Consider the following 55,702-nt stretch of genomic DNA (forward strand, 5'->3'; position numbering starts at 1 on the left):
CGAACAGCCGCAGCTCGTCCGACTCCGGCGGCGCGTTGAAATCCCCCGTGACCACCGGCGGAAAGCCACCCGGGCCGCTCGGCGGCGGGTCCCGGCGCCCGGCCACGAACTCGGCCAGCGCGGTCACCTGCGCCACGCGCACCGCCGACTCGCACGCCGCGGCGTTGAGATGCGCGGTGAAGAACGGCACCCGCGCGCCCGGCGCGTCGATCAGCGCGTACAGCGCCAGCCGGCCGTCGTCCCGTCCACCGGCCGGGACCGGCAGCCGCAGCGCCTCGTGATCGAGGATCGGCCACCGGCTGAGCACCGCGTTGCCGACATCGAGCCCGGCGGCGGTGTCCGGGCCGCCGGGCCCGGCGGAGTCCTCCAGCTGCTCGCGCCAGCGGTCCGGCAGCTCGGACGCGGCCCAGGCCCAGTGCCACCGCCCGCCGGACGCCCGGCTGAGCCGCTCGGTGAGCCAGGCCGCCAGATTCCCCTCCCCGGCACCCCAGACCTCCTGAAGCCCGATCACGTCCGGCCGGACCTCCCGCAGCACCGTCGCGATCGCCTCCCGCCGGGCCGCCCAGTCGCCGAACCGCCACCACACGTTCCAGGTCAGCACCCGCAGCACCGCCGGCCCGCCCGGTGCCCCGAGCACATCGGGGCCGTTCAGGGAGGAGGCGGGGGGTGCGGGAGTCATCTGCCCAGCGCCCGCAACTGCGCCAGGAACCACTCCTGTGGCGGCAGCGCGGTGGCCGCCGCGGCCAGCCGCGCCGAGCGCTCGGAACGCTCGGCGGCCGGCATCAGCAGCGCCTCGTGCAGTGCCTCGGCGGTGGCCTCCACGTCGTACGGATTCACCACCAGCGCGTCCTCGCCCAGCTCCGCGAAGGCACCCGCCTCCCGGGAGAGCACCAGCGCACAGCCCTCCTCCGAGACCACCGGGACCTCCTTGGCGACCAGGTTCATCCCGTCCCGGATCGGGTTGACCAGGGCCACGTCCGCCAGCCGGTAGGCGGCCAGCGAGCGCGCGAAGTCGTCCTTCACATGGAGCGCCACCGGCTGCCAGTCCGCCGTGCCGAACGCCGCGTTGATCTCCTCGGCGACCCGCGCCACCTGGGCGGTGTACTCCCGGTAGACCGCCAGGTCCTGCCGCGAGGGATAGGCGAACGCCAGGTGCACGACCCGGCCCCGCCACTCCGGCTGCCGCTCCAGCAGCCGGCGGAAGGCCAGCAGCCCGCGCACGATGTTCTTGGACAGCTCGGTACGGTCCACCCTCACGATCGTCCGCCGCCCGGCGCCGATCTGCTCGCGGAGGGCCACCAGCCGCTCCTCCACGTCCGGCTGCCGCGACCGCCGGCGGAGGAATTCCGCGTCGGCGCCCAGCCCGTGTACACCCAGCCGGGTGGTGCGCCCCTCGGCGCGCACCTCCACCTCCGTCCCGTCGCGCACCACCTCCGCGCCGAGCACCGCCGTGCAGCAGTCGGCGAACGCGCCGGCCCAGCGCTCGGTGAGGAAGGCCGCGCGGTCGCCGCCCAGCATGCCGCGCAGCAGCTGCGCCGCGATGTCGTCGGGCAGCAGCCGGAAGTAGTCCGGCGGCGCCCACGGGGTGTGCGAGAAGTGGCCGATGCGCAGGTCGGGGCGGAGGGTGCGCAGCAGCCCGGGGACGAGTGCGAGGTGGTAGTCCTGCACCAGCACGGTGGCGCCGGGCGCCGCCTCGCCGGCGAGCGCGTCCGCGAAGGCCGCGTTGTACCCCTCGTACGCCGCCCAGCGGGTGCGGAAGCGGTCGTCGAAGACCGGGTCGAGCGGGGTCTGGTAGAGCAGGTGGTGGACGAACCACAGCACCGAGTTGGCGATGTCGTTGTACGCGGCGGCGAAGACCTCCGGGGCGATGTCGAGCATCCGCACCCGCTGGCCGCCGGTGTCGGCCGGGTCGAGATGGCCACCCCCGGCCCGCCGCGCCGCCTCCCGGTCCCCCTCGCCCAGCGCCGCGCACACCCACACCGAGTCGACGGCGTGCGCGGCTGCCGGTTGCGCGCCTGTTGGTTGTGCGCCCGATGGTCGTGCGTCCGATGGCTGCGCCTCGGACGCTTTCGGGCCGATCGCGCTGAGTCCGGAGACCAGGCCGCCGCCACCGCGCCGGGCGATGAGCGTGCCGTCGTCGCCCGGGGTGTAGGAGACCGGGCCGCGGTTGGAAGCCACCAGGACCTGGGCGCCCTGGGCGCCTGAGCGGTCGAACGCCATGCCGCGAGCCTAGCCGCGCGCCGCGGCGCGCAAACGTGAGCTGCGCCGCTCGCACTACCCGGGGCGTGCGGGACGGGTCAGGCGGCGTGGTGGGTCAGGCCGCGCGGCGCGTGGCGTACTCCGGGATCTCGATCATCGGTGGCCGCTCCTCGGTGTCCACGGCCGTGGTGCGCGGCACGAAGCCCCGCTCCGCCCGCTCGAACTGGGTCAGGCGGGGCCGGATGAGATGGCCGCGGGCCAGCCGGAGCTGGGCGGTGCGGTAGATCGCCGCGGCCATCCGGCCCAGCGCCTGGCTGTCCTGGTGCCGGTGGATGCGGACGCCCACGTCCACCTGGGCCAGGGCGTCCAGGCCGACGGTGTGCAGGGAGTCGACGAGCAGGCCCAGCTCGACGCCGTATCCGACCGGGAAGGGGAGCCGCTCCAGAAGGCTGCGGCGGGCCGCGTACTCCCCGCCGAGCGGCTGTACGAAGCCGGCCAGCTGCGGCCAGTGCAGATTCAGCAGCGGCCGGGCGACCAGCTCGGTCACCCTGCCGCCCTGGCCCTGGCCCTGGCTCTGGCCCTGGCCCGTCGCCGCGCCGGCGGCTGACCGATCGGGCCCGGGCCCGGCGCCCGGGCCCGGCGCCTCCGGCCCGGCCACCAGCGGCCGGTCGTACATCGCCTTGACGAACTGCACCTCGGGATCGGTCAGCAGCGGGCCGACGATCCCGGAGACGAACTCGGCGGAGAAGTCCCGCAGATCGGCGTCGATGAAGCAGACGATGTCGCCGCTGGTGGCCAGCAGCGAACGCCACAGCACCTCGCCCTTTCCGGGCAGGGCGGGGAGCCGGGGGAGCAGGGAGTCCCGGTGGACCACCGTGGCGCCGGCCGCGGCGGCGACGTCGGCGGTGCGGTCCGTCGAGCCGGAGTCCACCACGATCAGCTCGTCGACGAGTGGCGCGGTGGGGGACATCAGCTCGCGCCGGATGGTGGCGGCGATCGCGCCGACCGTGGCCTCCTCGTTGAGCGCGGGCAGCACCACGCTCACCGTGGTCCCGGTGGCGCCCTTCGCGGCGAGCAGCTGGTCGAGCGGACGGTCGGCAGCGGACCAGGACCGCTGGGCCAGCCAGCGCTCCACCTCTTCCAGCACGATGTACGACTCCCCTGTGTGAGCGGTGATCAGCGGCACGGGTGGGTACGCGCTGGTGGTCGCGCGTACGCGCCGGGTGACGCATCTCGCGGTTCGGAACGGCCCTTCCCGTCTCCGAGGCTTCGGATACAGTCTTGAACAACGCGGAGGACCGTCGCATGCCGGGGTCCCTTCCGCCGACAAACGCCTGGGCATCGCCCAGCGCCATACCGCTCATCCAGAGGGGCAGAGGGACACGGCCCGTTGAAGCCCCGGCAACCCTCCAGCCGGTTCTTAACTCATCTCACGTGAGGCTCCCGGCTAGGGAAGGTGCCAATTCCGTCTCACGGCGAGGTGCGTCGTGAGGAAGATGAGGAGAAAGGGCCTCGCCTCCATGGCTGTGCAAGCTGTCGAATCCGGAACCACCTCTACCCCCGTCGGCGGAGCCGACTCGAAGACCGTGGCCCTCGGCCCCGCCACCGCGCTCTCCTGTCGCGAGTGTGGTGAGCGCTTCGCCCTCGGCCCGATCTTCGCCTGCGCGGAGTGTTTCGGTCCGCTGGAGGTCGCCTACGCGCTGCCGACCGGCGATCCGGAGGGGCTGCGGAAGCGGATCGAGGCCGGACCGAACTCCATCTGGCGCTACGCCCCGCTGCTCCCCGTCCCCGGCGACGTCGCGGAGAAGCCCAACCTGAACCCGGGCTTCACCAAGCTGGTCAAGGCCGACAACCTCGCGCGCGAGCTGGGCATCACCGGCGCGCTGCACATCAAGGACGACTCGGGGAACCCGACCCACTCCTTCAAGGACCGGGTGGTCGCCATCGCCGTCGAGGCGGCCCGCGCCTTCGGCTTCACCACCCTCTCCTGCTCCTCCACCGGCAACCTCGCCGGCGCGGTGGGCGCCGCCGCGGCCCGCGCCGGGTTCCGCTCCTGCGTCTTCATCCCGCACGACCTGGAGGCCGGCAAGGTCGTCATGGCCGCCGTCTACGGCGGTGACCTGGTCGGCATCGAGGGGACCTACGACGACGTCAACCGCTTCTGCTCGGAGCTGATCGGCGACCCGCTCGGCGAGGGCTGGGGCTTCGTCAACGTCAACCTCCGCCCGTACTACGGCGAGGGATCCAAGACGCTGGCCTACGAGATCTGCGAGCAGCTGGGCTGGGAGCTGCCGGACCAGATCGTCATCCCGATCGCCTCCGGCTCCCAGCTCACCAAGATCGACAAGGGGCTGAAGGAGCTGATCCAGCTCGGGCTGGTGGCCGACAAGCCCTACAAGATCTTCGGCGCTCAGGCGGAGGGCTGCTCCCCGGTCTCCCGCGCCTTCAAGGACGGGCACGACGTGGTGCGGCCGGTGAAGCCCGCCACCATCGCCAAGTCCCTCGCCATCGGCAACCCGGCGGACGGCCCGTACGTCCTGGACATCGCGCGCCGCACCGGCGGAGCGGTGGAGGACGTGACCGACGAGCAGATCGTGGACGCGATCAAGCTGCTGGCCCGCACCGAGGGGATCTTCGCGGAGACCGCGGGCGGGGTGACGGTCGGGGTGACGAAGAAGCTCATCGACAACGGCCTGCTCGACCCGGCCCTGACGACCGTCGTCCTCAACACCGGTGACGGCCTCAAGACGCTGGACGCGGTCGCGCCCACGACGGGGCCGTCCGCAACCATCCGCCCCACGCTGGAATCGTTCCGAGAGGCTGGCCTCGCATGAGCGTCAACGTCCGAATCCCGACCATTCTCCGTACCTACACCGGCGGGCAGGCCGAGGTGAGCGCCGAGGGCGCGACCCTCGCCGAGGTCATCGAGTCCCTGGAGAAGAACCACCCGGGCATCGCCGCGCGCGTCCTGGACGACCAGGGCAAGCTGCGCCGCTTCGTCAACGTCTACGTGAACGACGACGACGTGCGCTTCGAGGGCGGCCTGCAGGCGGCCACTCCGGACGGCGCAGGCGTCTCGATCATTCCGGCCGTCGCGGGCGGCTGACCCACGCCCGAACCCCCCGTAATACCGGAATCGCCTCGTCCTGATAGAAACGGACGGGGCGATTCCGTGTTTCGAAGCGCGATACAGTTGAACTCGAATCCCCCGCAGGCGCATCGCCATCACATATGAGAACCCGTCAAGTTGTGAGCAAATTGTGTGCACCAATTGCCGGGTTGATCCGCTATGCCCGGCCCGACTTGCCCTGAATCCCCGTAATTCTCCGCTTAGTGCCACTCGGCCGCCTCCGGATTTCTCGTCCGATTGACCTGTTGCGCTGGGCAGTTGGGCAGATACATTCAGCGGCGGTCGACGCGTTCCGGCGCACGCCTCCCACTGACCGGGAGGTGAGGTCTGACCCGGGTCCGCGGAGTGCGGTCCTGTGCAAGGGCCAGTAATAGGGGAGTTAGGAATGGCTCAGGGCACCGTCAAGTGGTTCAACGCGGAGAAGGGGTACGGCTTCATCGCGGTCGACGGTGGTGCGGACGTGTTCGTCCACTACAGCGCGATCCAGATGGACGGCTACCGCACCCTTGAGGAGGGCCAGCGAGTCGAGTTCGAGATCTCGCAGGGTCAGAAGGGGCCGCAGGCGGACATGGTCCGTGTGTCGGCCTGAGCGCCGAGGCAGCAGACCGCTGACGTCAGCGAACGGAAGGGCCCGCACCCCGCTGGGGTGCGGGCCCTTCCGTCTGTCCGCGGGTGGAGCCGGGAGGCGGTCCGGGGACGCCCCTCCGGCGTCGCCTCACCCTTTCGAGTGCCGCCCCAACAGCTTGCACTCTCGGGTGCCGAGTGCTAATCATTGCTTAGCACTCTCCGAGTGAGAGTGACAAAGAAGGACCGGGTCGGTGAGGCCCGCAGGCCCGCGGGGCAAGGAACCGCAAGGGCAGGCAGGCCGTCCGTCGCGGGCGCCAGGCGCGGTCCGGAGCAATCCACCCCGTCTTGGGAGGACCACTTCACATGGCCAAGATCATCGCGTTCGACGAGGAGGCGCGGCGCGGCCTCGAGCGCGGGATGAACCAGCTCGCCGACGCCGTCAAGGTCACCCTCGGCCCCAAGGGCCGCAACGTCGTCCTCGAGAAGAAGTGGGGCGCCCCCACGATCACCAACGATGGTGTGTCCATCGCCAAGGAGATCGAGCTCGAGGACCCGTACGAGAAGATCGGCGCCGAGCTGGTCAAGGAGGTCGCGAAGAAGACGGACGACGTCGCCGGTGACGGCACGACGACCGCGACCGTCCTCGCCCAGGCGCTGGTCAAGGAAGGCCTGCGCAACGTCGCCGCCGGCGCCAACCCGATGGCCCTCAAGCGTGGCATCGAGAAGGCCGTCGAGGCCGTCTCCGCCGCCCTGCTCGAGCAGGCCAAGGACGTGGAGACCAAGGAGCAGATCGCCTCCACCGCCTCCATCTCCGCCGCCGACACCCAGATCGGCGAGCTCATCGCCGAGGCGATGGACAAGGTCGGCAAGGAAGGCGTCATCACCGTCGAGGAGTCGCAGACCTTCGGGCTGGAGCTTGAGCTCACCGAGGGCATGCGCTTCGACAAGGGCTACATCTCCCCGTACTTCGCGACGGACATGGAGCGTATGGAGGCGTCCCTGGACGACCCGTACATCCTGATCGTCAACTCCAAGATCTCCAACGTGAAGGACCTCCTTCCGCTGCTGGAGAAGGTCATGCAGTCGGGCAAGCCGCTGCTGATCATCGCCGAGGACATCGAGGGCGAGGCCCTGGCGACCCTGGTCGTCAACAAGATCCGCGGCACCTTCAAGTCCGTCGCCGTCAAGGCCCCGGGCTTCGGTGACCGTCGCAAGGCCATGCTCGGCGACATCGCCATCCTCACCGGCGGCACCGTGATCTCCGAGGAGGTCGGTCTCAAGCTGGAGAGCGCCGGCGTCGACCTGCTCGGCCGCGCCCGCAAGGTCACCGTCACCAAGGACGAGACCACCATCGTGGACGGCGCCGGTGACGCCGACCAGGTGCAGGGCCGCGTGAACCAGATCCGCGCCGAGATCGAGAACTCCGACTCGGACTACGACCGCGAGAAGCTCCAGGAGCGCCTCGCGAAGCTGGCCGGCGGCGTGGCCGTCATCAAGGCCGGCGCCGCCACCGAGGTGGAGCTCAAGGAGCGCAAGCACCGCATCGAGGACGCGGTGCGCAACGCCAAGGCCGCCGTCGAGGAGGGCATCGTCGCCGGTGGTGGCGTGGCCCTGCTCCAGGCGTCCCAGGTGTTCGAGAAGCTCGAGCTCGAGGGTGACGAGGCCACCGGTGCCCAGGCTGTGAAGCTGGCCCTGGAGGCCCCGCTCAAGCAGATCGCGGTCAACGCCGGCCTCGAGGGCGGCGTCGTGGTGGAGAAGGTGCGCAACCTGACCCCGGGCCACGGCCTGAACGCCGCGACCGGCGAGTACGTCGACCTGGTCGCCGAGGGCATCATCGACCCGGCGAAGGTCACCCGCTCCGCGCTGCAGAACGCCGCGTCGATCGCCGCGCTGTTCCTCACCACCGAGGCCGTCATCGCCGACAAGCCGGAGAAGGCCGCCGCGGCCGCTCCGGGCGGCATGCCGGGCGGTGACATGGACTTCTGATCAACTCTGGTTGATCAACCGTCCTCAAGCCCTGGGGCGGCATCCTCTGCGGAGGGTGCCGCCCCAGCGGCGTATCCGGAGTGCCCGGCTTATCCTGATGGCGCGGGGGCTGTGGTGCCGTGTGCGCGTCGTGGGCGCTGATGGCCGTGGCCGGCCGTCAGGGCCGTATCCGACCGTCGGGGCCGTCCACATGCCGCGGCGCCGTGGTGCCCCGCGGGATGTCGCACGGCGGAGGCGGGTCGAGTGCCGGGACAGGGCGGCGGAACGCGCGGTGCGGAGCCCGGCCCAGGCCCGGCCCCGGACCCGCCCCCGGGCGCCGACCCCGGCCGGACGACCGGCCCTTCGCAGGCGGATCCCGGCCCCGGCCCGCAGGCGCCCCCCGACACTGGCTCGCAGGCGGCGCATCCCGGCCTCGGCTCGCAGGCGGATCCCGGCGCCGCCGCGCGGGCGGCGGCGGTGCGGCTGCTGGCCTGCGCCGACACCTCCGAGCTGCTGACCCTGACCCTGGACGCCTGCCTGACCCGGGTGGGCGGCGGCAGCGGCGCGGTCTACCTCCTCCAGGACGACGGCCGGCTGCGGCTGGCGACCTGCCGCGGCTACTCCGAGGAGGCGCGGCAGCGGTTCGAGACGATCTCCCCGCACGCCGATCTGCCCTCCCCGCGCTCGATCCGGGAGCGCCGGCCGATCTTCGCGCCGGCCGAGTACTTCCGCACCAACTACCCCGACGTGTACGCCTTCTGGGAGCCCACCGGCTTCGCCGCCTTCCCGCTGCTGGCCGACGACCGGTGCCTGGGGACCGTACTCCTGCGGGTCCTGCCGGAGGCGCCCGGCGACGCCGAGCAGCTCGACCTGAACCTGATCACCGCGGTCTGCGCGCACCGGCTGGAGCACCTGCTGGCCCTGGGTGATGCGGCCGCCGGGGCCGGCAACCCACGGCTGGGCCAGGCGATCCGGCAGATCGACAGCCGCTCCCGCGGGGCCCGCCTGGAGCTGGCCATGTCCAGCGCGGACATCGGCTTCTACGACTGGGACTTCGACTCCGGGCGGGTGATCTGGGACGAGCGGCTGTGCCGGATCTTCGGGGTGCCGCCGCAGGAGTTCGACGAGCGGATCGAGACCTTCTACGAGGTGCTGCACCCGGAGGACCGGCAGGCTGTCGAGGCCGAGCTGGCCACGGCGGTGGAGACCGGGAAGTTCACGGCCTCCTACCGCGTGGTGCACCCGGGCGGGGCGGTGCGCTGGGTGAAGGCCGAGGGACGCGTCTTCCACGACGCCGAGGGCCGGCCGCAGGGCATGCTCGGCATCGCCCAGGACCGCACCGACGAGCACCGGCGGTATGCGCGCGACATGGCCCGGCGGGAGTTCCTGCTCAGCGTCACCCGCGCGATCACCGGGGCGCTGTCCACCCAGGAGGTCATCGACACCGCGGCCGCCATGGTGCTGCCGGTGCTCGGCGCCACCCACATCACCGTCTACGTCAGCGACGGCGGCAGGCTGGCGGTGGCCGCGACCCACGGCTTCCGCGAGGCGGAACTGGAGGCCCTGCAAGCCGGCGCCCAGGAGGTGCGGGACGGCCCGGAGCTGCTGGCCGGCCTGGAGCAGCGGCCGTTGTTCTTCGCCTCGCGCGCCGACTGCCAGGGCGGCCGGGCGGCCCTCGCCGCCGAGCTGCCCCGGCTGCCCGGCCAGGAGGCGTGGGCGATCCTGCCACTGGTCACCGCCGTCGGCCCGGTCGGCACCTGTGTGATCAGTTTCGACCGGGCCCATGTGTTCACAGGAGACGACGAGGCGCTGTGCATCGCGGCGGCCGGTGTGCTCGCCCAGGCCGTCGGCCGGACCCGGCTGTCGGACGAGCGGCGCCGCCAGATGACCGAGCTCCAGCATCTGATGCTGCCCAGCAGCATTCCCGACCTGCCCGGACTGGAGGTCGCGGTGCGCTATCTGCCCGGCTCCGACGGGCTGGACGTCGGCGGCGACTGGTACGACGTGATCCCGGCGCCCGACGGCCAGGTGATGTTCGTGGTGGGCGATGTGCAGGGCCACAGCGCGCGGGCGGCGGCGGTGATGGGCCACGTCCGGGTGGCCATGCGCGCGCACGCCGGCGGCGGCACGGGACCGGCCGAGCTGCTGGTCAGGGGCAACGACATCATGTGCGAGGTGGACACCGACCGCTTCGCCACCGCCGTCGCGGTGCAGGTCTCCACCGCCCGCGACCGGATCCGGGTGGCCCGCGCCGGGCACGCCTGCCCACTGCTGATCGGGCCGGACGGCCGGGTCGCCGAGATCGAGACCCCGGGCGGGGTGCCGATGGGCTGCTTCGAGCACCAGGACTACCCCGTCCACGTATGCGACCTGCCGCCCGGCGCGACACTGCTGCTCTACACCGACGGCCTGGTCGAGAAACGCGGCGAGGACATCGGCGAGTCACTGGCCCGGCTGGCGGACGGCCTCGCCCGCTGGGCCTTCGAGCCCCGAACCGGCGCGGCCGACCCCCGAACCGGCGCGGCCGAACCTGGCACCGGCGCGGCCGAACCCCGCACCGGCGCGGCGCCGGGAACACCCCCCGTCGCTCCGCCGGGGGCGCCGCCGCCCAGGCCGCCGGGCACAGCGGGAGTGCCCCCGTACGACCTGTCCGCGCTGGCCGACCGGGTGGTCGCCTCGGCGGGTGACGGCCCCGCCCAGGACGACATCGCCCTCCTCCTGCTGCGCCGCACCTGCCGGCCACCGGAGTCGGGCTGACCGCTGATCAGCGGGTCGGTGCGTGGCCGGTCGCCTCCAGGGCGGTGCGCAGGTGTCCGTGGGAGGCGGAGAGCAGACGGGTGGCGGTGGGCGCGTCGACCTCGCCGAGGATGGTGAGGATGGCGGGCTTCACCTCTCCCTCGGTGGCGGTCAGGGCGTCCTCGATGACCTTGTCGTCCGCGCCCGTGGCCAGCCAGACGATCCGGCGGGAGCGGGCACGCAGCTTGTCGTTGGAGGCGCGCACGTCGACCATCAGGTTCCCGTAGGTCTTGCCCAGCCGGATCATGGTGATGGTCGAGAACATGTTGAGGACGAGCTTCTGGGCGGTGCCCGCCTTGAGCCGGGTGGAGCCGGTGACCAGCTCCGGCCCTACGACGATCTCGATGCCGTGATCGGCGGCGGCGGCGAGCGTCGATCCGGCGTTGCAGGAGAGCCCGATGGTGAGCGCGCCCAGCGCGCGGGCGTGTTCGACGGCGCCGATGGCGTACGGGGTGCGGCCGGAGGCGGAGATGCCGACGACGATGTCGTCCCCGGTGATGCTCAGCCGGTCCAGGTCGGCGGCGGCCAGCTGCTCGCTGTCCTCGGCGCCTTCGACGGAGCTGACCATGGCCGCCGGCCCGCCCGCGATCACCCCCATGACCTGGCCGGGGGCGGTGTTGAAGGTGGGCGGGCACTCGCTGGCGTCGAGGACGCCGAGGCGTCCGGCGGTGCCCGCGCCCGCGTAGACCAGCCGGCCGCCGCGCGCCATCCGCTCGGCGATGCCGTCGATGGCGGCGGCGATCCGGGGCAGCTGGGCGGCGACGGCGGCGGGCACCCCGGCGTCCTCGGTGTTCATCAGGCGGGCGATCTCCGCGGTGGTGAGCTGGTCGATCTCGGCCAGTTCCGGACGGAACGCCTCGGTGGTCAGGGTGTCGAGCTGGGAGCGCAGATCTGCGGGGTCGGGGGTGGCAGGCATGGAACGGCGGCTCTCCGTTTGCTGGTCGGGGGTCAGCGGGCGGTCGAGTGCGTGTCGACGTGTCGAGTACGTGTCGGTGCGAGCCGGGCCGGTCGGGTTTGGGGGTCTCCGCCGGGTCTCCGCGGCGTCGCGGCGACTCATCGGACACCCCCTGGGGTCAGCGGCCGGTCCGGGGATCGTGCCGGTGGGCGAGGGCCTCGTAGGAGGCGGACAGGGCCGGGGCCGCCGACTCGTAGGTGCGCTGGGCGACCCCGATGAACAGACAGTCCACCACGAGCAGCTGGCTGGTCCGGCTCGACATCGCCGCGGGGCGCAGCTCGCTCTCACGTGCGGTGGAGGTGGCGAGGAGGAGGTCCGCGTACTGCGCGATGCCGCCGTCCGGCCGGCCGGTGATCGCCACGGTCGTCGCCCCGCGCTCGAAGGCGACCCGCAGTGGCTCGATGACGTCGGTGGTGCGGCCGGAGTGGCTGATCGCGATGGCCACGTCGCCCGCCCTCAGCTGCACGGCGTTGGTGACGGCGAGGTGCGGGTCGGCGGGGGCGTGCGCGATCAGGCCGATGCGCAGCAGCTTCTGTACCAGGTCCTGGCCGACGAGGTTGGAGGCGCCGATGCCGTACACGTCGATCCGGCGGGCGGCGGCGAGTGCGGTGACCGCCGCCTCCAACTGGCCGGTGTCCAGCCCCGCCGCGGTGTCGGCGAGGCACTGCTGCTCCTCCTGGGCGAGCTTGGTGACCACGTCGGCGATCGGGTCGTCGACCGCGATGTCGGCGGTGACGGCGGGCGCCCGCCCGGCGGCCTGCTGGGCGGCGAGGGCGGCGAGCGCCAGCCGCAGGTCCCGGTAGCCGGGGTAGCCGAGCAGCCGCGAGGTGCGCACCACGGTGGCCTCGCTGGTCCCGGTGCGCGCGGCGAGCCCGGTGACGGTGAGCGCGGCGCACCCGGCCGGATCACCGGCGACCGCTTCGGCGACGCGCTGCATGGAGCGGGTCATGGACGGCGCCAGGGTGCGCACCTTCGCGGCGAGCGCGGCCGGTGCGGGCGGCGCGGGGGGCGCCGGCGGCGCCGGGGACACGGCGGGGAGGGAGGGAGTCGCGGGTGCCGGCGGGGCCGGGGGGACGGCCGCCGCGTCGAGCTGATGGAAAGTTTCCTTCAGTGGACTGCTCACGTACGAAAAGTATTTTCGGACTTCGGCGGGCGTCAAGGCCCGGTACGGCGAGAGAATGAGCCATATGGAGCTTGAACGGGCGCTGCACGCGGCGCGGGCACTGGTCCTCGCGGACCTCGCGGCGGGCCAGGTCACCCAGGCGGACATCGTTTCCCTGGTGGAGGACGCCATCGCGCACCGCCGGTGGTGGGTGGAGCAATGGCCGGAAGGCATAGCGTTCCTGGCGGGGCTGGTGGCCCAGGACGTCCAGGACGCCCTGCTGGACCGGTACGGCCGCTGGCCGCTGTGCCCGGTGTGCACCGAAGGCGGCGACCCGCACGCGCTGGACGTGGAGCCGGAACTCGGCCCCGACCCGCACTGGGTGTGCGGCAAGACGGCGGTCGCGGTGGCCCGGGTCGGCTCCCTGGGCACCGCGGGAGAGGTGGACCACTGATGACGCTCTACATCGACCCACCGGTCTGGCCGGGGCACGGCCGCCGATGGTCGCATCTGGTCAGCGACGAGTCCTACGAAGAACTCCACGCCTTCGCCGACCGCATCGGCGCTCCCCGCCGGGGGTTCGAGCGGGACCACTACGACGTACCCAGTGAGCTGTACGCCGAGGCGGTCCGCGCCGGGGCGGTGGAGGTCCCCAGCAAGGAGCTGGTGCACCGGCTGGTGGGGGCGGGGCTGCGGCGCCGGAGGTAAGGCGCGGAGCCTTGTGAGGCCATGGTCGTCCTCGTCGGAACGTCGGGCTGGCAGTACCGCGACTGGCGCGGCGTCCTCTACCCGCCCGACTGCCCCCAGCGGCTGTGGCTGGAGGAGTACGCCCGCTCCTTCGCGACCGTGGAGAACAACAACGCCTTCTACCGGCTCCCGGCGGCCGAACAGTTCGCGGCCTGGCGGCACCGCACCCCCGAGGGGTTCGTGATGGCGGTCAAGGCCAGCCGCTACCTGACCCACATCAAGCGGCTGCGCGACCCCGAGGAGCCGGTGCGACGGCTGATGTCCCACACCTTGGGGCTGGGCGACCGGCTGGGGCCCGTCCTGCTCCAACTGCCGCCCACCCTGCGCGCGGACACCGCCCTCCTCGATGCCTGCCTCGCCTGCTTCCCGCCCACCACCCGGGTGGCCGTCGAACCCCGCCACGCATCCTGGTGGACGGCGGAGGTCCGGGCTCTGCTGGAGCGGCACGGCGCCGCCCTGTGCTGGGCGGACCGGGGGTCCCGCCCCATCACCCCGCTGTGGCGGACCGCCCCCTGGGGCTATCTGCGCTTCCACGCCGGCCTGGCCGCCCCCTGGCCCCGCTACGGCCGCCAGGCCCTGGCGCACTGGGCCCGTCGGCTGACCGACACCTGGCCCGGCGACGCCGACGTCTACGCGTACTTCAACAACGACCCGGGCGGCGCCGCCGTCCTCGACGCGACCGCCTTCGCCAGGGAGGTCGCGTCGCTGGGCCGCGCCGTCACCCGCACACCGGAGCCGCGCCTGCCGTGAGGTCAGACCTCCAGCAACTCCAGCTCCGCGCCGAGGTTGTGGCGCGCCGTGCGCTCCCAGTGCTCCTGGCCGTACGGGGTGCGGAACAGCCGGGGCAGCCCGAGCAGATGGCGCAGCACCGCCGCCCGTCCCTCCCGGAAGGCGGCGTCCGGCACGAAGCCGTACTCCTGCCGCACGCCCGCCGCGTACGTCGCGTAACTCTGCGGGGACCCGGCCAGCACCGCCAGGTCCGCGTCGCACAGCACCTCGCCGTTGCGGTCCCCGGGGGCCGGGTCGTGGTCGGTGGTCAGCCGGACCAGCCGTGCCACCTCGGCGGTGCGGTCCGCCGGTACCCCCGCCTCCGGTAGCGCCCGCTCGGCGAGCCGGGCGCTGCGCTCCTCGTTGGTCGACCGGTCCGGGAGGTAGACCGCGTCATGGAACCAGGCGGCGAGCGCCACCGCGTCCGGATCGGCCGCGTGCCCGGCCAGCGTGTCGACGTGGTCGAGGACCGCGATGAGGTGGTTGGTGGTGTGGTAGTGGCGCTGCGGCTCGGCCCAGCGGTCGAGCAGGTCCTTCCCGTACGGATGGGGGTCGGGGTGGCAGGCACCCTCCCGGGCGCTGTTGAGCAGCGCCACCCAGCGCGTGAGCAGCGCGTCGTGGGCCGGGTGATCCGACCGGTCCGTTCGGTGGGGACGGGGCGTGGCCATGGGCCAATTGTGGGGCATGGGGACAGCTGCGGTGAGGCCGTGTTCCCTCGGCGGGGCGCGTGTGGCAGGCTGTGCTACATGTCTAGACCAATTCTTGAGGTGATCGCTCTCGACGCGACGGACGCGGTCGCTGCCCAGGCCGGAGGCGCCGACCGCCTCGAACTGGTCACCGACATGGCGGCCGACGGCCTCACCCCCGCCCGCGAGACCTTCGCGGCGGTCCGCGCCGCCGTCCACCTCCCGCTGCGGGTGATGCTCCGGGCCACCGACGGCTTCGCGGCCGGCGGCGCGGCGGCACTCGACGCGCTGTGCCGGACGGCCCAGGCGCTGCGCGCGGAAGGCGCCGAGGAGTTCGTCCTCGGCTTCCTGACCGCCGACGGCCGGCCCGACCTGGCGGCGATCGACGCCCTGACCGAGGCCCTCGGCGCGGTCCGGTGGACGTTCCACCGGGCCATCGACCACGCCGCGGACCGCGAGGCCCTGCGCAAGCAGCTCGCCTACGCGCCCGGCCTGGACACCTACCTCACGGCGGGCTCGGCGCGCGGTGTGGACGACGGCCTGCCGACCCTGCTGGCCGAGGCGGCCCGCGGTGGCGGTCACCGGAGCGGCGCCGCGGAGCCTGCGACCGGCGACCCCGATCCCGGTTACGCCCCTCGCCTCATGGTGGGCGGCGGTCTGCGCCTCGACCACCTGCCCGCCCTGCGCGCGGCCGGAATCGACGCCTTCCACATCGGCGGGGCGAGCCGGCCGGCCGGCTGGTCGGGCCCGGTCGACGAGGCGGCGGTCCGCACCTGGCGCGAGGCGCTGGACGCGGTGGTTCCGGTCTGATGTGCGGAGGCGGTCAGCACCTCGCGTAGTGCGGTGCCGGCCGCCTCGGCGACGGGCGGGACGGCCCGCGGCTGTCAGCCCAACTGCTCCGGCAGCGGCGCCGCGTGCACCACGGCCAGCCCTGACACCGCTCGGGTCAGCGCCACATACAGCCGCCGCAGGCCGGTGCGTTCGTCCGGTTCGCCGTCGACCACGGCGGCCGGCTCGTCCAGCACCACATGGTCGTACTCCAGACCCTTGGCCAGCGTCGCCGGCACCAGGGTCAGCCGGGACTCGGCCGTGGTCTCCTCGCCGGGCGCGAGATACGCCAGCCCGGCGTCCGTCAGCGCCTCGGCGAGCACCGGAATACGGGCGTCCGCCGCGATCAGGCCGATGGAACCCTCGTGCTCCAGGGCCCTCCGGCAGGCCGCCACCACCTCCGCGTCCAGCGCGTCCGCCGCCACGGCCCGCACCGAGAAGTCTCCCGCCGCCTCCCGGATCGAGGTCGCCTCCGTCAGGCCCGGCGCGATGGCCGGCAGCAGCCGCGAGGCGTACGCGATGACCTGGCGGGGTACCCGGAACCCCTGCGTCAGCTCCTCGATCAGCCCCTCCGGCTTGCCGAGGTGGGCCAGCGCCTCCTGCCAACTGCCCGTAGCCCAGGGTGTGGTGCCCTGCGCCAGGTCGCCGAGGATGGTCGCCGAGCCGGTCGTGCAGCGGCGGCCCACCGCCCGGTACTGCATCGGGGAGAGGTCCTGCGCCTCGTCCAGCACGACATGCCCCAGCGAGGGCGTGCGCTGGATCAGATCGGCCGCCTCGTCGATCAGCACCGCGTCCGCCGGTGACCACTTCGCCGACTTCACGCTGCGGGCCGGCTTCGCCCACAGCACCGCCTGCTGCTCCTCGGCCGAGAGCAGCCCGGCCGCGTGCTCGGCCAGGAAGTCGGCATCGGTGAGCAGTCGCAGCACCAGCTTGGCCGGGTCGACCGGCGGCCAGAGAGCCTTGACCGTCGCCTTCACCGCCGCGTTGCGCGCGACCGCGTCCTGCACCCGGTCGTCCGGCGCCTCGCCCGCCTGCTCCATCCGCACCAGCACCGCGTGCGCGATCCGCTGCGGCAGCGCCTCGCGGGCCGCCCCGTACCGGATGTCCCGGTCGAGCAGCTCGCGCACGATCTCCTCGATCTCGTGGGCCGGTACCCGCCAGCGGCGCGAGCCGCGCACCACGACGCACGGCTCGGTGGGCAGGGTGACGTGCGAGCGCAGGCCGCGCCGCAGCACCTCGGCCAGCCGCGCGTCCCCCTTGATACGGGCCGCCTCGGCGTCGTCCGCGCCCCGCACCTGCACGCCCTCGCGGGCCACCAGGTCGTCCACGGTGGCCTGCTTGACCTGCAACTCACCGAGCGCCGGCAGCACCTGCTCGATGTACTGCAGGAAGGAGCGGTTCGGCCCGATGACCAGGGTGCCGGTGCGTGCCAGCCGCTCGCGGTGCGCGTAGAGCAGATACGCGATCCGGTGCAGGCCGACCGCGGTCTTCCCGGTGCCGGGTGCCCCCTGGACGCAGACCGTGCCGCCGATCCCGGCCCGGACGATCTCGTCCTGCTCGGGCTGGATGGTCGCCACGATGTCGCGCATCGGGCCGACGCGCGGCCGCTCGATCTCGGACTGGAGCAGCTTGCCGGCGGTCCCGCTCTCGGCCGGGTCGGTGAGGTCCTCGTCCTCGTACGCCGTCAACTCGCCGCCGGTGTAGCCGAACCGGCGGCGCAGCCGCACGTCCATCGGCTCTTTCTTGGACGCCTGGTAGAAGGGCTGGGAGACCGGCGCCCGCCAGTCGATCACCATCGGGTCGCCGTCGGCGTCGTGCACATGCCGCCGCCCGATGTAGAAGTCCTCCCCTTCCGCCCCCTCGGCCTTGTCCGCTCCCGGGGCGTACAGATAGTGCAGCCGTCCGAAGAAGAGGGGGGTGTGGGCGAGGTCGGCCAGCGCCTTGATCCGCTCGTCGATCTGGTGCTGGAGGACGACGGCGTTCACCCAGTTCGCGGTGACGTCGGTGATGTCGAGCGCCTCGACATCGGCCCGCATGGCGCGCAGCGCGGCCCGGGAGGCGGTGAGATGCGCGCGCTCCCGCTCCAGCGGGTCGCGTGCGTCGCGTGCGTCACAGGTGTCATGGGCGTGCTGATCATGTTGATCGTGCAGGTCAGGGGCGTGCGAGGGCACGGTGGGGCCTCCGGCTGGGTACGGCTGTCCGGTGATGCGGGAAGTGGTGCGCGCGCGTCGTCACGCGCGCGTGCCGCCCGGTTTCCGTCCGGACGGCGGCTCCGCGAGCAGGCCCGGGCGGGGCCGTGCGGGAGGCGGCGGGATGTCCCCGGATCGAGCCCGGGAAGGGGCGAGTGTAACCATCGGGCACGGCGCGCGCGAACGATTTTCCGCGCCCGCGGGGCCCTCGGCCCTCAGCTCTTCTCAGGGATGCCGTCGTCCTCCCGTAGGGGACGGCTGCCCCTGTGGTCGTACGCACACGGCCTGCTGATTACCCCGGCAGACCGATGTGCTCCAAACGCGTGAATCGCATCCTGGAGACATGAGCGCAGCAGCCATCAACCCATCCATCGGCCCCGCCCACGACCCCTCCGCGCACGGCGCCACCGCCCTGCGCGAGGAGTCCGAGGGGCACCCCCGGCACCTCCTCGGAAACGCTTTGCGCGCGATCAAGGTCTTCGCGACCACGGCCTTCGGCGTCGTCGTGCTCGGCGAGTACAGCGACGAGATACGCACCGCCCACTGAGCGCCCGGCTGAGTACGGACTGAGTACCCGACTGAGTACGCGGCCCGATCCGGCCTGTCCGTGGCCCGGCGTTGACTGCCGTCATGAGCGTTCCGCCGCCGCAGACCCGTCCCCCTCGTCGCACACCCTGTCGAACGGCCCGTCCTTCCAGCCCCTGCGGCACCCGGCCCACCCGGCCACGCCCCGGCACGGCTGCGCGCCCCCGCCGGCGTTCCCGGCGCCCCCCGTCCTCCCGGGGTACGAGCTGGACCGCAGGGCATGGATCGCCCCGCTGATCGCGACGATCCTCGCGGTGCCGCTGGTCCTGATCGACGTGTTCTTGGTCGGCCTCTCGCCCATGGCGGCCGACGCCTGCGGACCGGACGACTGCCCAGCCGAGCTGGACAGCGCCCTGGCACGCCTCCCGATGATGCTGGGCATCTCGGCGCTGGCCACCCTGGCGCTGCTCGTCCCCGCCTGGGCCCTGCCCACGCAGGTGCGCCATCGCGGGCGACGCGCGCTCCTCAGCCTGCTGGCCCCGCTGCCGCTGCTGGTGACGCTGCACGCTCTGATGACGCTGCCCGTCCCCTGAGCGGCTGGGTTGGCGCGGCTCAGACGTCCTCGTCGGCGAGGAGCGCGCTCGCGTCCACGATCCGGTAGGCGTACCCCTGCTCGGCGAGGAAGCGCTGGCGGTGGGCGGCGAAGTCCTGGTCGATGGTGTCGCGGGCGACGACCGAGTAGAAGACCGCCGGGTGGCCGTCCGCCTTCGGCCGCAGCACCCGGCCCAGCCGCTGGGCCTCCTCCTGACGGGAGCCGAACGTGCCCGAGACCTGGATGGCGACCGTCGCCTCCGGCAGATCGATGGAGAAGTTGGCGACCTTGGACACCACCAGAACCGAGATCTCACCCCGCCGGAACGCGTCGAACAGCTTCTCGCGCTGCGCGTTCGACGTCTCACCCTTGATGACCGGCGCGTCCAGGTGCTCGCCCAGCTCGTCCAGCTGGTCGATGTACTGCCCGATGACCAGCGTCTGCTGGCCCCGGTGCTTGGCCACCAGCGCCTCGGTGATGTGCCGCTTGGAGTCCGTGGTGGCGCAGAAGCGGTACTTCTCCTCCGTCTCCGCCGTCGCGTACGCCAGCCGCTCGGAGCCGGTCAGATTGACCCGGACCTCCACACAGTCCGCGGGCGCGATGTACCCCTGCGCCTCGATCTCCTTCCACGGAGCGTCGAACCGCTTCGGGCCGATCAGCGAGAAGACATCCGACTCACGCCCGTCCTCCCGGACCAGGGTGGCGGTCAGCCCCAGCCGGCGCCGCGCCTGGAGGTCCGCGGTGAACTTGAAGACGGGGGCGGGCAGCAGATGCACCTCGTCGTAGACGATCAGCCCCCAGTCGCGGGAGTCGAACAGCTCCAGATGCGGGTAGACGCCCTTCCGCTTGGTCGTCAGCACCTGGTAGGTCGCGATGGTGACCGGCCGGATCTCCTTCCTCGTACCGCTGTACTCGCCGATCTCGTCCTCCGTCAGCGAGGTCCGCTTCACCAGCTCGTGCTTCCACTGCCGGGCCGAGACGGTGTTGGTCACCAGGATCAGCGTGGTCGACTTGGCGGTCGCCATCGCACCCGCTCCGACCAGCGTCTTCCCCGCGCCACAGGGCAGCACGACGACACCCGATCCGCCGTGCCAGAAGCCCTCCACCGCCTGCCGCTGATACGGCCGCAGCGCCCAGCCGTCCTCGCGCAGCTCGATCGGGTGCGCCTCGCCGTCCACGTAACCGGCCAGGTCCTCCGCCGGCCACCCCAGCTTCAGCAGCACCTGCTTGATCTGCCCCCGCTCGGAGGGGTGCACGACCACCGTGTCCGGGTCGAGCCGGGCGCCGACCAGCGGCTGGATCTTCCTCGACCGCAGCACCTCCTCCAGGACCGGACGGTCGCTGCTCTCCAGCACCAGCCCGTGGGTGGGGTGCTTGAGCAGCCGCAGCCGCCCGTAGCGGGCCATGGTCTCGGCGATGTCGACCAGCAGGGCGTGCGGCACGGGGTAGCGGGAGTGCGAGACCAGGGCGTCGACCACCTGCTCGGCGTCATGCCCGGCGGCGCGCGCGTTCCACAGGCCCAGCGGCGTCACCCGGTAGGTGTGGATGTGCTCGGGGGCGCGTTCCAGCTCCGCGAAGGGCGCGATGGCGCGACGGCAGGCGTCCGCCTGCTCGTGGTCGACTTCCAGGAGCAGGGTCTTGTCGCTTTGCACGATCAGAGGTCCGGTCACGCGCGTGAGCCCTTTCCGTCCGCTTGCCTTCCGCTGCGCGGCCCGCCGAGGACGCCGGGGCGCCGGAGCGGCCAAACATCCAGTGTCCACCATCGGCGGACGTACCGGGGCGGGCCGCGGAAGAAGCCGGCGGGAGCCGTACTCGCGAGCCGGCCTCGAGGAGACGCCGGACCAGGTCAGATCGCGTCGTCGGCGAGTTCGGCGGCTCCGGTGACGCGGTGCAGGGGGTAGGTGCGGACCTCGTCGGCGGTGTGGTCGTAGGCCGTGACGAAGCCGCCCTCCACCCGGATCGGGGCGATCACCCGCTGGCTGGCGGCGCCGTCGGCACTGACGTAGCCGATCCAGACCGCCGAGCCGGTGAGGACGGCGGCCTGCATGGTGGCCAGGGTGTCGGCGACGGTGCTGCGCGGCAGACCGCCGGCGGTGGTGGCGGCGGGCTCGGTGCGGCCGGCGGGCGCGGGTACCGGCTTGTGCGGGGTGGTCGCGGCCCGGTCCCCGGCCCGGATGGCCCGCACCGCCGCGCCGAGCAGCGTCGCATCGGGGATCGGCGGCCCCTCCGGCACCGGCACCGGGGCGGCGCGCGGCGGGGTGCGGTGGGCGTCGGCCCGGGTGACCAGCACATCGCCCTCGGCGGACTCGGCGGCGGGCGCGTAGCCCATCGCCCGCAGGCCGTCGAGCAGCGCGTCCGGGGCGGTCTGGGCGGCCAGCACGGTGGGCGCCAGCCGGCGCAGACGCAGGTTCGCGGAGCGCCGGTCGGCGAGGATCTCGGCCAGCAGCGCGTCGTCGTCGCAGCGGACGTACGCCGAGGCGGCGCCGATCCGCAGCCGGCCGTGCCGCCTGGCCACATCGTCGATGAGGTAGGCGAGCGGCTGCGGGACCGGGGTGCGGGAGTGCCGCTCGAGGAAGGCGTGCAGATCGGTCGCCGAGCGGCCGGCGTCCAGGGCGCGGCGCACCGAGGCGGGGGTGAAGCGGTAGACGGTCGCGCCACCTTTGGACTCGACCTCGGCCAGCACGCCGAGCGCGTCCGCGAGCGGCCGCTCCAGCGGGCCGGGGGCGACGGCGGTGAGGTCGGCCTGGAGCAGGACGTGGTCCAGCGGTTCGGGCAGCAGCGGCGCCAGCAGCCGGGCCGCCTGCGCCGCGGCGGCGGCGACCTCGGCGGGGGAGGGCGCGGCGGCGCTCGCGTGCTCGGGGGCCGGGATGGCGGTGGCCCCCGCCTCGGCTTCGGCCCCGGTTTCGCTGGTGCTGGGGCCGGCGGGCGGGTGGGTCGGGCCGAGGAGGGCTCGGCCGTGGGCGGAGAGGGCGCCGCGGCCGGTGACGCCGAGCAACTCCGCCTCGGCGCGGGCCCAACGGGCCAGCCGGGAGCGGAGGTCCTCCGCGGGTGCGGCCGAGGCGGAGTGACCGGGTTGCGCGCCGGGCTGACCGGGTTGCCCGGCGGTTTCGGACGTGCCGGGGGCGTACGGGCCACGCGCCTCCGGACGCGCCGCGCTCGCGCCGGCGCCTGTCACCAGGCCGGCGCCGGGGCCCGTGACCTGGCCGGCGCCCGCGCCCGTGGCGTCCGCGGTGCCGGTGGGGCGGGCCGGGGCCGTGGCCGCGCGGGAGGGGCCGGCGCCGCGCAGCGGGCGCTCCCAGCGGAGCCGGGCCAGCAGCGCCTCCTCGTCCGCCGAGACGCCGGGCGGCAGGGCGGCGAGGAGTTCCAGCACCCGGCGGCGTACCTCCGGGGCGGGGGATCGGTCCAGCTCAGGGCCGAGGGCGGAGAGCGTACGGCCCTTGGGGTCGCGGCTGCCGACCAGCCCGGCGGTCCGGGTGGCGGCCAGCCACGCGGTGGCGAGCGCGGCCCAGCGTTCCTCGGCGGGGAGACGGAGCCAGTCGTCGTACTCGGGGGTGGGCGCGTAGCGCTCGTCCGCGTCCCCGTCCGAGGCCAGCAGCCCGGCGGCGTAGGCGAGTTCGAGCCAGAAGGCGGCCACCGGCTCGGTCGCGTCGAGAGCGGCGGCGGTCCGCTTGAGATCCCGGACGCTCACCCCGCCCGCGCGCAGCACCAGGGGCCCGCCGGTGTCCCAGAGCTTGAGCAGCTCCTCGATGGTCGTCAGCGCGGTGTACGCCTGGCCCGCGGCCGCGGCGTCCACAGCCTGTGGACGGTGTTCGGCCGCCGACCGGAGGGCGGGCGGCAGTGGCTCGGGGGCGCGGTGTGCCCGCCCGCCGCGCAGATGCAGGGCCGCCTCCCGGGGCAGCACCACATGGCGGGGGCCGGAGGGCAGCAGCAGACCGCGGGCCATCAGCCACCGCACCGGGGGAGAGGGGGAGCTGACCGACACCTCGCCGTACGGCGGACCCCAGGTCAGCCGGGCGAGGATCGCGGTGGCGTCCGAAGGCGCCTCGGCGAGCAGCTCGGCCATCCGCGTACGGTCCGTGAAGAGCGAGGTCAGCGCGGCGACCGCGGTCACCGGGTCATGGGTGGCGGGCAGCCCGGCGGCGGCGATGATCTCCTGGAGGCGGCCGGGTGACATGCCGGCCGTCGCCTCCGCCACCGTCGGCCCCAGGCCGGTCGGTGAGGGGGCGTTGCTGGCGGGGGCAAGCAGTTCGCGGGCGGTGCGGACCAGTCGCAGCCGGTCGTCGCCGCCCCAGAGCAGGGCCTGCGCCCGGAGCGTGGCCACGGCCCTGGGCAGCTGTGCGGCGATGGCGCCCCGCGACTGAGCGTCGGCGGCGGGCGGCGGGGGTTCATCCGCGGCCGGGGGGCCGGGCGTGTCGCCGGTCATCAGGGCGAGCAGCGTCTCGTACCCGCAGGGGTCGGGAGCGACCGCCAGGGCCTCCGCGGTCTGCAGCGTGAAGCGGTTCAGGCGCTCGATGGCCCGTACGACCGAGGCGCGGGTACCGGCCCGGGTGGCCAGCTGCGTCAGATCGTTGGGGACGGGCGAGAGCAGGTCGGGGCGGGCGCGCAGCAGCACGGCCAGGGCCTCGTCGGGGCGGGTGCGCAGCTCCTCGGCGAGAGTGCGCGGGGCCGCGTCACCGGTCCGCGCGGCCGTCCGCTCGCCGTCCCGGTCGCTTCCATTTCCCGCCGTCGGTGACGTCCGCGGGGGCCGCGAGTTGGTCATTCGACCCACAGTAGCGGGTGGACATGACGTGGACCCGGGGCGCGGACACCTCGATCGCCGGGGCCGGCGCGGTACCGTCGGAACGTTCCGGAATGGCGGGACACCAACGGTGCGCGACCGCAGGGGTTTTGGTGGGGATCGAAAGCGATCGGCTCGTGTACGACTATCTGAGCCAGGTCGGCGACCTGGCTCAGCAGTGCGGGCTGCCGTCCCGCGACCGGATGCGCTTGGTCGCCACACTGCGCTCGGAGATCGACCAGCGGCGCGCGGGGGCCGGGTCGGGCGGGCAGAGCGAGGCCGGGGTGAAGCGGATCCTGGGCAAACTCGGCACGCCCGCCGAGGTCGTCGCCAAGGCGGGCGGCGACGGCAACGGACACGGCAACGGATACGGCGGCGGCCTGGGCGGCGATATGTCCGGTAGCGGCACGTCTGGCGGTGGCACGTCCCGTGGCGGCACGCGCGGCGGCGACTTCGCCCCGGCGCCCCCCGCTCCCGCCCGCCCCGGCGACGGACACGAAGGCTCCGGTGCGACGGCTCGGGAGGCCGGTGCGGCTTCCCGGGCGGCCGGGGCCGCGGACCGGGAAGAGTCCGCAGGCCCGGGTGGCGCCGAACCGGTGAGCCAGGTCGCCGAGCCGCCCGGCGGGGCCGCCCCCGGTGGCCCGGTGCCCCAGGAGGCCCCCGTCCGCAAGCTCTCCCGCACCACCCGGGAGCGGCTGGCCGGATTCGCCGAGCGGAGCGGGCTGGGCGGGCTGACCACCAAGGGTGGCCTGACGTCGAAGGGCGGGCTGACCGGAAAGGGCGTGCCCGGGCCGCGCACCGGAGCCGAGCCGGACCCCGACCGGCCGCGGACCGCCTCGCCGCCGCACCTGGCGGGCGAGGACGAGCTCAGTTCCCGCGAGTCCGACCCCGACTGGTGGCGGACGGACCCCGGTCCCTTCACAGAGCAGCGCGAGGCGCCGTTCGGTGCCGTCGACGGATTCACCGGCGGTATCGAGATCCCCGAACTCCTCAGGCCGCCGACCGCCGGGGGTGCCGGCCCGCAGCGGGGACGGGACGCGGACGGCGTCGAGGGGGACACGCGCGAGGCGACCGGCGGCCACGGCGGCACCGGGGCCGGAGCCGACGGCGGCGCCGTGGGTGAGGGCGCGGGCGCTGGGGGGTCGGCCGGCCTGCTGCGCCGTGCGCTGCGCCGCCGCGGCAAGGCCGCGGAGTCGGCGGGAGCCGGCCGCGGCAGCATCGGGCCGGTGCTGCTGCTGTCGATCCTGCTGCTGGTCGCGGGCGCCGTCCTGGGCAACGTGATCGTGCTGGCGATCGGCTGGGTGATCGCCTACTACCTGGGGCGGCTCAGCCCCCAGGAGGCCAAGCTGGCCGTGCTGGGCGTCCCCGGGCTGGTCGCGGGCGGAGCGATGGTCTGGCTGTGGGGGCGGCTGGACGGCCGGTGGGGGGAGCCGATCCCGGAGGGCGGGATGGCGGACGTGCTCAAGGAGACCTGGCCGGTGGTGGTCCGCACCGCGGCCGTCCTCTCGGCGCTCTTCCTGCTGTGGCGGGGCCGGCGCCGCCAGCGCGGCTGAGGGACGAATCGGGCCGGCCGGAACGGCCGAGGCGCCGCACGGCAGAATGTTCGCCATGGCTGACAAGGCGGCGTACTCCGACACGGCCGGATTCACGGTCGGGTTCGACCTCGATATGACCCTGATCGACTCACGGCCCGGCATCAAGGCGGCGTTCGTGGAGCTGTCCGCGCGGACCGGCACCTTCGTCGACGCCGACCTGGCCATCACCCGGCTGGGTCCGCCGCTGGAGCAGGAGCTGGCGCACTGGTTCCCCGCGGCGCGGATCGAGGAGATCGCCGACCTGTACCGGGAGCTCTACCCGCACTACGCCATAGCCCCCACGACGGCGATGCCGGGAGCCCGCGAGGCGATCGAGGCCGTGCGGCGGCTGGGCGGGCGGGCCATCGTCGTCACCGCCAAGCACGAGCCGAACGCCAAGCTGCACCTGAGCCACCTGGGCATGGAACCGGACGCCGTCATCGGCTGGCTGTGGGCCGAGGCCAAGGCGGAGGCGCTGCGCGAGCACGAGGCGGCGGTCTACGTCGGCGATCACCTCGGAGACGTGCGCGGGGCACGCACCGCGGGCGCGTTGTCCGTCGCGGTCCCCACCGGCCCGTGCGGGGCTGAGGAGTTGCGCGCCGCCGGAGCCGACGTGGTGCTGCCCGACCTGACGGCCTTCCCGGCCTGGCTGGAGAGCCATCTCACCGCCGGCGCCGCCCGCGGCTGACCCCCGTTGGCCCCGTCCGGCGCCGCCCGGGCCTGAGCGCCGTCGCCCTCACCCTCGCCGACGCCGGCCCGGGCCTGGACATCCGTTGGCCGGGCCGCCTGGGTGACTGAACGTCCGTTGGCCGGGCCGCCAGGGTGTTCGGAACATCCGCCGGCCCGGGCCGCCCGAGCTCAACTCCGTTGGTCCGGGCCGTCGCTCAGCCCGGGTTCGCGGCCGAGCCGGCGCCCTCCGGTGTCCGGGCCTGCCGACGCTGGGCCGCGATCGACCGCAGCAGTCCGGCGGCGGCGAGCGCGAAGCCCACGCCCATCAGCATGCTGACCAGATACGCGACGGTCGGCAGCGGGTCGGCGCCGAGCAGCAGCGGGGCGATGGTGGCCAGCGTGGCCACCGCCCCGACCGCGAAGACGATGGCACCGGCTCGTACCAGGCCGTCGCCCGGCACGCTGTCGTTCGATCCAGGTGTGTCACTCACCGCACCAGGGTAGGTCGAAAGCGGGCAGGAACCACCCGGGTACGTCTTGTCACCAGGCTCCGGACCATTAGCCTTGGTGGTGGCGGGTCCTACGACCCGCTCTAGTGCTATCCAGAGCTGTTTTTCCGTGATTTCCGACGAGTGACGAGGACGAGGACAGACGTGCCTACCGGCAAGGTCAAGTGGTTCAACAGCGAGAAGGGCTTCGGCTTTCTCTCCCGTGATGACGGCGGCGACGTCTTCGTGCATTCGTCGGTGCTTCCGGACGGCGTGGACTCGCTGAAGCCGGGGCAGCGCGTCGAGTTCGGTGTGGTGGCCGGCAACCGCGGTGACCAGGCGCTTTCCGTGAACGTCCTCGACCCTGCGCCCTCGGTTGCGGCCGCGCAGCGCCGTAAGCCCGATGAGCTGGCCTCGATCGTCCAGGACCTCACCACGCTGCTGGAGAACGTGACGCAGCAGCTGGAGCGCGGTCGTTATCCGGACAAGTCCCAGGGGAGCAAGATCGCGGGGATGCTGCGCGCGGTCGCCGACCAGCTCGACGTCTGACCGCCTGACCGCCTGACCGCCTCACCGTCTGCCTGACTGTCTGACCGCCCGACCGGCGTGGCCGGGCGGTCCGGGAATCCCGGGCCTGCCGGCTAGACGAAGGCGAGCGCATCCCGGCCGAGGGGCGGCACCAGCCCCTCGGCCGCGGCGCGGGTCAGCAGCCCGCGCACCGCGGCGTAGCCGTTCTCCCCCAGGTCGGCGGTGAACTCGTTCACGTACAGCCCGATGTGCTGATCGGCGACGCCCGGGTCCATCTCCTGGGCGTGCGCCAGGACGTAGGGGCGGGACGCCTGCGGATCGTCCCAGGCCATCCGCACCGAGGCGCGCGCCGCCTCCGCCAGCGCCCGCAGCCGCTCGGCGCCCAGCGCCCGCTTGGCGATGATCGCCCCGAGCGGGATCGGCAGGCCGGTGGTGAGCTCCCAGTGCTCGCCCATGTCGGCGAGGCAGTGCAGCCCGTACTGCTGGTAGGTGAAGCGGGCCTCGTGGATGACGAGTCCGGCGTCCACCTTCCCGTCCCGGACCGCGGGCATGATCTCGTGGAACGGCATCACCACGACCTCACCGACCCCGTCCGGCACCGCGTCCGCGGCCCAGAGCCGGAACAGCAGGTACGCGGTCGAGCGCTCGCTCGGCACGGCGACGGTCTTCCCCGCCAACGTCTCGGCGCGGACGGGCTCCCGGGTCAGCACCAGCGGCCCGCAGCCGCGCCCGAGCGCCCCGCCGCACGGCAGCAGCGCGTACTCCTCCAGCACCCAGGGCAGCACGGCGTACGAGACCTTCAGCACGTCGAACTCGCCGCGCTCCGCCATGCCGTTGGTGATGTCGATGTCCGCGAAGGTGACATCGAGCCGGGGCGCACCGGGTACTTGGCCGTGCGCCCAGGCGTGGAAGACGAAGGTGTCGTTCGGGCACGGTGAATACGCGATCTTGAGCGGCTGCTCATCCATCGGTTTCGGCCTCCTCCTTCAGCGTCGTCCCGGCCGGGACACTCGCCGCCCGGTCGGCGTGTTCGTCGCACCGCGCGGCCGCGGCGAGCACTGGCACCAGCTGCCGGAAGGCGCCGCGCAGGGCCTCCATCGCCTCGCCGATCCGCCATGCCGCGCGGTCACGCGGGCCCACCGCGTTGGAGACGGTGCGCACTTCCAGTACCGGCAAGCCGTGGGCGGCCGCCGCTTCGGCCACCCCGAAGCCCTCCATCGCCTCGGCGACGGCCGTCGGGTGGGCGGCGCGCAGCGCGGCGGCGCGTGCGGCGCTGCCGGTCACGGTGGAGACGGTGAGAACCGCGCCGCGGACGGCGCCGGTGGCCTCGGCGGCGGCCCGCGCCAAGGCGGCGGGCGGGCGGTGTTCGACCGTGCCGAAGCCCAGGTCGGTGACGGGGAGGAAGCCCTCGGGGGTCTCGGCTCCCAGGTCGGCGGCGACGATCGCCTCGGCGACGACGACCGAGCCGGGCGGGCAGGCCGGGAACCCGCCACCGATCCCGGCGGAGACCACCAGGTCGTACGGGGCCTGCCGGATCGCGGCGGCGGTCAGCGCGGTGGCCGTGGCGGCAGCGGCGGCGGCCGGGCCGACCCCGGTATCCAGCACATCCACGACGACGCGGGCCGCGCGGCCATCGGCTGCGCCGGCCCTGACCACGCCTGCGTCGCCTGCGTCGACCGTGCGGCCATCGGCCGGCTTGGCGGCGGCGCCGTCCGTCGCGGGCGCCTCCCGCCCGCCCGGGACCGGGCACAGCGTCCGGACCAGCCGGTCCGGACCGTAGCCGGGCAGCGGGGGATCGGCCGGCCGGACCTGCCCCGAAGCGTCGGCCGGGGCCGGGGCCGAGACCGGCGCATCGGCCGGGACCGAGGCCGAAGCGTCGGCCGGGGCCGAGACCGGAAGGCGGGCCGGGGCCGAGGCCGGCGCGTGAGCCGGTGCTTGCGCGGCGGCCGGCCCTTGCGCAGCGGTCACGCCGCGGACGACCGCGTCGCGCTCGGCCGCCACCGCGGTGATCACCAGCACCCGCGCCGCCACGGCGGGCTTCGCGGCGCCTGTCACGGTGTCCGTGTCCGTCAGGGCTTCAGCTTCAGCTTGAAGTGCCACATGCCCTTCGGGCCCTTGCCCTCGTCGCCGATCTGCACGATCGCGATGGTGGTCTCCTGGCTCAGCGTGGTCCGGCCCACCTGGTCGCGCTGCTCGAAGAAGGCCGAGCCGTCGAAGGTGCGGTACGTGTCGTGGCTGGCGCCCTTCATGACCTCGTTGGTCGAGGCGACGATCCAGCCGGAGTCGGCGATCTCCGGGTCCACACCGAAGCGGATCCGCTCGCCGGGGTGGAGCGTGATGGTCTTGCCCGTCTCCTTGTTGAGGCAGGGCTCGAACGCCTTCTTGGACAGGCCCTCGCTCTCGTTGTAGCAGCCCTTGGTGGCCTCGGAGGACTCCGAGGTGGAGCCGACCGTGACCGTCGCCCGGGGGGTCGGCTCGTCGCAGGCGGTGAGGGCGATCAGCCCGAGGGACACGGCACCAGCGGCGGCAGCGGCACGACGGGCCCGGGCCGGGGAACGGCGGGCCTTGCCCAGGGAAAACAGCGCAACGGTCATGGGCACAAACTACCGGGCCGACCGGTTCACGCCACGCGGGGGTGCGGCGAGCCGCGTCGACCCGCGCTCAGCAGCCCCCGTACGGATGTGAGCACGCCCAGAGCGATCAGGCCGGCGGCGACCGACATGCCCAGCGCCCCGTTCAGCGGCAGGGAGATGCCGATGGCGCCGCCGACCACCCAGGACATCTGCAAGGTGGTCTCGGAGCGGGAGAACGCCGAGGTGCGGACCTCCTCCGGCACGTCCCGCTGGATCAGCGCGTCCAGCGACAGCTTGCCGAGTGCCTGGGCCAGTCCGCCGGTCGCCGCGACGGCCGCCACCAGCACGGCGCCGTAGAGCGCGGCGGCCGCGATGAGCACCGCGAGCGCGCCGGAGAGCACCACGGCGATGATCCGCTCCGGACCGCGCGATTTCAGCCATGCTCCGATGGCCGTGCCCAGCGCGTTGCCCAGGCCCGCGGAGACCACCACCAGCCCCAGCGACATCTCGGGGCTGAGCCCGCCCAGCGGGTGCTCGCGGAGCAGGAAGGCGAGGAAGAGGGTGAGGAATCCGGAGAGTGCCTTCAGCGAGGCGCAGGCCTGGAGCCCGTGCAGTACGGACGGTCCGACGGTGCGCAGCCCGGGGCGCTTGGCCGGTGCCGCGCTGCTGGTGGCCTTCCCCGTCCCGCACTCGAGCCCGGCGCCGGCGGCCGCGCGGTCCTGGGTCTCGTGCCGGTGGCCCGGGTGCGGCAGGTGGAGATGGTGTTCGCCGGAGGTGAGCTGGGCCCGCGCCTCGCCCTTCGCGGAGTCCACCTTGTGCGGCAGCCGGAAGGACAGGACAGCGCCCGAGGCGAAGACCACGCACGCCCCGTACAGCGGCCATTCGGGCCCGATCTGGTGCAGTCCGGCGCCGATCGGCGCCGCCAGTCCGGTGGCCAGCAGCCCGGCCAGGGTGACCCGGGAATTCGCCTTCACCAGGGAGAACCGGTGCGGCAGCAGCCGAGGTACGACGGCGGACCGCACGACGCCGTACGCCTTGGAGGCGACCAGCACGCCCAGCGCGGCCGGATACAGCTCCAGCCCGCCGCCCGCGACGGCGGTCGACATGGTGAGCGCCAGCACCGCCCGGCTCAGCATCGCGGTCGCCATCGCGGCGCGCCGGCCGTGCGGGATGCGGTCCAGCAGCGGGCCGATGACGGGGGCGAGCACCGCGAACGGGGCCAGGGTGATGGCGAGATAGAGCGCCACCCGGCCGCGCGCCTCGTCGGTCGGCACGGAGAAGAACACCGTCGAGGCCAGCGCGATCGTGACCATCATGTCGCCGGCGGAGTTCACCGCGTGCAACTCGATGAGCTTTCCCAGACCGGACTCGCCGGCGCCGTGCGCGTGGGTGGCCCGGCGGATGCCGCGTCCGGTGGCGGCGAACGGGTGCCGCAGCGCGCGGCCGACCTTCCGGCCCCGCCCCGGGGCCCGGCCATCCTCGCTGGAGCTGATGGTTCTCACCCGTTCCTTCACCCGACCATGGTCGCGCCAACCGGACAAGGGCGTGAGTCTTTCCGGCCGTTTCCGGAATGATGCCCTCCCCTCGGCCGGATGCCGATGGGTGAGGTGACATCTCCATGATGAGCCGGGGGTAGCGGGGTAGGGGGTGTGGCGCGGGACAAGGTAGCGTGCGTTACGCGCCACCGGCGGTCGTTCTTGGCCACGCGCCGAGTCAGCATCCCGCAGAATGGGAAGTGACTGGTGCGCCCGAGGCCGATCGGGCGTGGACGTCGACGCGGTCCTGAGGTCCGCTCCGTCCACCGCTCGGGCCGTTTGGCTGGCGCACTCGTGAGACGGCGTAGGAGAGAATCGATTCTTGTGAGTGCTGCGATGCGAAGCCGTACCCCGGACCGCCTGTGCGCCGAGGCTGTCGATCTCGCCCGTGAGGCGGCCGAGACTGCTGCGCCGGGAGGGGTGGGCGACCACATCGGCGCCGTCGCCGACGCGGACCGCGTCGTCACGCACCTTTTCGAGTGTCAGGACCCGGGCTACCGCGGCTGGCGCTGGGCCGTCACCGTGGCCCGCGCCTCCCGCGCCAAGTCCGTCACCCTCGACGAGACGGTGCTGCTGCCGGGTCCGGACGCGCTGCTGGCACCCGAATGGGTGCCGTGGAGCGAGCGGCTCCGCCCTGGCGACCTGGGCCCCGGCGACCTGCTGCCCACCGAGTCCGAGGACCTGCGCCTGGAGCCCGGCTACACCGGCGAGGACACCCCGCCGCCGAACGCCGTGGTCTCCCAGGAGATGGAGGAGCTCGCCGAGATCGAGGACGCGGAGGTGACGGCCGGTCCGCCGTCCGTCCAGGTGACCTCACCGGCCCGGGGCAGCATCGCGGCGGTGGCCGAGGAGCTCGGCATGCGCCGCGCTCGCGTGCTGTCGCGCTATGGCCTGCACAGCGCGGCCGACCGCTGGGACGAATCCTTCGGCGCCAAGACCCCGATGGCGCAGAGCGCCCCCGCCTCCTGCGTCAGCTGCGGCTTCCTGATGCCGCTCAGCGGCTCGCTGAAGCAGGCGTTCGGGGTGTGTGCCAATGAGTTCAGCCCGGCCGACGGCCGCGTGGTCTCCCTGACCTACGGCTGCGGCGCCCACTCCGAGGCGGCGGTCATGCCGAAGCCGCCGCGCCCGGCCCCGCCGGTGGTCGACGAGACCATCGTCGAGCCGATGGCCCTCCACCCGGAGCGCGGCGGTGGCTCGGTCGAGACGGACGCCCCGGCGGAGGAGCTGGGTCACTCCTGACCCCTTCCGGGGGATCCGGCCCCCGGATGCCCCCCCGGGCCGGCGGGAGCGTTCAGGCGGTCGGGTCGGCCGGGCGGTGGCGGAGCAGGACCACCTGGGAGTCGAAGGTCCTGGTCTCGACGAGGGTCATGCCGAGCCGCCGCCGCGGAGCCTGGAAGACCGGCTTGCCGCCGCCGAGCACCACGGGGTGGACGAAGATCTGGTACTCGTCGATCAGCCGGTGCTCGGTGAGGAACCCGGCGAGCGAGGAGCCACCGAACAGCACGAGGTGGGCGCCGTCGCGCTTGAGCGCGGTGAGCTCCTCGACCACGTTCTCGCTGATCACGCGGGTGTTCCAGTCGGCCTTCCGTAGCGTCGAGGAGACGACGACCTTCGGCATCTCCCGCCAGACGGGGGCGAATGCCAGGTCGTGCTCGTGGGTGGAGAACTCCTCGGCGCGCGGCCAGAAGCCGGACATCATCTCCCACACCACGCGGCCGTAGAGGAAGACATCAGCGCTGTCGGTGAGGGACTGTGAGTAGGCGGAGAGCTCGGGGTCCATGACCGGCCAGTCGAACTCGCCGTTCGGGCCCTCGATGTAGCCGTCCAGCGACTGGTGGACGAAGTGGGTGATCTTTCCCATGGGGTGCTCCTTGCACTCGGCTGTGCTGAGGGTGTCCGGCGGCGCTCAGGAGCGCTTCGGCTCCAGGTGCAGTGCGGTGATCCCGCAGTCGAACGGCCGCGCGGTGACCAGGCGCAGTCGCTGGTAGCCGTCGGGGTTGGCGAACAGGGGCATTCCGGTGCCGATCGCGGTGGGGTTGACGAACAGGTGGAGCTCGTCGAGCAGGCCCTGGGCGATCAGGCTGGAGGCGAGCGCGGCGCCTCCGTAGGTGATGATGTCCCCGCCCGGCTGGGCCTTCAGCCTGTTCACGGTCTCGGCGAGGTCGCCGCCGGCCACGACGGCGTTCTCCCAGGGGGATGCGGTGAGGCTGTCGGAGATCACGACCTTGGGCGTGTTGTTCATGAAGTCGATGGACTCCTGGTCCTCGCCCTCGGGGCCGGCTGCCCAGGTCGGGATGAACCCTTCGGCGAGCTTGCGGCCGAGCACGATGCAGTCGACCGGTCGGGTCAGCGCGCCGATGTAGGCGCTGATGTCGTCGGTCCAGGGGAACGTCATCCAGTCCATTTCGCCGTTCGGGCCGGCCATGTAGCCGTCGACGGTGACCTGGACCTGCAGCTTGAACCTGCGCACCGGTGTTCCCTTCGCGGAGATGGGCACGACTGTGCCCTTGTGTACGATGTCCACATTCGGAGGGTGCGAGATTGCGCGCCCCCCGAGTGATCAAGCAGGAGCCTAGACGAGCTAAGTGGATGCTGTCCACATTGGCGTCCACATTGGAGTTGGTGATGGCGGCTGAGGACGGCAAGGCCAAGCGGGACACCTACCGGCACGGCGACCTCCGCAACGCGCTGATCAAAGCGGGACTCGAACTCGCTCGCGAGGGTGGGCCGGAGGCCGTGGTGCTGCGGGCCACGACCCGCCAGGCCGGGGTGGTGCCGAACGCGGCCTACCGGCACTTCGCCGACCGCGGCGCCCTGCTGCACGCGGTCTCCCAGGCCGCCATGGCCCAGGTCGCCCGCACCATGGAGGCCGAGCAGGCCGCCCTGGAGCCGGCCGCGGACGCCGCGGAGGCCGCCCGGGGCCGCTTCCGCGCCGTCGGGACCGGCTACCTCCGCTTCGCCCAGGAGGAGCCGGGGCTGTTCCGCACCGCCTTCCACGTCCCCGGCGACATGGCCCACGCCGCCGCCGACACCGCCGCCGGGGCCAGTGGCAGGACCCCCTTCGAACTCCTCGGCGCCGCCCTGGACGACCTCGTGGAGACCGGCCTGCTGCCCGAGGACCGCCGCCCCGGCGCCGAGTTCCTCGCCTGGTCCGCCGTCCACGGCCTCGCCGTCCTCCTCATCGACGGCCCCCTCCGCGGCCTCCACCGCACCCAGGCCGACGACGCGGGCCGGCTCCTCATCGACATGATCGAGCGCGGCATCTGACCGGCGGGGACGGGCCGGGCACTCGCCACAGGCCCCGCGCCCGTCCGGCAGGGGAAGGGCCGGGAGAACCGGGTCACGGCGGGTCGGGCAGGGCGAGGCAGAGCGCGTGCAGCGCGGCGCCGAACGCGTGCTCGGGCGGGGTGCCGTAGCCGACGACCAGGCCCTCCCGGGGCGGCGCGGTGCTCTCCGGGTGGCGATGGGTGGTGAGCCCGGCGAGCGCGAGCCCCTGCCGCCCGGCGGCGCGCAGCGCCGGCTCCTCGGTGCCGGCCGGCAGCTCCAGGACGGCGTGCAGCCCGGCGGCGATGCCGCTGACCGAGATGTGCGGGGCCTGCTCGGCGAGCGTGGCGATCAGCCGGTCCCGGCGGCGCCGGTAGATCTGCCGCATCCGGCGCAGATGCCGGTCGTACGCGCCGCAGGCGATGAAATCCGCCAAAGTGAGCTGGTCCAGCATCCCCGACCACAGCTCACGGGAGCCCTTGACCGCGAGGATGTCGGGGACCAGGTGCTCGGGCACCACCATCCAGCCCAGGCGGAGAGCGGGCGACAGACTCTTGCTGGTCGACCCGAGGTACACCACCCGGTCCGGATCGAGGCCCTGCACCGCGCCGACCGGCCGGCGGTCGTAGCGGAACTCGCCGTCGTAGTCGTCCTCCAGCAGCAGCCCGCCGGTCGCGCGGGCCCAGTCGATGGCGGCCGCCCGGCGCTCGGGATGCAGCGGGCCGCCGGTGGGGTACTGGTGCGCCGGAGTGAGCAGCGCGGCGGCCGCGCCGGTGGCGGGCAGCTCGCCGGTGCGCGCGCCGTCGGTGTCCACCGGCAGCGGGACCGTGGCCAGCCCGGCCGAGGTCAGCAGGGAGCGGTGGAAGGGCAGGCCGTACGACTCGACGGCGACCCGGATGGCGTTGCTCCTGCCTTTGCCGTCCGCACGCCGTACGTCGCCCGAGGCTCGCGCGTCGCCGGTGGCCCGCGCGTCGCCCGCGGCCTGCATGCCGCCTGCCGCCCGCGTGTCGCTCGCGCCGGTCAGCACCTCGCCCAGGATGCGCAGCGCATGCGCGAATCCGGCGCAGATGATGACCCGGTGCGGCGCGGTCCGCACGCCGCGCGCCCGGGCCAGGTACTCGGTGAGCACCGTGCGCAGTTCGACGCGGCCGCGCGGATCACCCACGCCGAACGCCTCGTTCGGCGCGGCGTTCAGCGCCCGGCGCGAGGAAGCCAGCCAGGCCGCCCGGGGGAACGCCGAGGCGTCCGGAGAGCTGGGCATCAGGTCATGGACGGGGCGCCGGGCCGGTGGCGCGGCACGCAGCGAGCGGTCCGGCGGGAGCGGGGCGGCGCGCCGGGCGACCCGCGTACCGGACCCCTGGCGGGCCGTCAGCCAGCCCTCGGCGACGAGCTCGGCGTAGGCCGCGCCGACGGTGTTGAGGGCGATGCCGAGGTCGGCGGCGAGGCTGCGGTACGGGGGCAGCCGGGTGCCGGGGGCCAGCCGTCCCGCGCTGATGGCCTCGCGCAGGGCGCGCATCACCTGCTCGCGAAGGCTGCCGCCGCCGGTCAGCTCCAGATGGAGGTCGCTGCCCGTGCCCGGCCCGGACGTCGCCCCGTCAGGTTCGGCCTCAGCCCGGTCCGATCCGGACCCCGCCTCGTCAGCCCCGACCCGGTCCGGTCCGGAGCCCGTCTCGTCCTCGGAATTGCCCCAACCATTCGACATGAAAATGCACCATAGCTTGGGGCTATCCCGCTCATAGGCTTCATGACATGACAGCGATTCAGATCCCCCAGCGCATGAACTTCCCGGCCGTGGCCCCCAAGGTCTTCAAGGCCGTGCTCGCCCTCGACGCCGCCGCCCGGCAGGGCATCGACCCGGTCCTGCTCGAACTGGTGCAGATACGCGCCTCGCAGATCAACCGCTGCGCGTACTGCATCGAGTACCACACCGGTGACGCCCGCCGGGCGGGGGAGACCGAGGACCGGATCTACCAGCTCAGCGCCTGGGAGGAATCCAGCCTCTACACCGCGAAGGAGCGGGCCGCGCTGGCGCTGACCGAGGCGGTCACCCGCCTGCCGGAGGGCGTCCCGGACGAGGTTTACGACGAGGCCGCCCGCCACTTCGAGGAGCAGGAGCTGGCCCACCTCATCGCGCTGATCTTCACCGTCAACACGTGGAACCGGATGAACGTCACCACCCGCAAGACCCCCGGCACCCGCTGACCCCGCCGCCTCCGCGCCCCGGGCCTCGGCGGTCCGGGGCGGGCCGGTCGGCCGGATCGGGGGTGGAGCCCCGGGGCCCGGCGAGCGCACGATCAAAGGGGCGGTACGTTTCGGCCCAGGCACTGCGCGCGGGCAAGTCCGCGCGCAGGCCGGAACGGCTGACCAGGAACCCGGAGGCGAACGTGAGCGGCACGGCGATGGTGCGAAGCGCGACCGAGGACGCGGACCCGTTCGGTACCGCCCGGCTGCGGCGCGGCGTGCTGGATTCCTGGGCCGCCTCCCCCGCCCGCTTCCGGGAGGACGCCAACGCCGAGGAGGACCTCGCGCTCGGCGGCTACCGCGACCGGCTGGTCGTCGAGCTGGCCCAGAACGCCGCCGACGCCGCCGCCCGCGCCCGGGTGACCGGCCGGCTGCGGCTGACCCTCCACCCCGCCCGGGGTGACGTCCCGGCCATCCTGGCCGCCGCCAACACCGGCGCCCCGCTGGATGCCACCGGCGTCGAGTCGCTGGCCACCCTGCGGGCCTCCGCCAAGCGGGACGACGAGCCGTCCGAGCGGGCCGGCGAGCCGGGCCAGGCCGGGCCCGGCCAGGCGGCGGCCGCGCAGCCGGTCGGCCGGTTCGGCGTCGGCTTCGCCGCCGTGCTGGCGGTCAGCGACGAGCCCGCCGTCGTCAGCCGGACCGGCGGGGTGCGCTGGTCGCTGGCCGAGGCGCGCGAACTGGCCGAGGCGGCCGCGAGCGGCAGCGCGGGCCTCGCCGACGAGCTGCGCCGCCGCGACGGGCACGTCCCGCTGCTGCGGCTGCCGCTCCCGGCCGAGGGCACACCGCCCGAGGGGTACGACACCGTCGTGGTGCTGCCGCTGCGGGACGGCGCCGCCGAGGACGTGGCGCGGCGGCTGCTCGACGGGATCGACGACGCGCTGCTCCTCACCCTCCCGGGTCTGACCGAGGTCGTGGTCGACACCCCGGACGGGGTACGGACCCTGCGGCGGCGCGAGGACGGCCCGTACGTGGTGGTCGAGGACGCCTGGTCCGAGTCCGCCGAGGGCGGGGCGAGCCGGGTCCGCGGCGTCCGCTGGCGCACCGAGCGGATCGGCGGGCGGCTGGACGCGGCGCTGCTCGCGGACCGCCCGGTCGAGGAGCGGCTGCGCCCGGTCTGGTCGGTCACCTGGGCGGTGCCGGTGGATGACGTGGGCGCCCCGGCGCGCCCGGGCACCGCCCCGGTGGTGCACGCCCCTACGCCCACCGATGAGCAACTCGGGCTGCCGGCCCTGCTCATCGCCTCCTTCCCGCTGGAGCCCACCCGCCGCCACGCCGCGCCCGGCCCGCTCACCGACTTCCTGGTGGAGCGCGCCGCCGAGGCGTACGCGACCCTGCTGGGCGAGTGGCATCCGGTGAGCGCCGGCACCCTCGACCTGGTGCCGGGCCCGCTGGGCACCGGCCGGCTCGACGCCGAGCTGCGGCGCCGCATCCTGGACCGGCTGCCGCGGGTCGCCTTCCTGCCGAGCGCGGCGGCCCCCTCGCCGGCCGGCGCCGAGAACCGCGCCGCCGCCGGGGAGCTGTGGGGTGAGGGCCCGGACGCCTGGACGGCCCGCCTCTCCCAGGCCGACAGCGACATCGACATCGACGCGATCACCGGGCCCGCCGCGGCCGCCGCCTCCGGCACGGGATCCGCCCTGGGCGCCGTCCCGCCGCGGGTTCCGGACCTGGAGGCGTGGGAGGAGCCCAGCGCCCTCGGCGGCCCGGTCGGCCCCGGCGGCGAGCCGTACGCCCTGCGGCCGGTGGACGCCGAGATCGTGGAGGGGGCCGGCGCCGACACCGTCCGGGTGCTGGCCGAGCTCTTCCCCGGCCTGCTGCCCGCGGGCCTGGAGCGCCGCCCGGAGCTGCGCGCGCTGGACGTGGCCAGGGTTCCGCTCGGCGAGCTGATCGACCGGCTGGCCGGGGTGGAGCGCGGCCCCGCCTGGTGGTGGCGGCTGTACGACTCGCTGGCCGGCACCGACCCGGACAAGCTCAGCGGACTGCCGGTGCCGCTGGCCGGGGGCCCCGCCCAGAACGAGGGCTCCTGGGGAGGGCGGACGGCCATCGGCCCGCGGCAGGTGCTGCTGCCGCTGACCGGTGGCGGCACCGACCCCTACGAGGACCTGCCCGGTGGCATCGCGCCGGCGGAGACCCTGCCGGAGCCCGCGGACGCCCTCGCCACCGCCCCCGCCGACGAGCTCGCCGCCCGGCATCGCACCCTCTCCCACCCGTCTCCCACCACCACCCGCAACGGAGGCCCTTCGGGCCACACCCTCGCCCGCCTCGGCCTCAAGGTCGCGCACCCGGAGGCCGCCCACCCGCTGCTGGAGAAGCTGGGCGCCACCCCGGCGACCCCCCGGGCCGTGCTGACCACTCCGCAGGTCCGGGCCGCGGTCGCCGCCTCCATGGACGCGGACGAGCGCTGGGACGACGCGTACGAGGACGGCGCGGGCGGCCTGGACGCCTACGAGCTGGCCGAGACCGTCCTCGGGCTGGTCCGGGACGCCCGGCTCGCCCCCGGTGACGAGCCGTGGCTGGCGGCGCTGGCGCTGCCCGACGAGGAGGGCGAGCTGGTCCCGGCCGGGGAACTCGTCTTCCCCGGCAGCGACTTCGAGGCGGTGATCGTCGAGGGCGAGCTGCCGGCCTGCGACCACGAGCTCGCCGAGCGGTGGGGCGAGCAGCCGCTGACGGCGGTCGGCGTGCTGGCGGGCTTCCAGCTCGTCCGCGCCACCGACGTCGTCCTCGACCCGGACGAACTGGAGCCGCGTGACAGCGACTTCGCCGAGCCGGACGACCCCGGCCTGCTGGACGCGGTCGACGTCTGGTGCGAGGACGTGCTCGACCGGCTCCCCGACAGCCCTGTGCCGCCGGTCGCGACCGAGATCATCGCCGTCCGGGACCTGGACCTGGTGGCCGATGACGCCTGGCCGCAGGCGCTGGCGATGCTCGCCAAGCCGCCGCTGCGCGACGCGCTGACCACCCCGGTGCGGATCCTGCTGCCGGACGGCACCACGCAGACCGTCCGCCCGTACACCGCCTGGTGGCTGCGCGGCCATCCGGTGCTGGACGGGCGGCGGCCCGCCGGGCTGCGCGCGGCCGGCGGCGACCCGCTGCTGGCCGGGCTCTACGACGCCGCGGACGCGACCGGCTTCGAGGACGAGCAGGTGCTGCGGGCCCTCGGGGTGCGCACCTCGGTCGCGGCGCTGCTGGACGAGCCCGGCGGCGCCGCCGAGCTGCTGGCCCGCCTAGCCGACCCGGAGCGCGAGGTGACCGCCGCCCAGCTGCACGCCCTCTACGGTCTGCTGGCCGACCTCGATCCGGATCAGGTCACGCTGCCGGACGAGCTGCGGGCGGTGATCGACGGAGAGGTCCGCGTGGTGGACGCGGCCGAGGCGCTGGTCGCGGACGCGCCCGACCTGATCCCGCTCGCCGCGCACCGCGCCCTGCTTCCGGTCCGGCCCGCTCGTGCGGCCGACCTGGCGGAGCTCCTCCAGGTCCGGCGGCTGAGCGAGCTGTTCGCGGATGCCGGCGTGCCGGACGGCGGCGAGCCGCGCGCGGTCCCGGACGCGGTCCGGGTGCTGCTGCCGGGCGCCCCCGGCCATTACGTCGAGCACGAGGAGCTGATCGTCGAAGGCGTCGAGCTGGACTGGCACCGCGCCGGTGACGGCGTGCTCCACGCGGCCACCCTGGAGGGCGTGGCCGCCGGACTGGCCTGGGCGGCGGGCCAGTGGCACCGCCGCTTCGAGGCGGCAGCGCTTCTGGAGGACCTGACCCGCGCCGAAGAACTCGCGCAGGCCCGCTGGTTCGACTGAGCCGGCCCGGCCGGGCGCGGCCGAGGCGAATGTCAACCATGAGTTGACACCCTAGGGGTGTCAACCTACGGTTGCACTATGACGAATCCAGTCGGCATGACGGTTCAGGTCCGGCTCGATGACCTGATCGAAGCCATCAAGAAGGTTCACAGCGACGCTCTCGACCAGCTCTCCGACGCGGTGATCGCGGCGGAGTACCTCGGCGAAGTGGCCGACCACCTCATCGGCCACTTCGTGGACCAGGCGCGGCGCTCCGGTGCCTCGTGGACGGACATCGGCAAGAGCATGGGGGTCACCAGGCAGGCGGCTCAGAAGCGTTTCGTCCCCAAGGCGGGGGAGGCCCCGGACCTGGACCCCGGTCAGGGGTTCAGCCGGTACACCCCGCGCGCCAAGAACGTCCTGGCGGTCGCGGAGAACGAGGCCCGTTCGGCGGGCAACGACGAGGTCCGCCCGGCACACCTGGTGCTGGGGCTGCTCGGCGAACCGGAGGGGCTGGCCGTGAAGTTGGTGAGCTCCCAGGGGGTGACGCCGGAGGCGATCCGCGAGGCCGCCTACGCGGCGCTGCCCGCGGCCGCCGCCGAGGTGCCCGCGCTGATCCCGTACGACGCGGGGGCGAAGAAGGTCCTGGAGCTCACCTTCCGGGAGGCCCTGCGGCTGGGCCACAACTACGTCGGCACCGAGCACATCCTCTTCGCCCTGCTGGAGTTCGAGGGCGGCGCGGGGGTGCTCACCGGCCTCGGCGTCGACAAGGCGACCGCCGAAGGCGAGCTCGTCCAGGCCCTTGAGGCGCTGCTGCCGAAGAAGTCGTAGCCGCCGCCTCGCGTTCCTGAGAAAACCCGAGAAAAAGACCAGGCCCCGGATGAATTGACATCCGGGGCCTGGTCTTGCGTATATTTAATCCTTCATGCCTTTGCGGAAAGAGGCGTGAAGGGAAGTCTGCTGCGAGCAGCGTATCGCGTCAGGAGTGGAATTGTCAACCGAGGAAATGCGGCAGGAACAGCAATTCATCACCGGCCTTTACACCCGGCTCGATCGGCTCAGGGAACAGGCCGAGGAGTCGATGCGCGGCGCGCTCGCGCAGGTCGGAAGCGGTTTTCAGGCCAGGCTCGAGCGTGACGTGCTGGTGGCGGAGCAGTCCGGTCTGCTCAGTGCGATCCACGCCGGGGAGAACGGGCTCTGTTTTGGGCGCCTTGACTTCCGGGACGGCCGGACCCATCACATCGGACGCATTGGAATTCGGCAGGACGACCCGTCCCGTACACCGCTCGTGATCGACTGGCGGGCGGATGTGGCGCGGCCCTTCTATCTGGCCACCGGTCATTCTCCGATGGGTTTGCGGCGCAGGCGGCACATCACCACCGAGGGGCGTACCGTCACCGCGCTCCACGACGAGCTGATGGACCTCGGCGACCCGACCCGCACCGGGCACGAGGGCGCGGACGCCGACGAGGTGCTGCTGGCCTCCCTCGACGCCGCCCGCACCGGGCGGATGCACGACATCGTGGCGACCATCCAGGCCGAGCAGGACCGCATCATCCGGGCGCCGCACCGGGGCGTGATGGTCGTCGAGGGCGGTCCCGGCACCGGGAAGACCGTGGTCGCGCTGCACCGGGCGGCGTATCTGCTGTACGAGCACCGGGAGCTGCTGGCCCGTCGCGCGGTGCTGATCGTCGGCCCGAATCCGGCCTTCCTGAGCTACGTCGGCAACGTCCTGCCCTCCCTCGGCGAGACCGGGGTGCTGCTGGCCACCATGGGCGAGCTCTTCCCCGGCGTGCGCGCCACCGGCACCGACACTCCGGCCGCCGCCGAGGTCAAGGGGCGCGCCGCGATGGCCGACGTGCTGGCCAGGGCGCTGCGCGACCGGCAGACCGTGCCCCAGTGGGCGAGGGAGATCGACCACGAGGGGTACGGGACGATCCAGCTGGACCGGGCCATGGCCGAGGACGCGCGGTGGCGGGCGCGCGAGAGCGGGCTGCCGCACAACCTGGCCAGGCCGGTCTTCGCCTTCCACGTCATCGACGCACTCACCGCGCAACTGGCCGAGCGCGTCGGGGCCGACCCGTTCGGCGGGCCCAATCTGCTGGGGCCCGATGACATCGCCCAGATGGGCAAGGAGATCGCGACGAGCCGGGAGGTCCACGCGGCCATCGACGAGCTGTGGCCGCGGCTCACCCCGCAGGAGTTCCTCGCGGACTTCCTCGCCGAGCCGGTCCACCTCGACGAGGAGTCGGCCGCGCTGATCCGGCGGCAGGGCGGGGCGTGGACCCAGGCCGACGTGCCGCTCCTGGACGAGGCCGCCGAACTGCTGGGCGAGGACGACAGCGCGGCCCGCGCCGCGGCCGAGGCCGAGCGCCAGGAGCGGATCGCCTACGCGCAGGGCGTGCTGGACCTCTCCGCCGGCTCGGAGACGTACGAGTTCGAGGACGAGGAGTCCGAGGTCCTCGCGGCGCACGACATCATCGACGCCGAGCGGATGGCCGAGCGGCACGAGGAGGCAGACCACCGCAGCGCGGCCGAGCGGGCGGCGGCCGACCGGACCTGGGCGTTCGGCCACATCATCGTGGACGAGGCGCAGGAACTCTCGGCGATGGCCTGGCGGCTGCTGATGCGGCGCGTGCCGACCCGCTCCATGACCCTGGTCGGGGACCCGGCGCAGACCGCGGAATCGGCCGGGCTCGGCTCCTGGGAACGCATCCTGAAGCCGTACGTGGGCGACCGCTGGGAACACGTCCGGCTGGGCGTCAACTACCGTACGCCCGCCGAGATCATGGAGGTGGCGGCCGGCTTCCTGCGGGCCCACGACCCCTCGTTCGAGCCGCCCGGCTCGGTGCGGTCGACCGGGGTGCGCCCCTGGGCGCTGCGCGTCCCCGCGGACGGGCTCGCCGCGGCCGTGGCGCGGGAGGTCGCGGCGGCCCGGGGCGGGGGACAGATCGCGGTCCTCGCCCCGGCAGCGCTGCACGCCTCGCTCCTCGCCGAGCTGCCGGACGCCGGCCACGGCCCCGCGCCCGACCTCACCCGGGACGTGGTGCTGCTGGGCGCGCGCCAGGCGAAGGGGCTGGAGTTCGACACGGTCCTGGTCGTGGAGCCGGCCGAGTACGGCGTGAGTGACCTCTACGTCGCCCTGACCCGCGCCACCCAGCGCCTCGGGGTGCTGCACACCGGCGACCTGCCCGGGGCGCTCGGCGGACTGGAGGAGCCAGGGGGTCGCTAGGGGATGCCCGGTGGGTCTCCGCGGCGTCGTCCGGTCCGCCGATACCCACGGCCACCCACGGCATCCCCGCCGGGAGGCGTCACGGCTTGCGGGCGACCCCGGCGAAGAGTTCCACTCGCGTCCGGGCCAGCTCCGCCCGGTCCGCGTCCGGGGCCGGGCGCCACAGGTGGGCCCGCTCCACGCCGGGTTCTACGAGCTCCAGGCCGTCGAAGAAGCGGAGGATCTGGTTCTTGGTGCGGCCGACCACCGTCATGCCGCCCTTGCGGTACAGCTCGGTGACGGCCTCACGGACCACCGGGTCCGGGTCCGGCGCGCCGTGGGAGAGGGCGAGATAGCTGCCGGAGGGCAGTGCGTCCATCAGCTGCTGGACGAGACCGTACGGATTGGCCTCGTCCGGGAAGAAGTGCAGCAGCGCGTTGAGGAAGAGGGCGACCGGCTGTTCCGGATCGAGGGTGTCCTTCAACTGCGGCGCGCCCAGGATCGACTCGGGTTGGGCGGCGTCGGCGTGCACGAAGACCACCCGGCCCTGCTCCGTGCTGTGCAGCAGCGCGTCGGCGTAGGTGATGACGATCGGGTCGTGGTCGACGTACACGATCCGGGCGTCCGGGGCCACGCCCTGGGCGATCTGGTGCAGGTTGGGCTCGGTGGGGATGCCGGTGCCGATGTCCAGGAACTGGCGGATCCCGGCTTCGGTGGCGAGCCAGCGGGTGGCGCGGTGCATGAACGACCGGTTCGTCCGCGCCCAGAGCTGCACCGCCGGCCAGACCGCCATGACGTCCTCGGCGGCCTTCATGTCGATCTCGTAGTGGGTCTTTCCGCCGAGGTAGTAGTCGTACATCCGGGCCGAGTGCGGCCTGCTGGTGTCGATCTCGGCGGCGTCGAAGCGGTAACCGGTCATTGGCTCAGGTTACTTGCCGGTCTGACGGTATGTCGGGGACGCCAACTCCCTTGCGGGTCAAGGCTGCTGCGGCCTCGCGAAGGTCTTGTGAACGCCGAGTGAAGATCGTACAGTTGTGCTACTTCTGGATCCGTCGCGGTCATGAGCGCATGAACCGGGCGGATCCTTGTCATCCTGTGGGGGAATAGATGCGCAAGCGCACCACCATCGCCGTGCTCACCGCCGCCACCGCCGCCGTGGCGGTCGGTCTCGCCGCCCCGGCGGCGCAGGCGGACGGATCCGGCGACACGGTGATCAGCGAGGTGGTCGTCAACAAGGGCAAGCCGCTCGTGATCGGCACCACCACCGCCAAGACGTTCACCGTCTCGGTGACGGCCACCGACGACTCCGGCATCAAGGGCCTCAGCGTCTTCGACCTGATGGGTCCGCAGTCCGGCTTCGAGCAGCCCAGCTCGCCGGTGACCTGCACCCAGGTCACCCCCAATACCTCCACCTGCTCCGCGCAGTTCACCCTTGACCCGCGCTCTGACTTCTACGACAACAGCCCGGCCGGCACCTGGTACGTCGACGCCTGGGCCGACGCCAACGACGGCGACTTCTACAGCAGCGAGAAGGCCGGCTCCTTCAAGGTGCAGCGGGAGTCGAAGCTGACGGTCAACGCCTCGCCGGAGCCGGTGCGCCGGGGTCGGACCATCACGGTCACCGGTGCGCTGACCCGCGCGGACTGGACGTACATGGACCACAAGTACGTCGGGTTCAAGGACCAGAAGGTGCAGCTGCAGTTCCGTAAGAAGGGCACCGACACCTACACCACCGTCAAGACGGTGACCTCCGGCTCCGGTGGCGCCCTGAAGACCACCGTCACCGCGAACACCGACGGGTACTGGCGCTGGAACTACGCCGGGATCTCCACCACCGCGCCCTCCAAGGCCGCCGGCGACTTCGTCGACGTGCAGTAGCCATGCGGTAGTGCGGTAATGCGCGCCGGATCGTCCCCTGGGGCGGTCCGGCGCGCGGCGTATCAGCCGGCCGCGGCGAGCCGTATCAGCCGGTCGCGGCGGGAGGTGTCAGCCGGTCGTGGCGGGCGGTGTCAGCCGGCGGTGCCGGGCGCGGTCCCCCCGGCGCCCGCCGCCGCGCGGGCGGCCTCGGCGCGGCGGATCGCCTGGTCCCGCTTGCGGACGTAAGCGATGCCGATCAGCCCCAGTCCGCCGCCGGCCAGGCAGGTCCACAGCCACCACAGGTGGCCGTGGTCGTCGAACCAGCCGTAGAAGGGGAGCTGGACGAGGAAGAGGACGAACCACACGATCGTGCCGCCGGTGATGGTGGCGACGACATTGCCCTCCAGGGGCTCCGGCGCCTCGTGCTTGGGGGTCCACTTCGTCATGGGCACAGCTTACGGTCCGCCCGCGGCCCGGGGCCCGGGCGGCCGAGGCGGGCCGAGCGGGCGGTGCAGAGCTCCTCTACGCGCGGAGATAGCGATCTTTGCCTTATGCATTCATACTGAAACGGTCTGGGTCTGACTGGAGGTTTCCGTAGAAACCTCCAAGGACGGCCCTTTATTTATGTCCGCGCACCACTGAGGTCATCCATGCCCCCCACGCCCACGGCGCCGGCCGACGCCGAGCAGCCGTCGCCGGCGGCTCCGCCTGCCAACCCGCTGGACCGGTTCTTCCAGATCACCGCGCGGGGGTCGTCGATCTCCCAGGAGATTCGCGGCGGTCTCGCCACCTTCTTCGCGATGGCCTACATCATCGTGCTGAATCCGATCATCCTCGGCGCCGGTGAGGACAAGTTCGGCCATCAGCTGGAGAACGGACAGCTCGTCACCGCCACCGCGCTGATGGCCGGCCTGACCACCATCCTGATGGGCGTGATCGGCAACGTCCCGATCGCGCTCGCCGCCGGGCTCGGCATCAACGCCGTCGTCTCGCTTCAGCTCGCGCCCAAGATGAGCTGGCCGGACGCGATGGGCATGGTGGTCCTGGCCGGGCTGGTGCTGATGATCCTGGTCGCCTCGGGTCTGCGGCAGCGGGTGATGGACGCGATCCCGGGCGGGCTGCGGCGCGCCATCGCGATCGGCATCGGTCTGTTCATCGCGCTCATCGGGCTGGTCGACGCCGGCTTCGTGACGCGCAACCCGGACAAGGCGCACACCACCGTGCCGATGGGCCTGGGCATCGCGGGGCGGCTGCAGGGCTGGCCGGTGCTGATCTTCGTGATCGGCCTGGCGCTCACCTTCGTCCTGGTGATCCGCAAGACGCGCGGCGCGATCCTGATCGGCATCGTGGTGACGGCCTTCACCGCGATCATCGTCAACACCATCGCGACGATTCCGGACCGGGACTGGGGGCTGAGCGTGCCCCGGGTGCCGGACAAGATCGTGGACACCCCCGACTTCGGCCTGATCGGTGACGTCAGCCTCTTCGGCGGCTTCCACGAGGTCGGCATCCTCACCGGCTGTCTCTTCGTCTTCACCGTGTTGCTCTCCGGCTTCTTCGACGCGATGGGGACCATCATCGGCGTCGGCGAGGAGGCCGGGCTGATGGACGACGAGAAGGGTCAGATGCCCGGCATGGGCAGGATCCTGATGGTCGACGGGATCGCGGTCGCGGGCGGAGGCTTCGGCTCCGCCTCCGCCAACACCTGCTTCGTGGAGTCCACCGCGGGTGTCGGTGAGGGCGCCCGCACCGGCTTCGCCAATGTCGTGACCGGCGGGCTCTTCCTGCTCGCGCTCGTCTTCACCCCGCTGGCCAAGGTCGTGCCCTCGCAGGCGGCCACCCCGGCGCTGATCGTCGTCGGCTTCCTGATCATGGCCGCCAATGTCACGGAGATCGACTGGAGCGACTTCACCATCGCGGTGCCGGCGTTCCTCACGATGATCTCCATGCCGTTCACCTACAGCATCACCAACGGCATCGGGATCGGAGTGCTCTCCTTCATCCTGCTGCGGATCGCGGTGAAGCGGACGCGGGAGATCCCGTGGCTGCTGAGCGCGGTGGGCCTGTGCTTCCTCGTCTACTTCCTGCTCGACCCGATCGAGCAGATCCTCGGGGTGCAGTAAGCCCCCAGGCACCGGACGGCCACACCGGCCGCCCGGCTCACATGGCCTCGCGGTAGAACCGCTCGGTCTCGTCGACGGACGTCTTGAAGCGTTCGTCGAAGTCATCGCGGATGAGCGTCCGGACCACATAGTCCTGGACGCTCATTCCGCGTTTGGCGGCATGCTGCCGGATGCGGTCCAGCAGCTCCCCGTCTATCCGGAGGCTGAGCACAGTTGATCCCATGCGGTCAGGGTCGCGGCCGCCGGTGCTCCGACGTGTTGCTTTCCGCCCCGTCCTCACTCCTTCGGGTGATTTTGTAACCCCCGTGACATCTCGCTTTTATTAGCCGAGCTAATGAGTTAAGCTAAGGACTATGCCGGAACTGTCCCAGCCCCTGCCCTCCGACCAGGAGCCTCCTGAACGAGCCGTCGACGGTGTCACCGCCGCCGACCGGGCAGACGCACCCCCCACCGCCGACGCGGAGGCCGTGGATCTGCTGCGATTCGCCGTGATGCGGCTGAGCCGCAGGCTCAAGCACCAGCGCGTGGACCAGTCGCTCAGCCCCACCGAGCTCTCCGTGCTGGGCACCCTGGGCCGCTGCGGCCCCGCCACCCCGGGCGAGCTGGCCCGCAAGGAGCACGTCCAGCCGCCGTCGATGACCCGCATCGTCGCGCTGCTGGAATCCAAGGGGCTGGTCCGGCTCGACCCGCACCCGGACGACCGCCGCCAGAAGGTGGTCTCCAAGACCGAGCAGGCCGAGGCCATGTTCGAAGAGAGCCGCCGCAAGCGGAACACATGGCTGGCCGAGCTGGCCGGGCAGCTCGACGACGACGAGTGGGCGCTGCTGCGCGACGCCGCACCCGTACTGGAGAAGCTCGCGAATCTGTAACCAAGGAAACGCGCCAAGGAGGCGACCCCTGTGAGTCCGGGACCCGGAGCAGACTCCGCACCCGCACCCAAATCCGCAACCGACTCCACCCACCCCACCGAGAACGCGGCCGCCGGCCGCGGGATGTTCAGCTCGCTGCGCATCCGCAACTACCGGATCTTCGCCACCGGCGCCGTGGTGTCCAACACCGGCACCTGGATGGCCCGGATCGCCCAGGACTGGCTCGTCCTCAGCCTGACCGGCTCCTCCACCGCCGTCGGCATCACCACCGCACTGCAGTTCCTGCCGATGCTGCTCTTCGGCCTGTACGGCGGCGTCATCGCCGATCGCTACCCGAAGCGCCGTCTGCTGCTGCTCACCCAGACCGCGCTGGGCGCCTGCGGTCTCGCCCTCGCCGCGCTGACCCTCAGCGGCCACGTACAGGTCTGGCACGTCTACCTCATCGCCTTCCTGCTCGGCATGGTGACCGTCGTCGACAACCCGGCCCGGCAGGCCTTCGTCGCCGAGATGGTCGGGCCGGCGGACCTGCGGAACGCGGTCAGCCTCAACTCCGCGAACTTCCAGTCCGCCCGCCTCGTCGGCCCCGCCGTCGCCGGTGTGCTGATCACCGCCGTCGGCAGCGGCTGGGCCTTCCTGCTCAACGGCCTCTCCTTCGCCGCCCCGGTCATCGGCCTGCTGATGATGCGGACGAGCGAATTCCACCGGACCGAGCGGGCGCCGCGCGGCAAGGGGCAGCTGCGCGAGGGCCTCGCCTACGTCGCCGCCCGCCCCGACCTGCTGTGGCCCATCGTGCTGGTCGGCTTCATCGGCACCTTCGGCTACAACTTCCCGATCTGGCTCAGCGCCTTCGCGGATGACGTCTTCGCCGCCGGCCCCGGGACGTACGGCCTGCTCAACACGTTGCTGGCGGTCGGCTCCGTCACCGGCGCGCTGCTCGCCGCCCGGCGCACCAGCTCGCGGCTGCGGCTGCTGGCAGGCGCGGCGCTGCTCTTCGGCGTGCTGGAGATCGCGGCCGCCGCCGCACCGGCCTTCTGGGTCTTCGCCGGGCTGATGGTGCCGATCGGCGTCTTCGGGCTCACCATCAACGTCAGCGCGAACGCGAGCGTCCAGCTGGCGACGGATCCGGCGATGCGCGGGCGGGTGATGAGCCTGTACATGATGGTCTTCGTCGGCGGCACTCCGATCGGCGGACCGCTGATGGGCTGGCTCACCGACGCCTACGGCGCGCGCGTCGGCTTCGCGGCGGGCGGTGTCGTCTCGGCGCTCTCCGCGGTCACCATCGGCCTGGTGCTGGCCCGGATCGGCGGCCTCCGCCTCCGGGTCGACCTGCGCCGGGGCCGCCAGGTCATCGCCTTCGTCCCCCGCACCCCCGCCCCCGCCGAGTCCGTCACCGCAGTGGACTTCGCCCGACCTGCTTAGCGCTGCCGGCGGGCCCGGCGGAGGCAGACTCGGCGCATGAGACTCTTCGCCGCGACGCTCCCGCCGCCGGACGCCCTGGCCGATGTCGCCGCCGCCGTCCGCACCCTCCGCGCGCTGCCCGGCGCCGACCGGCTCCGCTGGACCGGGCCGGAGGGCTGGCACTTCACCCTCGCCTTCTACGGGGAGGTGGCCGAGGAAGTCGTCCCCGACCTCCGGGAGCGGCTCGCCCGTGCCGCCCACCGTCGGCCGCCGTACGAGCTGCGGCTGCTGGCGGGTGGGCGCTTCGGCCACCGGGTGCTGTGGATCGGCGCCGAGGGGGAGTGCGCGGCCATGTCCAAGCTGGCCGACTCCGTGGCGGCCGCCGGGCGGCGGGCCGGCATCCGGATGGAGGAGCACCGCGCGTACACCCCGCACCTGACCATCGCCCGCAGCCGCACCGGCCACGCGGACCTCGCCCCGTTCGTCGAGGCGCTCGCCGAGTTCACCACCGCCGTCTGGACCGAGCAGGAGCTGCGTCTGGTGCGCAGCCACCTGCCGGGCGGGGTGCGCGGGGCGCAGCCGCGTTACGAGACGGTGGGGAGCTGGCCGCTGGGCCGGTGAGCCGCCCGGCTAACCTCAAGGGGTGGATCCCAAGACCAGAACCCTGATCATGCGCGGCGCCTTCCTGGTGATACTCGTCGTCGTCGCGGTGGCGGCCGCCCTCCGCTGAGCTCCGAGCCCCTGAGCCGCCCCGCTACACCGCCGCGGGTCCGCCCAGCCCCCACGCCTGGTGCATCGCGTCGGCGAACGCCCCGGCGATGCGCCGCTCACCGGAGGCGTTGGGGTGCGTGCCGTCGTAGGTGTCGCGATGGATGTCGTACGCCGCCGGGCGGGACGCCAGCAGCAGCGGCGAGGCGGGGGAGTCGAGGTCGGCGACGGTCTTGGCGAGCAGCTCGTTGAAGCGGTGGACCTCGGCGGCGAACGGGGCGTCGGCTTCCGCGCGCACATTGGGGATCACGGGCAACAGCACTGCCTGGATGCCCGGGTTGGCCGCGCGCGCGGCGGTGACGAAGCGGCGCACGTTCTCCGCGGTCTGCTCGGCGTTGGTGTAGAAGCCGAGGTCGATCAGGCCGAGGGATATCAGCAGCGTGTCGGCCCGGTGGGTGCGTATCACGTCCCCGATGAGCGGAGCCATGTGCAGCCAGCCCTCGCCCCAGCCCGCGAGGTGGCGGCGGGCCCGCTCGGGGAAGCGGGGGTCGGCGTAGTCCTGCGAGACGGGGGCCTCGGCGTGCTTGTCGTACAGCTCGCTGCGCGGGCCGACGATCGCGTACGGGCCGCCGAAGGTGGCGTTGAGGTGCTCCCACATGCGGTAGCGCCAGGTGAAGTCGCCGGCACTGCCGATCGTCATCGAGTCACCGACGAACATGATGCGCATCGCTGAAGTATGCCCGGGCGTACTTGACGGTAGGTACGCGGGGTGCGAGTGACCTGGCGCACATCCGACCCTGGTGGATGAAAGGGACGGAAAAGCCAGAAATCCGGTAGCCCGTATTCTTGGCCGTTGGTGAGGCGAAGAATGCGAACTACCGGATTCCGGAAGGTGTCGTTCAGTTTTAATTCGAGATTAACGCTGGGCGCGGGAGTTCTTGTGCGCCAGGAAGCCGCAGACCACGGCCACCGCTGCCCCGACCAGGGCCAGGTAGATGCCCGCTCCCGCGTCGAACCTGCCGTCGACGGCCTTCTCGATATCCGAGTCGGAGGCACCCTTGGCGATCGGCTGGTCCTTGAGCCACGCCGCGCCCAGCCGGTCCGGGTCGAAGAGGTTCCACAGGGCGATACCGAGAGCCACCACGGACAGACCCACGCCGCCGAGGTTGAGCTGGGCCTTCTTGAGGGCGATGGCGCCGACGAAGAGCGCTGCCGCTATGAGGGCGGCGGCCAGGAGAATCCACGCGTCGGTGCCCTCCTTGCCCTTGATGCCGCCGGAGGTGCCATCCTCGTTGGGGTTCACCCAGTTGATGAACGGGCTGATGACCGCCAGGATCGCGCCGACGATCGCAATGATCGACATCTTGTCGACGCCACCCGCCGCGCCGGCCGGGGCGCCCTGCGGGTAAGAGGTTTGGTTGTAGTTGCTCATGGGCCAAAACCGTAGAGGGGGCCGCGGAATTCTCGCAACGACGTTATCCACTTTGCCTTCATTGCCCGAATAATTTTCACCAAATAATCCCGGGATTAGCTCAACTAATCCGGCGATTGCCTGTACTCGTCGATATGGCAGGCTTGGCCCATGCGTTCACTTCTGTGTGTGCTCGGTGCCGCCGCGCTGATCGCGCTGCCCGCCGCCGCGCCGGCCGTCGCGGCCGATGGCGACGACGGTCCATCCTCCTTCACCATCCAGGACTCGCGGATCACCGAGTCCAGCGGCCTCGCCGCCAGCCGGGCCCACCCCGGCGTCTACTGGACGCACAACGACAGCGACGACGGCCCGTACGTCTACGCCGTGGACGGGAAGACGGGCCGCACCCTCGCCACCGTCTCCCTGCGCGGCATCGGCAGCCCGCGCGATGTGGAGGCGATCTCGGTCGGGCCGGACGGCGCGGTCTACGTCGGGGACATCGGCGACAACCTGGGCGGCAAGTGGTCCGAGGTGTGGATCTACCGCTTCCCGGAGCCGAAGCAGCTGCGGGACATGACGGTCGACGCCACCCAGTTCACCGTCAGGTACCAGGGCGGGCCGCGCAACGCCGAGGCGATGATGGTGCATCCGCGCACCGGCCGGGTCTACATCGCCAGCAAGAGCACCGAGGACCCCGGGCTCTACGCCGGCCCCGCCCAGCTCTCCGCCAACGGAGTGAACACCTTCACGCGCGTCGCCGACCTCGACATGGAGGTCACCGACGGGGCCTTCGCCCCGGACGCCAGCCGGCTGGTGCTGCGCGGCTACTTCTCGGTCGCCGAATACCGCTGGGGCGCGAAGGGGCTGGGCAAGGAGCTGGACGACGCGCCGAGTCTCCCCTTCCAGCGCCAGGGCGAGTCGGTCACGTTCACACCGGACGGCGGGACCCTGATGTACGGCACCGAGAAGCGCCCGAGCCAGGTCACCGCGGTGCGGCTGGACGGCGAGCTGCTGCCGGACGCGACGGCCGCGCGGCAGCGGCGGGACGACGCCAAGAGCCCCGGCGCTCACTCCGGCACAGCCCCCGAGGACCGGGCGGACGGCGCGGACAGCGGGGACGATGACGGGCTCAGCGCCACCACGGTACTGGTGGTGGCGGGGGTGGCCGGTCTGGCGGCCGTCCTCGGCCTCAGCAGAAGGCGGGGCCGGGGCTAGGCAGGGCTCAACCCGGGCCGGGGCCGCCGCTCAGGGGTGCCTGGCACCGCTCAGCCCGGGCCGGGGCCGCTGGCCGTGCCGCCGCCCTCGACGAAGCGTTCGTCCTCGCTGACCAGCCGCACCTCGTAGTGCAGCGTCCGGTCCCGCTTGGCCTTGTGCGCGAGCGGGACGACCACGCCGTGCAGCACCGGGTACTTGCGGGTGAGCAGCCGCGCCGCGTGCCTGTCCTCGCCGCTGCCTCGCGCCAGCAGATGCGTACGGGCCCGCTGCGCCGCCCCGGTCGGCTTGCCCTTCAGCGTGCAGGGCGCGATCTCCACGACCGGGTTGTTCCGCATCCGCTTGGCCTTCCATGCCTTGCCGAAGGTGCGGATGTAGGCGTGGTCGCCCTCGACCGCGATGTTGACCGGGGTGCCCACCGGTGTGCCGTCCCGCTTATAGGTGGTGAGCAGGACGGTGTACTGCTTGCTGAAGCGGCTGATGGACGGGGAGGCGGCGGAGGGCGGCGAGGGGGACGGGCTGGGAGTCTCGGCACTGCTCATATATCCATGGATGCACATAAAACGGGCTTCCACCAGAGGTGCCGGGGTGGTGGAAGCCGAGGCGGGCCGGCACGCCTGCGCGTGCCGGCCCGGCCGGAGGTTCCGCGGGGGACTAGAGCCGCTCGACGACGTAGTCCACGCAGGCGGTGAGCGCCTCGACGTCCGCCGGGTCGATGGCGGGGAACATCGCCACGCGCAGCTGGTTGCGGCCCAGCTTGCGGTACGGCTCGGTGTCCACGATGCCGTTGGCCCGCAGCGCCTTGGCGATCGCGGCGGCGTCGATGTCGTCGCTGAAGTCGATCGTGCCGACGACCAGTGACCGCTTGGCCGGGTCGGCGACGAACGGGGTGGCGTACTTGGACTCCTCGGCCCAGCCGTAGAGCGTGCGGGCGGAGGTCGCGGTGCGCCGCACCGCCCAGTCCAGGCCGCCCTGGCTGTTGATCCACTCCAGCTGCTCGTTGAGCAGGAAGAGGGTGGCCAGCGCCGGGGTGTTGTAGGTCTGGTTCTTCCGCGAGTTGTCGATCGCGGTGGGCAGCGAGAAGAACTCCGGGATGTGCCGGCCGGAGGCGTGGATCCGCTCCGCGCGCTCCAGGGCGGCGGGCGAGAAGGCCGCCAGCCACAGTCCGCCGTCGGCGGCGAAGGACTTCTGCGGTGCGAAGTAGTAGACGTCGGTCTCCGCGATGTCGACCGGCATACCGCCCGCACCGGAGGTGGCGTCCACCAGCACCAGCGAACCGGCGTCGGCGCCGGCCACCCGCTTCAGCGGCGCCGCGACACCGGTCGAGGTCTCGTTGTGGGTGAGGGCGTAGACGTCCACACCCGCCTCGGCCTGCGGCTCCGGGTGGGTGCCCGGCTCGGAGGAGATGACGGTCGGCTCCGCCAGCCACGGGGCGAGCTTGGCAGCCTTGGCGAACTTCGAGGAGAACTCGCCGAAGGACAGGTGCTGCGACTTGTTCTCGATCAGGCCGTGGGTCGCCACGTCCCAGAAGGCGGTGGAGCCGCCGTTGCCGAGCACCACCTCGTAGCCCTCGGGGAGCGAGAGGAGTCGGCTCACTCCCTCCCGCACCTTGCCGACCAGGTTCTTGACCGGGGCCTGGCGGTGCGACGTGCCGAGCAGGGAGGCGCCGGTGGCGGCCAGGGCGCCGAGCGCCTCGGTGCGCACCTTGGAGGGACCCGAGCCGAATCGACCGTCGGCGGGCTTGATGTCAGCGGGAATCTGGATCTCAGCCACAGGCGCAGCCTAGTCCGCGCACCTGGAGGGCTTGCGGAGCGTCCAGCCGCTGAGACAGGTGTGTCCGGGGCCGGCCCGACCGGAACGCACCCCACCGGCCTGCGGCCGTGCCCCCGCCGCGCCCGGACCCGCCCGGCAGGGCGCGGCGCGGCGCCAAGACACCCCGGCCGGCGGGTGATCGGTGATCGGTGACCGGGGGCCACGCCGGGCACGCTGGAGTCATGGCAGAGCACAGGAAAGACAGCCGGAGTGACCGTCGGCTGGAGCGGGACCTGCGCCGGGCGGTGCGGGGTGAGGTCTCCTTCGCCGCCGCCGACCGGGCGCTGATGACCATGGACGCGTCCAACTACCGCCGGGTGCCGGCCGGTGTGGTCGCGCCCCGGGACGCCGAGGACGTCGCGGCGGCGCTGGCCGTCTGCCGGGAGCACGGCGTGCCGGTGGTGCCGCGCGGCGGCGGGACCTCGATCGCCGGGCAGGCCACCGGGGTCGGCGTCGTCCTGGACTTCACCCGGCACATGAACCGGGTGCTCGCCCTCGACCCCGGCACCCGGACCGCCCTCGTCCAGCCCGGTCTGGTGCTGGACACCCTGCGGTCCGCGGCGGGCGCCTACGGCCTGACCTTCGGACCCGACCCGTCCACGCACAGCCGCTGCACGCTCGGCGGGATGATCGGCA

General features: G+C 73.1%; 51 protein-coding genes and 1 riboswitch (2 of these 52 running past the window's edge). Of the genes, 27 read left to right on the forward strand and 24 right to left on the reverse strand.

Annotation, left to right across the window (positions count from 1 at the left end; genetic code table 11):
* From AC4BDD_RS16545 to AC4BDD_RS16555, 3 genes are all read right to left on the reverse strand, one after another.
* On the reverse strand, positions 1–607 hold the 5' portion of the coding sequence (locus AC4BDD_RS16545) for an endonuclease/exonuclease/phosphatase family protein (protein ID WP_490691798.1). Its footprint begins 320 nt before the window's first position; 607 of the gene's 927 nt are visible here — the first part of the coding sequence; the start codon lies at positions 605–607; the stop codon falls past the left edge of the window.
* Between the two features lie 68 nt (positions 608–675).
* Positions 676–2,220, reverse strand: a complete 1,545-nt coding sequence (locus tag AC4BDD_RS16550) for an alpha,alpha-trehalose-phosphate synthase (UDP-forming) (RefSeq protein WP_490686209.1) — start codon at positions 2,218–2,220, stop codon at positions 676–678.
* A gap of 94 nt (positions 2,221–2,314) precedes the next feature.
* Entirely contained in the window at positions 2,315–3,346 is a 1,032-nt protein-coding gene (locus tag AC4BDD_RS16555; RefSeq protein ID WP_490686210.1) for a glucosyl-3-phosphoglycerate synthase, read from the reverse strand.
* Between the two features lie 210 nt (positions 3,347–3,556).
* Positions 3,557–3,702: riboswitch (SAM riboswitch) on the forward strand.
* A gap of 17 nt (positions 3,703–3,719) precedes the next feature.
* On the opposite strand from AC4BDD_RS16555, the gene thrC reads away from it, so the two are divergent.
* The 5 genes from thrC (at position 3,720) to AC4BDD_RS16580 (ending at position 10,618) form a co-directional block, all read left to right on the forward strand.
* Complete coding sequence (gene thrC, locus AC4BDD_RS16560; protein WP_490686211.1) at positions 3,720–5,033, forward strand: threonine synthase; 1,314 nt, start codon at positions 3,720–3,722, stop codon at positions 5,031–5,033.
* The gene (locus AC4BDD_RS16565) at positions 5,030–5,305 is read left to right on the forward strand and encodes a MoaD/ThiS family protein (RefSeq protein ID WP_490686212.1); all 276 of its coding nucleotides are present in this window, start codon (positions 5,030–5,032) and stop codon (positions 5,303–5,305) included. Before thrC ends, AC4BDD_RS16565 begins: the two co-directional genes overlap by 4 nt.
* A gap of 409 nt (positions 5,306–5,714) precedes the next feature.
* On the forward strand, positions 5,715–5,918 hold the full coding sequence (locus AC4BDD_RS16570) for a cold-shock protein (protein WP_010035953.1): 204 nt from the start codon (positions 5,715–5,717) through the stop codon (positions 5,916–5,918).
* 341 nt (positions 5,919–6,259) lie between these two features.
* Positions 6,260–7,882: a chaperonin GroEL gene (groL, locus tag AC4BDD_RS16575; RefSeq protein ID WP_490686213.1), complete on the forward strand. Its 1,623-nt coding sequence runs from the start codon at positions 6,260–6,262 to the stop codon at positions 7,880–7,882.
* Positions 7,883–8,125: 243 nt separating this feature from the next.
* The gene (locus tag AC4BDD_RS16580; protein ID WP_490686214.1) at positions 8,126–10,618 is read left to right on the forward strand and encodes a SpoIIE family protein phosphatase; all 2,493 of its coding nucleotides are present in this window, start codon (positions 8,126–8,128) and stop codon (positions 10,616–10,618) included.
* Between the two features lie 7 nt (positions 10,619–10,625).
* On the opposite strand, the gene murQ is transcribed toward AC4BDD_RS16580, so the two are convergent.
* Entirely contained in the window at positions 10,626–11,573 is a 948-nt protein-coding gene (murQ, locus tag AC4BDD_RS16585; RefSeq protein WP_490686215.1) for an N-acetylmuramic acid 6-phosphate etherase, read from the reverse strand.
* A 157-nt stretch (positions 11,574–11,730) separates the two neighbouring features.
* Positions 11,731–12,735: a MurR/RpiR family transcriptional regulator gene (locus tag AC4BDD_RS16590; protein ID WP_490686216.1), complete on the reverse strand. Its 1,005-nt coding sequence runs from the start codon at positions 12,733–12,735 to the stop codon at positions 11,731–11,733.
* Positions 12,736–12,799: 64 nt separating this feature from the next.
* Between AC4BDD_RS16590 and AC4BDD_RS16595 the strand changes: the two genes are divergently transcribed.
* From AC4BDD_RS16595 to AC4BDD_RS16605, 3 genes are read left to right on the forward strand one after another with little or no spacing between them, the layout of a single operon-like run.
* The gene (locus AC4BDD_RS16595; RefSeq protein ID WP_490686217.1) at positions 12,800–13,168 is read left to right on the forward strand and encodes a DUF8819 family protein; all 369 of its coding nucleotides are present in this window, start codon (positions 12,800–12,802) and stop codon (positions 13,166–13,168) included.
* On the forward strand, positions 13,168–13,422 hold the full coding sequence (locus AC4BDD_RS16600) for a DUF4031 domain-containing protein (protein WP_490686218.1): 255 nt from the start codon (positions 13,168–13,170) through the stop codon (positions 13,420–13,422). Before AC4BDD_RS16595 ends, AC4BDD_RS16600 begins: the two co-directional genes overlap by 1 nt.
* A 21-nt stretch (positions 13,423–13,443) precedes the next feature.
* Entirely contained in the window at positions 13,444–14,211 is a 768-nt protein-coding gene (locus AC4BDD_RS16605) for a DUF72 domain-containing protein (RefSeq protein WP_490686219.1), read from the forward strand.
* 2 nt (positions 14,212–14,213) lie between these two features.
* Here AC4BDD_RS16605 and AC4BDD_RS16610 read toward each other — a convergent pair whose 3' ends face one another.
* Complete coding sequence (locus AC4BDD_RS16610; protein ID WP_490686220.1) at positions 14,214–14,897, reverse strand: HD domain-containing protein; 684 nt, start codon at positions 14,895–14,897, stop codon at positions 14,214–14,216.
* A 78-nt stretch (positions 14,898–14,975) separates the two neighbouring features.
* Between AC4BDD_RS16610 and AC4BDD_RS16615 the strand changes: the two genes are divergently transcribed.
* On the forward strand, positions 14,976–15,725 hold the full coding sequence (locus tag AC4BDD_RS16615; RefSeq protein ID WP_490686221.1) for a copper homeostasis protein CutC: 750 nt from the start codon (positions 14,976–14,978) through the stop codon (positions 15,723–15,725).
* A 74-nt stretch (positions 15,726–15,799) separates the two neighbouring features.
* Here AC4BDD_RS16615 and AC4BDD_RS16620 read toward each other — a convergent pair whose 3' ends face one another.
* A complete protein-coding gene (locus AC4BDD_RS16620) occupies positions 15,800–17,914 on the reverse strand; it encodes a HelD family protein (RefSeq protein ID WP_490686222.1) in 2,115 nt (704 codons plus the stop codon).
* Between the two features lie 361 nt (positions 17,915–18,275).
* On the opposite strand from AC4BDD_RS16620, the gene AC4BDD_RS16625 reads away from it, so the two are divergent.
* Positions 18,276–18,479 carry a hypothetical protein gene (locus AC4BDD_RS16625; protein ID WP_490686223.1) on the forward strand — a complete coding sequence of 68 codons (204 nt, stop codon included), beginning with the start codon at positions 18,276–18,278 and terminating at the stop codon, positions 18,477–18,479.
* A 292-nt stretch (positions 18,480–18,771) separates the two neighbouring features.
* Positions 18,772–19,050, forward strand: a complete 279-nt coding sequence (locus AC4BDD_RS16630; protein WP_490686224.1) for a hypothetical protein — start codon at positions 18,772–18,774, stop codon at positions 19,048–19,050.
* A 19-nt stretch (positions 19,051–19,069) separates the two neighbouring features.
* Here the strand turns inward: AC4BDD_RS16630 and AC4BDD_RS16635 are convergent, their stop codons facing one another.
* Together AC4BDD_RS16635 and AC4BDD_RS16640 are read right to left on the reverse strand one after the other, a co-directional pair.
* Positions 19,070–20,719 (reverse strand): DNA repair helicase XPB, encoded by a 1,650-nt coding sequence (locus AC4BDD_RS16635; RefSeq protein ID WP_490686225.1) that lies wholly within the window; start codon positions 20,717–20,719, stop codon positions 19,070–19,072.
* A gap of 176 nt (positions 20,720–20,895) precedes the next feature.
* A complete protein-coding gene (locus AC4BDD_RS16640; protein ID WP_490686226.1) occupies positions 20,896–23,808 on the reverse strand; it encodes a helicase-associated domain-containing protein in 2,913 nt (970 codons plus the stop codon).
* Positions 23,809–23,939: 131 nt separating this feature from the next.
* Here AC4BDD_RS16640 and AC4BDD_RS16645 point away from each other — a divergent pair, with 131 nt between their 5' ends.
* Both AC4BDD_RS16645 and AC4BDD_RS16650 read left to right on the forward strand, forming a co-directional pair.
* Positions 23,940–25,379 (forward strand): hypothetical protein, encoded by a 1,440-nt coding sequence (locus tag AC4BDD_RS16645; RefSeq protein WP_490686227.1) that lies wholly within the window; start codon positions 23,940–23,942, stop codon positions 25,377–25,379.
* Between the two features lie 55 nt (positions 25,380–25,434).
* Positions 25,435–26,088 (forward strand): HAD family hydrolase, encoded by a 654-nt coding sequence (locus AC4BDD_RS16650; RefSeq protein WP_490686228.1) that lies wholly within the window; start codon positions 25,435–25,437, stop codon positions 26,086–26,088.
* A 196-nt stretch (positions 26,089–26,284) separates the two neighbouring features.
* Here the strand turns inward: AC4BDD_RS16650 and AC4BDD_RS16655 are convergent, their stop codons facing one another.
* Positions 26,285–26,560 carry a hypothetical protein gene (locus AC4BDD_RS16655; RefSeq protein WP_490686229.1) on the reverse strand — a complete coding sequence of 92 codons (276 nt, stop codon included), beginning with the start codon at positions 26,558–26,560 and terminating at the stop codon, positions 26,285–26,287.
* A gap of 162 nt (positions 26,561–26,722) precedes the next feature.
* Between AC4BDD_RS16655 and AC4BDD_RS16660 the strand changes: the two genes are divergently transcribed.
* Positions 26,723–27,106, forward strand: a complete 384-nt coding sequence (locus AC4BDD_RS16660) for a cold-shock protein (RefSeq protein WP_490686230.1) — start codon at positions 26,723–26,725, stop codon at positions 27,104–27,106.
* Positions 27,107–27,198: 92 nt separating this feature from the next.
* Here the strand turns inward: AC4BDD_RS16660 and AC4BDD_RS16665 are convergent, their stop codons facing one another.
* Genes AC4BDD_RS16665 through AC4BDD_RS16680 form a run of 4 tightly spaced genes read right to left on the reverse strand, consistent with a single transcriptional unit; the run spans position 27,199 to position 31,160 of the window.
* Positions 27,199–28,053 carry a 1,4-dihydroxy-6-naphtoate synthase gene (locus tag AC4BDD_RS16665; RefSeq protein WP_490686231.1) on the reverse strand — a complete coding sequence of 285 codons (855 nt, stop codon included), beginning with the start codon at positions 28,051–28,053 and terminating at the stop codon, positions 27,199–27,201.
* Positions 28,046–29,185: a futalosine hydrolase gene (locus AC4BDD_RS16670; protein WP_490686232.1), complete on the reverse strand. Its 1,140-nt coding sequence runs from the start codon at positions 29,183–29,185 to the stop codon at positions 28,046–28,048. The genes AC4BDD_RS16665 and AC4BDD_RS16670 overlap by 8 nt, the downstream gene beginning before the upstream one ends.
* Positions 29,155–29,679, reverse strand: a complete 525-nt coding sequence (locus AC4BDD_RS16675) for a hypothetical protein (RefSeq protein ID WP_490686233.1) — start codon at positions 29,677–29,679, stop codon at positions 29,155–29,157. The genes AC4BDD_RS16670 and AC4BDD_RS16675 overlap by 31 nt, the downstream gene beginning before the upstream one ends.
* Before the next feature lie 26 nt (positions 29,680–29,705).
* Positions 29,706–31,160 (reverse strand): MFS transporter, encoded by a 1,455-nt coding sequence (locus AC4BDD_RS16680; protein ID WP_490686234.1) that lies wholly within the window; start codon positions 31,158–31,160, stop codon positions 29,706–29,708.
* Positions 31,161–31,529: 369 nt separating this feature from the next.
* Here AC4BDD_RS16680 and AC4BDD_RS16685 point away from each other — a divergent pair, with 369 nt between their 5' ends.
* Entirely contained in the window at positions 31,530–32,432 is a 903-nt protein-coding gene (locus AC4BDD_RS16685) for a DUF3027 domain-containing protein (protein WP_490686235.1), read from the forward strand.
* Positions 32,433–32,484: 52 nt separating this feature from the next.
* Here the strand turns inward: AC4BDD_RS16685 and AC4BDD_RS16690 are convergent, their stop codons facing one another.
* Positions 32,485–33,054, reverse strand: coding sequence for a dihydrofolate reductase family protein (locus AC4BDD_RS16690; protein WP_490686236.1), 570 nt, complete (start codon positions 33,052–33,054; stop codon positions 32,485–32,487).
* Between the two features lie 45 nt (positions 33,055–33,099).
* A complete protein-coding gene (locus tag AC4BDD_RS16695) occupies positions 33,100–33,717 on the reverse strand; it encodes a dihydrofolate reductase family protein (protein ID WP_490686237.1) in 618 nt (205 codons plus the stop codon).
* A gap of 77 nt (positions 33,718–33,794) precedes the next feature.
* On the opposite strand from AC4BDD_RS16695, the gene AC4BDD_RS16700 reads away from it, so the two are divergent.
* Positions 33,795–34,460 (forward strand): TetR/AcrR family transcriptional regulator, encoded by a 666-nt coding sequence (locus tag AC4BDD_RS16700; RefSeq protein WP_490686238.1) that lies wholly within the window; start codon positions 33,795–33,797, stop codon positions 34,458–34,460.
* A 73-nt stretch (positions 34,461–34,533) separates the two neighbouring features.
* On the opposite strand, the gene AC4BDD_RS16705 is transcribed toward AC4BDD_RS16700, so the two are convergent.
* Complete coding sequence (locus AC4BDD_RS16705; RefSeq protein ID WP_490691799.1) at positions 34,534–35,973, reverse strand: aminotransferase-like domain-containing protein; 1,440 nt, start codon at positions 35,971–35,973, stop codon at positions 34,534–34,536.
* Positions 35,974–36,206: 233 nt separating this feature from the next.
* Between AC4BDD_RS16705 and AC4BDD_RS16710 the strand changes: the two genes are divergently transcribed.
* The 4 genes from AC4BDD_RS16710 to AC4BDD_RS16725 all read left to right on the forward strand — a co-directional run bounded on the left by AC4BDD_RS16710 (position 36,207) and on the right by AC4BDD_RS16725 (position 43,697).
* Positions 36,207–36,659 carry a carboxymuconolactone decarboxylase family protein gene (locus AC4BDD_RS16710; RefSeq protein ID WP_490686239.1) on the forward strand — a complete coding sequence of 151 codons (453 nt, stop codon included), beginning with the start codon at positions 36,207–36,209 and terminating at the stop codon, positions 36,657–36,659.
* 197 nt (positions 36,660–36,856) lie between these two features.
* Complete coding sequence (locus tag AC4BDD_RS16715) at positions 36,857–40,486, forward strand: sacsin N-terminal ATP-binding-like domain-containing protein (protein WP_490691800.1); 3,630 nt, start codon at positions 36,857–36,859, stop codon at positions 40,484–40,486.
* Between the two features lie 78 nt (positions 40,487–40,564).
* Positions 40,565–41,296 (forward strand): Clp protease N-terminal domain-containing protein, encoded by a 732-nt coding sequence (locus AC4BDD_RS16720; protein ID WP_490686240.1) that lies wholly within the window; start codon positions 40,565–40,567, stop codon positions 41,294–41,296.
* 175 nt (positions 41,297–41,471) lie between these two features.
* Positions 41,472–43,697 carry a HelD family protein gene (locus AC4BDD_RS16725; protein ID WP_490691801.1) on the forward strand — a complete coding sequence of 742 codons (2,226 nt, stop codon included), beginning with the start codon at positions 41,472–41,474 and terminating at the stop codon, positions 43,695–43,697.
* A 79-nt stretch (positions 43,698–43,776) separates the two neighbouring features.
* On the opposite strand, the gene AC4BDD_RS16730 is transcribed toward AC4BDD_RS16725, so the two are convergent.
* Complete coding sequence (locus tag AC4BDD_RS16730; RefSeq protein ID WP_490686241.1) at positions 43,777–44,595, reverse strand: SAM-dependent methyltransferase; 819 nt, start codon at positions 44,593–44,595, stop codon at positions 43,777–43,779.
* 188 nt (positions 44,596–44,783) lie between these two features.
* On the opposite strand from AC4BDD_RS16730, the gene AC4BDD_RS16735 reads away from it, so the two are divergent.
* The gene (locus AC4BDD_RS16735) at positions 44,784–45,554 is read left to right on the forward strand and encodes a calcium-binding protein (protein WP_490686242.1); all 771 of its coding nucleotides are present in this window, start codon (positions 44,784–44,786) and stop codon (positions 45,552–45,554) included.
* Positions 45,555–45,685: 131 nt separating this feature from the next.
* Here AC4BDD_RS16735 and AC4BDD_RS16740 read toward each other — a convergent pair whose 3' ends face one another.
* Complete coding sequence (locus AC4BDD_RS16740; protein WP_490686243.1) at positions 45,686–45,979, reverse strand: DUF2530 domain-containing protein; 294 nt, start codon at positions 45,977–45,979, stop codon at positions 45,686–45,688.
* A gap of 204 nt (positions 45,980–46,183) precedes the next feature.
* Between AC4BDD_RS16740 and AC4BDD_RS16745 the strand changes: the two genes are divergently transcribed.
* On the forward strand, positions 46,184–47,656 hold the full coding sequence (locus AC4BDD_RS16745) for an NCS2 family permease (protein WP_490686244.1): 1,473 nt from the start codon (positions 46,184–46,186) through the stop codon (positions 47,654–47,656).
* A 37-nt stretch (positions 47,657–47,693) separates the two neighbouring features.
* Here the strand turns inward: AC4BDD_RS16745 and AC4BDD_RS16750 are convergent, their stop codons facing one another.
* Entirely contained in the window at positions 47,694–47,879 is a 186-nt protein-coding gene (locus AC4BDD_RS16750; RefSeq protein ID WP_490686245.1) for a ribbon-helix-helix protein, CopG family, read from the reverse strand.
* A 130-nt stretch (positions 47,880–48,009) separates the two neighbouring features.
* Here AC4BDD_RS16750 and AC4BDD_RS16755 point away from each other — a divergent pair, with 130 nt between their 5' ends.
* The 3 genes from AC4BDD_RS16755 to thpR are packed head-to-tail and all read left to right on the forward strand — an operon-like array spanning position 48,010 to position 50,544.
* Positions 48,010–48,525 carry a MarR family winged helix-turn-helix transcriptional regulator gene (locus AC4BDD_RS16755; protein WP_490686246.1) on the forward strand — a complete coding sequence of 172 codons (516 nt, stop codon included), beginning with the start codon at positions 48,010–48,012 and terminating at the stop codon, positions 48,523–48,525.
* A gap of 30 nt (positions 48,526–48,555) precedes the next feature.
* Entirely contained in the window at positions 48,556–49,944 is a 1,389-nt protein-coding gene (locus AC4BDD_RS16760) for an MFS transporter (protein ID WP_490686247.1), read from the forward strand.
* A 36-nt stretch (positions 49,945–49,980) separates the two neighbouring features.
* Positions 49,981–50,544 (forward strand): RNA 2',3'-cyclic phosphodiesterase, encoded by a 564-nt coding sequence (gene thpR / locus AC4BDD_RS16765; protein WP_490686248.1) that lies wholly within the window; start codon positions 49,981–49,983, stop codon positions 50,542–50,544.
* A 133-nt stretch (positions 50,545–50,677) separates the two neighbouring features.
* On the opposite strand, the gene AC4BDD_RS16770 is transcribed toward thpR, so the two are convergent.
* Both AC4BDD_RS16770 and AC4BDD_RS16775 read right to left on the reverse strand, forming a co-directional pair.
* Positions 50,678–51,358 carry a GDSL-type esterase/lipase family protein gene (locus AC4BDD_RS16770; protein WP_490686249.1) on the reverse strand — a complete coding sequence of 227 codons (681 nt, stop codon included), beginning with the start codon at positions 51,356–51,358 and terminating at the stop codon, positions 50,678–50,680.
* Between the two features lie 189 nt (positions 51,359–51,547).
* Positions 51,548–52,063, reverse strand: a complete 516-nt coding sequence (locus AC4BDD_RS16775) for a hypothetical protein (protein ID WP_490686250.1) — start codon at positions 52,061–52,063, stop codon at positions 51,548–51,550.
* Between the two features lie 150 nt (positions 52,064–52,213).
* Between AC4BDD_RS16775 and AC4BDD_RS16780 the strand changes: the two genes are divergently transcribed.
* The gene (locus AC4BDD_RS16780; protein WP_490686251.1) at positions 52,214–53,257 is read left to right on the forward strand and encodes an SdiA-regulated/phytase-like domain-containing protein; all 1,044 of its coding nucleotides are present in this window, start codon (positions 52,214–52,216) and stop codon (positions 53,255–53,257) included.
* Between the two features lie 50 nt (positions 53,258–53,307).
* On the opposite strand, the gene AC4BDD_RS16785 is transcribed toward AC4BDD_RS16780, so the two are convergent.
* Both AC4BDD_RS16785 and serC read right to left on the reverse strand, forming a co-directional pair.
* Positions 53,308–53,796 (reverse strand): PPOX class F420-dependent oxidoreductase, encoded by a 489-nt coding sequence (locus tag AC4BDD_RS16785; protein ID WP_490686252.1) that lies wholly within the window; start codon positions 53,794–53,796, stop codon positions 53,308–53,310.
* Between the two features lie 112 nt (positions 53,797–53,908).
* Positions 53,909–55,027: a phosphoserine transaminase gene (serC, locus tag AC4BDD_RS16790; RefSeq protein WP_490686253.1), complete on the reverse strand. Its 1,119-nt coding sequence runs from the start codon at positions 55,025–55,027 to the stop codon at positions 53,909–53,911.
* A 221-nt stretch (positions 55,028–55,248) separates the two neighbouring features.
* Here serC and AC4BDD_RS16795 point away from each other — a divergent pair, with 221 nt between their 5' ends.
* A protein-coding gene (locus AC4BDD_RS16795; RefSeq protein WP_490686254.1) for an FAD-binding and (Fe-S)-binding domain-containing protein crosses the window boundary here: on the forward strand, positions 55,249–55,702 show its 5' end (the start). Its footprint extends 2,429 nt past the window's final position; only the first 454 of its 2,883 coding nucleotides appear in the window; the start codon lies at positions 55,249–55,251; the stop codon falls past the right edge of the window.

Source organism: Streptomyces sp. JLBT605, from assembly GCF_058215555.1.

What these genes read in the sequence shown, in the direction of transcription:
- AC4BDD_RS16550 (WP_490686209.1), bottom strand. Translation starts at nt 2,220, where the DNA reads ATGGCGTTCGACCGCTCAGGCGCCCAGGGCGCCCAGGTCCTGGTGGCT.
- thrC (WP_490686211.1), top strand. Translation starts at nt 3,720, where the DNA reads ATGGCTGTGCAAGCTGTCGAATCCGGAACCACCTCTACCCCCGTCGGC.
- AC4BDD_RS16565 (WP_490686212.1), top strand. Translation starts at nt 5,030, where the DNA reads ATGAGCGTCAACGTCCGAATCCCGACCATTCTCCGTACCTACACCGGC.
- AC4BDD_RS16570 (WP_010035953.1), top strand. Translation starts at nt 5,715, where the DNA reads ATGGCTCAGGGCACCGTCAAGTGGTTCAACGCGGAGAAGGGGTACGGC.
- groL (WP_490686213.1), top strand. Translation starts at nt 6,260, where the DNA reads ATGGCCAAGATCATCGCGTTCGACGAGGAGGCGCGGCGCGGCCTCGAG.
- murQ (WP_490686215.1), bottom strand. Translation starts at nt 11,573, where the DNA reads ATGCCTGCCACCCCCGACCCCGCAGATCTGCGCTCCCAGCTCGACACC.
- AC4BDD_RS16595 (WP_490686217.1), top strand. Translation starts at nt 12,800, where the DNA reads ATGGAGCTTGAACGGGCGCTGCACGCGGCGCGGGCACTGGTCCTCGCG.
- AC4BDD_RS16600 (WP_490686218.1), top strand. Translation starts at nt 13,168, where the DNA reads ATGACGCTCTACATCGACCCACCGGTCTGGCCGGGGCACGGCCGCCGA.
- AC4BDD_RS16605 (WP_490686219.1), top strand. Translation starts at nt 13,444, where the DNA reads ATGGTCGTCCTCGTCGGAACGTCGGGCTGGCAGTACCGCGACTGGCGC.
- AC4BDD_RS16610 (WP_490686220.1), bottom strand. Translation starts at nt 14,897, where the DNA reads ATGGCCACGCCCCGTCCCCACCGAACGGACCGGTCGGATCACCCGGCC.
- AC4BDD_RS16615 (WP_490686221.1), top strand. Translation starts at nt 14,976, where the DNA reads ATGTCTAGACCAATTCTTGAGGTGATCGCTCTCGACGCGACGGACGCG.
- AC4BDD_RS16625 (WP_490686223.1), top strand. Translation starts at nt 18,276, where the DNA reads ATGAGCGCAGCAGCCATCAACCCATCCATCGGCCCCGCCCACGACCCC.
- AC4BDD_RS16640 (WP_490686226.1), bottom strand. Translation starts at nt 23,808, where the DNA reads ATGACCAACTCGCGGCCCCCGCGGACGTCACCGACGGCGGGAAATGGA.
- AC4BDD_RS16650 (WP_490686228.1), top strand. Translation starts at nt 25,435, where the DNA reads ATGGCTGACAAGGCGGCGTACTCCGACACGGCCGGATTCACGGTCGGG.
- AC4BDD_RS16665 (WP_490686231.1), bottom strand. Translation starts at nt 28,053, where the DNA reads ATGGATGAGCAGCCGCTCAAGATCGCGTATTCACCGTGCCCGAACGAC.
- AC4BDD_RS16675 (WP_490686233.1), bottom strand. Translation starts at nt 29,679, where the DNA reads ATGACCGTTGCGCTGTTTTCCCTGGGCAAGGCCCGCCGTTCCCCGGCC.
- AC4BDD_RS16685 (WP_490686235.1), top strand. Translation starts at nt 31,530, where the DNA reads ATGCGAAGCCGTACCCCGGACCGCCTGTGCGCCGAGGCTGTCGATCTC.
- AC4BDD_RS16690 (WP_490686236.1), bottom strand. Translation starts at nt 33,054, where the DNA reads ATGGGAAAGATCACCCACTTCGTCCACCAGTCGCTGGACGGCTACATC.
- AC4BDD_RS16705 (WP_490691799.1), bottom strand. Translation starts at nt 35,973, where the DNA reads ATGCGCGCCCTGCGCGAGGCCATCAGCGCGGGACGGCTGGCCCCCGGC.
- AC4BDD_RS16710 (WP_490686239.1), top strand. Translation starts at nt 36,207, where the DNA reads ATGACAGCGATTCAGATCCCCCAGCGCATGAACTTCCCGGCCGTGGCC.
- AC4BDD_RS16715 (WP_490691800.1), top strand. Translation starts at nt 36,857, where the DNA reads ATGGTGCGAAGCGCGACCGAGGACGCGGACCCGTTCGGTACCGCCCGG.
- AC4BDD_RS16720 (WP_490686240.1), top strand. Translation starts at nt 40,565, where the DNA reads ATGACGAATCCAGTCGGCATGACGGTTCAGGTCCGGCTCGATGACCTG.
- AC4BDD_RS16725 (WP_490691801.1), top strand. Translation starts at nt 41,472, where the DNA reads ATGCGGCAGGAACAGCAATTCATCACCGGCCTTTACACCCGGCTCGAT.
- AC4BDD_RS16730 (WP_490686241.1), bottom strand. Translation starts at nt 44,595, where the DNA reads ATGACCGGTTACCGCTTCGACGCCGCCGAGATCGACACCAGCAGGCCG.
- AC4BDD_RS16735 (WP_490686242.1), top strand. Translation starts at nt 44,784, where the DNA reads ATGCGCAAGCGCACCACCATCGCCGTGCTCACCGCCGCCACCGCCGCC.
- AC4BDD_RS16740 (WP_490686243.1), bottom strand. Translation starts at nt 45,979, where the DNA reads ATGACGAAGTGGACCCCCAAGCACGAGGCGCCGGAGCCCCTGGAGGGC.
- AC4BDD_RS16745 (WP_490686244.1), top strand. Translation starts at nt 46,184, where the DNA reads ATGCCCCCCACGCCCACGGCGCCGGCCGACGCCGAGCAGCCGTCGCCG.
- AC4BDD_RS16750 (WP_490686245.1), bottom strand. Translation starts at nt 47,879, where the DNA reads ATGGGATCAACTGTGCTCAGCCTCCGGATAGACGGGGAGCTGCTGGAC.
- AC4BDD_RS16755 (WP_490686246.1), top strand. Translation starts at nt 48,010, where the DNA reads ATGCCGGAACTGTCCCAGCCCCTGCCCTCCGACCAGGAGCCTCCTGAA.
- thpR (WP_490686248.1), top strand. Translation starts at nt 49,981, where the DNA reads ATGAGACTCTTCGCCGCGACGCTCCCGCCGCCGGACGCCCTGGCCGAT.
- AC4BDD_RS16770 (WP_490686249.1), bottom strand. Translation starts at nt 51,358, where the DNA reads ATGCGCATCATGTTCGTCGGTGACTCGATGACGATCGGCAGTGCCGGC.
- AC4BDD_RS16775 (WP_490686250.1), bottom strand. Translation starts at nt 52,063, where the DNA reads ATGAGCAACTACAACCAAACCTCTTACCCGCAGGGCGCCCCGGCCGGC.
- AC4BDD_RS16780 (WP_490686251.1), top strand. Translation starts at nt 52,214, where the DNA reads ATGCGTTCACTTCTGTGTGTGCTCGGTGCCGCCGCGCTGATCGCGCTG.
- AC4BDD_RS16785 (WP_490686252.1), bottom strand. Translation starts at nt 53,796, where the DNA reads ATGAGCAGTGCCGAGACTCCCAGCCCGTCCCCCTCGCCGCCCTCCGCC.